Origin of the sequence: Posidoniimonas corsicana (assembly GCF_007859765.1) — a bacterium.
GTDB classification, from domain to species: Bacteria; Planctomycetota; Planctomycetia; order Pirellulales; family Lacipirellulaceae; genus Posidoniimonas; species Posidoniimonas corsicana.
This window is the reverse complement of record NZ_SIHJ01000001.1, coordinates 4,058,454-4,114,889: the sequence shown is the minus strand read 5'-3', so window position 1 is coordinate 4,114,889 and position 56,436 is coordinate 4,058,454. Positions and strand designations below refer to the sequence as shown.

51 protein-coding genes (2 of these 51 running past the window's edge) are annotated in these 56,436 nt (G+C 67.3%); 20 read left to right on the top strand and 31 right to left on the bottom strand.

The annotated features are described in order from the left end of the window. The 8 genes from pyrH to KOR34_RS15850 form a co-directional block, all read right to left on the bottom strand. Positions 1–664: the 5' portion of a UMP kinase gene (gene pyrH / locus KOR34_RS15885; RefSeq protein ID WP_146565653.1), read on the bottom strand. Its footprint begins 74 nt before the window's first position; 664 of the gene's 738 nt are visible here — the first part of the coding sequence; it begins with the start codon at positions 662–664; its stop codon lies off the left edge, out of view. A gap of 67 nt (positions 665–731) precedes the next feature. After that, positions 732–1,115, bottom strand: a complete 384-nt coding sequence (locus KOR34_RS15880; RefSeq protein WP_146565651.1) for a GxxExxY protein — start codon at positions 1,113–1,115, stop codon at positions 732–734. A gap of 164 nt (positions 1,116–1,279) precedes the next feature. Further along, positions 1,280–2,116, bottom strand: a complete 837-nt coding sequence (gene tsf / locus KOR34_RS15875; RefSeq protein ID WP_146565649.1) for a translation elongation factor Ts — start codon at positions 2,114–2,116, stop codon at positions 1,280–1,282. Between the two features lie 96 nt (positions 2,117–2,212). After that, positions 2,213–2,986 carry a 30S ribosomal protein S2 gene (rpsB, locus tag KOR34_RS15870; RefSeq protein WP_228714631.1) on the bottom strand — a complete coding sequence of 258 codons (774 nt, stop codon included), beginning with the start codon at positions 2,984–2,986 and terminating at the stop codon, positions 2,213–2,215. 518 nt (positions 2,987–3,504) lie between these two features. Continuing rightward, positions 3,505–4,194 carry a DUF4166 domain-containing protein gene (locus tag KOR34_RS15865; protein ID WP_146565646.1) on the bottom strand — a complete coding sequence of 230 codons (690 nt, stop codon included), beginning with the start codon at positions 4,192–4,194 and terminating at the stop codon, positions 3,505–3,507. Between the two features lie 44 nt (positions 4,195–4,238). Continuing rightward, positions 4,239–4,613 carry a hypothetical protein gene (locus tag KOR34_RS15860; protein WP_146565644.1) on the bottom strand — a complete coding sequence of 125 codons (375 nt, stop codon included), beginning with the start codon at positions 4,611–4,613 and terminating at the stop codon, positions 4,239–4,241. A 150-nt stretch (positions 4,614–4,763) separates the two neighbouring features. Further along, entirely contained in the window at positions 4,764–6,062 is a 1,299-nt protein-coding gene (gene serS / locus KOR34_RS15855) for a serine--tRNA ligase (RefSeq protein ID WP_146565642.1), read from the bottom strand. A 147-nt stretch (positions 6,063–6,209) separates the two neighbouring features. Beyond that, positions 6,210–7,577, bottom strand: a complete 1,368-nt coding sequence (locus tag KOR34_RS15850; protein WP_146565640.1) for a dipeptidase — start codon at positions 7,575–7,577, stop codon at positions 6,210–6,212. A gap of 130 nt (positions 7,578–7,707) precedes the next feature. Between KOR34_RS15850 and KOR34_RS15845 the strand changes: the two genes are divergently transcribed. The 3 genes from KOR34_RS15845 to mtaB all read left to right on the top strand — a co-directional run bounded on the left by KOR34_RS15845 (position 7,708) and on the right by mtaB (position 9,780). After that, on the top strand, positions 7,708–8,064 hold the full coding sequence (locus KOR34_RS15845; protein WP_146566046.1) for an ATP-dependent Clp protease adaptor ClpS: 357 nt from the start codon (positions 7,708–7,710) through the stop codon (positions 8,062–8,064). Between the two features lie 69 nt (positions 8,065–8,133). Continuing rightward, a complete protein-coding gene (locus tag KOR34_RS15840; RefSeq protein WP_146565639.1) occupies positions 8,134–8,487 on the top strand; it encodes a four helix bundle protein in 354 nt (117 codons plus the stop codon). Positions 8,488–8,514: 27 nt separating this feature from the next. Continuing rightward, a complete protein-coding gene (mtaB, locus tag KOR34_RS15835; RefSeq protein WP_146565636.1) occupies positions 8,515–9,780 on the top strand; it encodes a tRNA (N(6)-L-threonylcarbamoyladenosine(37)-C(2))-methylthiotransferase MtaB in 1,266 nt (421 codons plus the stop codon). Between the two features lie 151 nt (positions 9,781–9,931). Here mtaB and KOR34_RS15830 read toward each other — a convergent pair whose 3' ends face one another. Continuing rightward, entirely contained in the window at positions 9,932–10,162 is a 231-nt protein-coding gene (locus KOR34_RS15830) for a hypothetical protein (RefSeq protein ID WP_146565634.1), read from the bottom strand. Positions 10,163–10,622: 460 nt separating this feature from the next. Here KOR34_RS15830 and KOR34_RS15825 point away from each other — a divergent pair, with 460 nt between their 5' ends. Beyond that, on the top strand, positions 10,623–11,057 hold the full coding sequence (locus KOR34_RS15825; RefSeq protein WP_146565632.1) for a secondary thiamine-phosphate synthase enzyme YjbQ: 435 nt from the start codon (positions 10,623–10,625) through the stop codon (positions 11,055–11,057). 10 nt (positions 11,058–11,067) lie between these two features. Here the strand turns inward: KOR34_RS15825 and KOR34_RS15820 are convergent, their stop codons facing one another. Further along, complete coding sequence (locus KOR34_RS15820; RefSeq protein WP_197531446.1) at positions 11,068–12,636, bottom strand: amidase; 1,569 nt, start codon at positions 12,634–12,636, stop codon at positions 11,068–11,070. A gap of 237 nt (positions 12,637–12,873) precedes the next feature. On the opposite strand from KOR34_RS15820, the gene KOR34_RS15815 reads away from it, so the two are divergent. The 4 genes from KOR34_RS15815 to cls all read left to right on the top strand — a co-directional run bounded on the left by KOR34_RS15815 (position 12,874) and on the right by cls (position 17,506). Beyond that, positions 12,874–13,149, top strand: coding sequence for a FeoA family protein (locus KOR34_RS15815; protein ID WP_146565629.1), 276 nt, complete (start codon positions 12,874–12,876; stop codon positions 13,147–13,149). A gap of 45 nt (positions 13,150–13,194) precedes the next feature. Beyond that, on the top strand, positions 13,195–15,192 hold the full coding sequence (gene feoB, locus KOR34_RS15810; protein WP_146565627.1) for a ferrous iron transport protein B: 1,998 nt from the start codon (positions 13,195–13,197) through the stop codon (positions 15,190–15,192). A 99-nt stretch (positions 15,193–15,291) separates the two neighbouring features. Further along, the gene (locus KOR34_RS15805; RefSeq protein ID WP_146565625.1) at positions 15,292–16,038 is read left to right on the top strand and encodes an endonuclease/exonuclease/phosphatase family protein; all 747 of its coding nucleotides are present in this window, start codon (positions 15,292–15,294) and stop codon (positions 16,036–16,038) included. Beyond that, a complete protein-coding gene (gene cls, locus KOR34_RS15800) occupies positions 16,031–17,506 on the top strand; it encodes a cardiolipin synthase (RefSeq protein ID WP_146565623.1) in 1,476 nt (491 codons plus the stop codon). Before KOR34_RS15805 ends, cls begins: the two co-directional genes overlap by 8 nt. Positions 17,507–17,518: 12 nt before the next feature. Here the strand turns inward: cls and KOR34_RS15795 are convergent, their stop codons facing one another. Then, entirely contained in the window at positions 17,519–20,212 is a 2,694-nt protein-coding gene (locus KOR34_RS15795; RefSeq protein ID WP_146565621.1) for a hypothetical protein, read from the bottom strand. A gap of 225 nt (positions 20,213–20,437) precedes the next feature. Between KOR34_RS15795 and KOR34_RS15790 the strand changes: the two genes are divergently transcribed. Next, positions 20,438–20,821 (top strand): fluoride efflux transporter FluC, encoded by a 384-nt coding sequence (locus KOR34_RS15790; protein ID WP_146565619.1) that lies wholly within the window; start codon positions 20,438–20,440, stop codon positions 20,819–20,821. A 74-nt stretch (positions 20,822–20,895) separates the two neighbouring features. Here KOR34_RS15790 and KOR34_RS15785 read toward each other — a convergent pair whose 3' ends face one another. The 5 genes from KOR34_RS15785 to KOR34_RS15765 all read right to left on the bottom strand — a co-directional run bounded on the left by KOR34_RS15785 (position 20,896) and on the right by KOR34_RS15765 (position 26,040). Continuing rightward, positions 20,896–21,324 carry an Hsp20/alpha crystallin family protein gene (locus KOR34_RS15785; protein WP_146565617.1) on the bottom strand — a complete coding sequence of 143 codons (429 nt, stop codon included), beginning with the start codon at positions 21,322–21,324 and terminating at the stop codon, positions 20,896–20,898. 323 nt (positions 21,325–21,647) lie between these two features. Beyond that, positions 21,648–22,157, bottom strand: a complete 510-nt coding sequence (locus KOR34_RS15780) for a YiiD C-terminal domain-containing protein (RefSeq protein WP_146565615.1) — start codon at positions 22,155–22,157, stop codon at positions 21,648–21,650. A 74-nt stretch (positions 22,158–22,231) separates the two neighbouring features. Then, a complete protein-coding gene (locus KOR34_RS15775) occupies positions 22,232–23,248 on the bottom strand; it encodes a DUF481 domain-containing protein (protein WP_146565613.1) in 1,017 nt (338 codons plus the stop codon). 183 nt (positions 23,249–23,431) lie between these two features. Continuing rightward, on the bottom strand, positions 23,432–24,799 hold the full coding sequence (locus KOR34_RS15770) for a hypothetical protein (RefSeq protein ID WP_197531445.1): 1,368 nt from the start codon (positions 24,797–24,799) through the stop codon (positions 23,432–23,434). 539 nt (positions 24,800–25,338) lie between these two features. Next, positions 25,339–26,040 carry an FKBP-type peptidyl-prolyl cis-trans isomerase gene (locus tag KOR34_RS15765; RefSeq protein WP_228714630.1) on the bottom strand — a complete coding sequence of 234 codons (702 nt, stop codon included), beginning with the start codon at positions 26,038–26,040 and terminating at the stop codon, positions 25,339–25,341. 299 nt (positions 26,041–26,339) lie between these two features. On the opposite strand from KOR34_RS15765, the gene KOR34_RS15760 reads away from it, so the two are divergent. The 7 genes from KOR34_RS15760 (at position 26,340) to KOR34_RS15730 (ending at position 32,868) form a co-directional block, all read left to right on the top strand. Next, a complete protein-coding gene (locus KOR34_RS15760; RefSeq protein WP_146565607.1) occupies positions 26,340–27,383 on the top strand; it encodes a DUF1559 domain-containing protein in 1,044 nt (347 codons plus the stop codon). A gap of 26 nt (positions 27,384–27,409) precedes the next feature. Then, positions 27,410–27,772 carry a hypothetical protein gene (locus tag KOR34_RS15755; RefSeq protein ID WP_146565605.1) on the top strand — a complete coding sequence of 121 codons (363 nt, stop codon included), beginning with the start codon at positions 27,410–27,412 and terminating at the stop codon, positions 27,770–27,772. A gap of 37 nt (positions 27,773–27,809) precedes the next feature. Continuing rightward, positions 27,810–28,181, top strand: coding sequence for a hypothetical protein (locus tag KOR34_RS15750; RefSeq protein WP_146565603.1), 372 nt, complete (start codon positions 27,810–27,812; stop codon positions 28,179–28,181). Between the two features lie 103 nt (positions 28,182–28,284). Continuing rightward, positions 28,285–29,196 carry a sulfate adenylyltransferase subunit CysD gene (cysD, locus tag KOR34_RS15745; RefSeq protein WP_146565601.1) on the top strand — a complete coding sequence of 304 codons (912 nt, stop codon included), beginning with the start codon at positions 28,285–28,287 and terminating at the stop codon, positions 29,194–29,196. A gap of 262 nt (positions 29,197–29,458) precedes the next feature. Continuing rightward, the gene (gene cysN / locus KOR34_RS15740) at positions 29,459–31,396 is read left to right on the top strand and encodes a sulfate adenylyltransferase subunit CysN (protein WP_146565599.1); all 1,938 of its coding nucleotides are present in this window, start codon (positions 29,459–29,461) and stop codon (positions 31,394–31,396) included. A gap of 104 nt (positions 31,397–31,500) precedes the next feature. After that, positions 31,501–32,070, top strand: a complete 570-nt coding sequence (locus tag KOR34_RS15735; RefSeq protein ID WP_146565597.1) for a hypothetical protein — start codon at positions 31,501–31,503, stop codon at positions 32,068–32,070. Positions 32,071–32,118: 48 nt separating this feature from the next. Then, positions 32,119–32,868 carry a hypothetical protein gene (locus KOR34_RS15730; RefSeq protein WP_146565595.1) on the top strand — a complete coding sequence of 250 codons (750 nt, stop codon included), beginning with the start codon at positions 32,119–32,121 and terminating at the stop codon, positions 32,866–32,868. 179 nt (positions 32,869–33,047) lie between these two features. Here the strand turns inward: KOR34_RS15730 and KOR34_RS15725 are convergent, their stop codons facing one another. Both KOR34_RS15725 and KOR34_RS15720 read right to left on the bottom strand, forming a co-directional pair. Next, complete coding sequence (locus tag KOR34_RS15725) at positions 33,048–33,953, bottom strand: hypothetical protein (RefSeq protein ID WP_146565593.1); 906 nt, start codon at positions 33,951–33,953, stop codon at positions 33,048–33,050. A gap of 146 nt (positions 33,954–34,099) precedes the next feature. Continuing rightward, entirely contained in the window at positions 34,100–34,945 is an 846-nt protein-coding gene (locus KOR34_RS15720) for an ion transporter (protein ID WP_146565591.1), read from the bottom strand. A gap of 157 nt (positions 34,946–35,102) precedes the next feature. On the opposite strand from KOR34_RS15720, the gene KOR34_RS15715 reads away from it, so the two are divergent. Next, positions 35,103–35,474, top strand: coding sequence for a VOC family protein (locus KOR34_RS15715; protein ID WP_146565589.1), 372 nt, complete (start codon positions 35,103–35,105; stop codon positions 35,472–35,474). A gap of 117 nt (positions 35,475–35,591) precedes the next feature. Here the strand turns inward: KOR34_RS15715 and KOR34_RS15710 are convergent, their stop codons facing one another. Continuing rightward, positions 35,592–36,107, bottom strand: a complete 516-nt coding sequence (locus tag KOR34_RS15710) for a hypothetical protein (protein ID WP_146565587.1) — start codon at positions 36,105–36,107, stop codon at positions 35,592–35,594. A gap of 892 nt (positions 36,108–36,999) precedes the next feature. Here KOR34_RS15710 and KOR34_RS15705 point away from each other — a divergent pair. Continuing rightward, positions 37,000–37,683, top strand: coding sequence for a hypothetical protein (locus KOR34_RS15705; RefSeq protein WP_146565585.1), 684 nt, complete (start codon positions 37,000–37,002; stop codon positions 37,681–37,683). 794 nt (positions 37,684–38,477) lie between these two features. Here KOR34_RS15705 and KOR34_RS15700 read toward each other — a convergent pair. The 12 genes from KOR34_RS15700 to KOR34_RS15640 form a co-directional block, all read right to left on the bottom strand. Further along, complete coding sequence (locus KOR34_RS15700) at positions 38,478–38,897, bottom strand: hypothetical protein (protein WP_146565583.1); 420 nt, start codon at positions 38,895–38,897, stop codon at positions 38,478–38,480. 321 nt (positions 38,898–39,218) lie between these two features. Beyond that, positions 39,219–41,927 (bottom strand): alpha/beta hydrolase-fold protein, encoded by a 2,709-nt coding sequence (locus tag KOR34_RS15695; protein ID WP_197531444.1) that lies wholly within the window; start codon positions 41,925–41,927, stop codon positions 39,219–39,221. A gap of 111 nt (positions 41,928–42,038) precedes the next feature. Next, the gene (locus KOR34_RS15685) at positions 42,039–43,064 is read right to left on the bottom strand and encodes a DUF1559 family PulG-like putative transporter (RefSeq protein ID WP_146566044.1); all 1,026 of its coding nucleotides are present in this window, start codon (positions 43,062–43,064) and stop codon (positions 42,039–42,041) included. After that, on the bottom strand, positions 43,061–43,501 hold the full coding sequence (locus tag KOR34_RS15680) for a hypothetical protein (protein ID WP_146565579.1): 441 nt from the start codon (positions 43,499–43,501) through the stop codon (positions 43,061–43,063). The genes KOR34_RS15685 and KOR34_RS15680 overlap by 4 nt, the downstream gene beginning before the upstream one ends. After that, positions 43,498–43,983: a PulJ/GspJ family protein gene (locus tag KOR34_RS15675; RefSeq protein WP_197531443.1), complete on the bottom strand. Its 486-nt coding sequence runs from the start codon at positions 43,981–43,983 to the stop codon at positions 43,498–43,500. The genes KOR34_RS15680 and KOR34_RS15675 overlap by 4 nt, the downstream gene beginning before the upstream one ends. Then, positions 43,980–44,411: a hypothetical protein gene (locus tag KOR34_RS15670; protein WP_146565575.1), complete on the bottom strand. Its 432-nt coding sequence runs from the start codon at positions 44,409–44,411 to the stop codon at positions 43,980–43,982. Before KOR34_RS15670 ends, KOR34_RS15675 begins: the two co-directional genes overlap by 4 nt. Before the next feature lie 13 nt (positions 44,412–44,424). Next, entirely contained in the window at positions 44,425–45,705 is a 1,281-nt protein-coding gene (locus tag KOR34_RS15665; RefSeq protein ID WP_146565573.1) for a type II secretion system F family protein, read from the bottom strand. After that, complete coding sequence (locus KOR34_RS15660) at positions 45,705–46,745, bottom strand: type II secretion system F family protein (RefSeq protein ID WP_146565571.1); 1,041 nt, start codon at positions 46,743–46,745, stop codon at positions 45,705–45,707. Before KOR34_RS15660 ends, KOR34_RS15665 begins: the two co-directional genes overlap by 1 nt. Before the next feature lie 18 nt (positions 46,746–46,763). Continuing rightward, positions 46,764–47,801, bottom strand: coding sequence for a type II secretion system F family protein (locus KOR34_RS15655; RefSeq protein ID WP_146565569.1), 1,038 nt, complete (start codon positions 47,799–47,801; stop codon positions 46,764–46,766). Positions 47,802–47,814: 13 nt separating this feature from the next. Then, positions 47,815–49,002 (bottom strand): GspE/PulE family protein, encoded by a 1,188-nt coding sequence (locus KOR34_RS15650; RefSeq protein ID WP_197531442.1) that lies wholly within the window; start codon positions 49,000–49,002, stop codon positions 47,815–47,817. A 167-nt stretch (positions 49,003–49,169) separates the two neighbouring features. Continuing rightward, positions 49,170–49,853 (bottom strand): hypothetical protein, encoded by a 684-nt coding sequence (locus KOR34_RS15645; protein WP_146565565.1) that lies wholly within the window; start codon positions 49,851–49,853, stop codon positions 49,170–49,172. A 519-nt stretch (positions 49,854–50,372) separates the two neighbouring features. Beyond that, positions 50,373–51,653: a hypothetical protein gene (locus tag KOR34_RS15640; protein WP_146565564.1), complete on the bottom strand. Its 1,281-nt coding sequence runs from the start codon at positions 51,651–51,653 to the stop codon at positions 50,373–50,375. A 186-nt stretch (positions 51,654–51,839) separates the two neighbouring features. Here KOR34_RS15640 and KOR34_RS15635 point away from each other — a divergent pair, with 186 nt between their 5' ends. Then, positions 51,840–53,846, top strand: coding sequence for a transglutaminase-like domain-containing protein (locus tag KOR34_RS15635; protein WP_146565562.1), 2,007 nt, complete (start codon positions 51,840–51,842; stop codon positions 53,844–53,846). 258 nt (positions 53,847–54,104) lie between these two features. Continuing rightward, positions 54,105–56,436, top strand: partial view of a hypothetical protein gene (locus KOR34_RS15630; protein ID WP_146565560.1) — the 5' portion only. Its footprint extends 119 nt past the window's final position; 2,332 of the gene's 2,451 nt are visible here — the first part of the coding sequence; the start codon lies at positions 54,105–54,107; the stop codon falls past the right edge of the window.

The following is a 56,436-nucleotide window of genomic DNA, read 5'->3' as shown; positions in this document are numbered from 1 at the left end:
CGTCGGTCCGGTAGTTGAACACCAGGATCGGCAGGTCGTGTTCCATGCAGTGGGCGATGGCGGTCGAGTCCATGACCCGCAGGTTCTTCTCGCGCACCTGGGCGAAGCTGAGGTGCTCGTACAGCACGGCGTGGGGGTTGGTCTCGGGGTCGTCGCTGTAGACGCCGTCGACGCGGGTCGCCTTCATGAGGATGTTGCACTCCAGCTCGAGCGCCTTCTGCGCGGCGGCGGTGTCGGTCGTGACGAACGGCGCGCCGGTGCCGGCGGCGAAGATCACGATCCGCCCCTTCTCCATGTGCCGCTTCGCGCGGCGGCGGATGAACGGCTCGGCCACGCCGTCCATCTTGATGGCGCTCATCAGCCGAGTCTCGGCGCCGAGCGACTCGAGCGCGTCCTGCAACGCCAGCCCGTTGATCACCGTGGCCAGCATGCCCATGTAGTGGCCGGTGGCCTCCTGGATGCTGCGGGCGCCGGCGGTGAACTGCGCGCCGCGGAGGATGTTGCCACCGCCGATCACGATGCCGATCTGCACGCCCAGCTTCTGGGCCTTGATGGTCTGCGAGGCGATGTCCACCACCTCCTCCATGCTGATGCCACGCTGCCCGGCGGGGGCGAACGACTCGCCGGAAAGCTTCAGCAGGACTCGTTTGTAGGGCGACGACATGGGCGGTGTTTGGGTGGGCGGCGCGAAGGGGGGAACACTAATGGACGCTAATACGATTGGGGGCGATTCAGCAGTGGTGCAGGTCGGAGAGGATGAATCGCTTCCACTGCACGGCGCCTTTTTGTCCGAAGTTGATCAGGTAGCCGACGGGCTGTCTCGCAATCCGGAGGTAGTTGAACAGCTGAGCTTCGTGGTCTGGGGTCAACTCGGCGACCGCCTTGAGCTCAACGACAACGGCGTCAAAGACCCTCAGGTCAGGAATATACCGTTTCTCGATCGCTCGTCCGCGGTAGTGCAGGCGGATCTCCTGCTTGGCCTCGAACGGTATCCCCTGCAACTCTAGCTCGATCTCCAAGCACTGCTGGTACACCTCCTCCGAGAGGCCATATCCTATGCGATTGTGCACCTCAAAGGCAGCGCCCATCAGCCGGTACCCTTCGTCCTCGTACATCACTTCACACCTTGGTTGGGGTTCCCGGATCAATGCGGAAAACCCCTCCATGGTAGTTGGCGAGCGGGATCAGCGCGTATGAGTGTTCCCCCGACTTCCTCGATGTCCTGACAGAAAAAAAGCCCCGGAGCGAACTCCGGGGCTTGTGGGTTTCTCGGTGCGGCCTAGGCGTCGGCCGTTGTTTCGCCGACCTTCCAGAGCGTGAAGCTCTTGATCTTCATGCCGCCCTCTTTGGCGACCTGGCCGACGGTCTTCTTGTCGTCGTGGATGTAGGGCTGCTCTTCCAGCACCTTTTCGGCGTAGAAGCTCTTCATGCGGCCGACGATCATCTTCTCGATGATGTTCTCCGGCTTGCCCTCGGAGCGGGCCCGCTCCTTCTGGATGTCTTCCTCGGCCTTGACGATGGCCGGGTCGAGCTCCTCCTTGGTGGCGGCCGCCGGCTTCATGGCGACCACCTGCATGCCGATGTTCTTGGCGAGCGTGTCGTCGCCGCCCTCGGCCGACAGCAGCACGCCGGTCTTGCCGTCGTGGTGCACGTAGCCGCCGCAGGGGCCGTCGATGCGGCAGATCCGCGGCAGGCGGAACACCTCACGGATCTTGTTGACGATCTCGTCCCGGACCTCCTTGAGCGTCTGGCCCGACTTGCTGGGGCAGGGCTGCTCCCACAGATCGTCCGGGGTCGCGGCGCCGGGGCCGGTGGCGAGCTGCTCGGCCAGGTCCTTGGCCAGCTGCACTACCTCGTCGTTGCCGGCCACGGGGGCCGACTCGACCTGCAGCTCGATGATCGCGCCGGCCTTGTCCGAGGTGAAGATCGCGATGCGGCCTTCCTCGGTGGTGCGGTCGCCGCGGCCGTCGATGAACTTGGCGCCCTCTTCACGCAGCTGCTTCTTGGCGGCTTCCATGTCGCCGCCCGCTTCGACGAGGGCCTTCTTGCATTTCATCATGGGGAGCTGGGTCTGCTCCCGCAGCTCTTTGACCAATGCGGCAGTGATCTCTGCCATGGGGTGTTGCTCCTGTGGAGTCGGTGTGGAGTGTCAGCCGTGGCGCCCGCGGACACGCGGCGCCGGTTGGGGGATGGGATGGGCGGTCGCGGGGGCCTAGCCCTCGGACGCCTCGCCCGCGGCGACCGCTTCGGCTGGGGCCTCGGCCGGCTTGTCCGAGCCCTCGGAAGCCGCCTGCTGCTGCATCGCCTGCTGCGTCTTGCCGGCCACGATCGCGTCGGCCAGGATCTTGGTGATCATCTCGATCGAACGCATGCTGTCGTCGTTGCCCGGGATCGGCAGGTCCACCGTGTCCGGGTCGCAGTCGGTGTCGATCAGCGAGACCACGGCGATGCCCAGCTTGCGGGCCTCTTTGACGGCGTTCTTTTCCTTCTTCGGGTCGATGACGACCATGCACTCGGGCAGGCGGTTCATCGTCCGCATGCCGTTGAGGTTGCGGTACATCTTCTTGTACTCGCGGTTCAACGACGCCTGGGCCTTCTTCGAGTACGAGTTGAGCGCGTCCGACTGGCGGATGCCCTCCAGCTCTTCCAGGCGGGACAGGCGGTCGCGGATGGTGCGGAAGTTGGTGAGCGTGCCGCCCAGCCACCGCTCGGCGACGAACGGCATGCCGCAGCGCGACGCCTCGCGCTCAACGCTCTCGGCCGCCTGGCGCTTGGTGCCGACCCACAGGATCAGGCTGCCACGGGCCGCGACGTCCGCCAGATACTTCTTCGCCCGCAGCAGGCCGCGGATCGTTTCGCGGACGTCGATGATGTGGATGGTGTTCTTGCGGGCGTAGATGTACGGCCGCATCTTCGGGTTCCACCGGCTCGAACGGTGACCGAAGTGGACGCCTGCTTCAACTAGCTCTTTGACGAGGGTCGACAAACCAAATCTCCTGATCGTGGCACACCGGCTATGTCCCCTCCGATTGGGTGGGGCGTCCGGCGTTGGTAACATCCGGCCAATTAAGGATTTAAACCACCAGGACCGGGCCGATCGGTCCTGGGGAGCCCAGTAGAATACTCGGCTATCTGATGGGGGTCAACGTGGCCCGCGATGGCCCACCCGCCAGTCCCGACGGGCTTCGCATCCCGCCAACTTCGGCAACGCCTGTCGTCAGCGACCAAAGCGGCACCGATTCTACCGGTCTGTTGCCGTAAGTGGTTTGTTTGTAATCGGTTGGAGAAAGCGGCGGGGTTAGCTTCAGCCGGGGATTGCCCGAAGTTGGCTCTGCGGGCGCACCGAGCGCCAGGTGGATCACGTCGAGCCGCAAGCAATTGGCTGGCAGGCACATGTCTTAGGCTCAGACAACTGATGGTCCTTCGGCGGTGGCTCCAACGCCCGCGAGGTATGCTGTGGACGAGACTTGCTGCCACGCTCGTGCCGGTTAGGGCCGCGTCTGGCTAGTGCCGGCCAACAACGCGGACCGGTCGGACGCCGTCGAGAATCTCGTCGGGCGCACAATCCGATCGCTCGAGGTTGAACCATCCCCGGTAGCCGAGGATGGGCCCCCAGAACCGGTTCGAAATCGAGACGTCCACCAGGAACCGCTGGCTCGAGTCGTCGAACGACTCTCGCACGAGCGCATCGCCGGAGAAGAAGCGTGGGAATGCGAAGCTTAGTGGCCCCGTGTGCAGTCGTTGCCCGGTCGTGCGTACGACAAGCGAGCCGTCGTCTTCGGCGGCAAAGTTGAGGTCGACCGACAGGTGCTGGTGAGTGCCCGCGTACAGCACGGGGCCGTTTCGTCGCTCGCTAAAGACGAAGTACTCGTCAAACTCGCGTATGCGGTTGGGGAAACGAAACGTGCGTTTCCAGGTCACGGTCTCGCGTCCAAGCCCATCAAGGTACGCGTAGTTGCGGATCTCGAACGGCACGCCTTGGCTGACCTCTGGGAACAGGATCCGCCGGGTGGCGCCGACGTGCAGAAACGGCACGACATACCACCTCCCGTGCCAGACCTCGTCCATCACGCCCTGCCCAATGAACGCGGCGTGGGAAGAACTCGTGATGCTGTACTGCTCTTGGATGCGCGGGTGGAGCCTGGCGTAGGCGTCGCCCATCGCTCGCTGCACGATTGACGGGGATGGCTCCACAGCAGGTCTGTTTCTGTGCAAGGGAAGCCGTACGCGGCGACACACTATCGATGGGACGCTCGACGACGCTCCGCAAGTGTGGACCACGCCGAGGCCGACGACAATGGCAGCAACGCGGCGCAGCCAATGAGCGCCGCATTCAGCAGCACGCACTGGGCGGCCAGGATCGATCGCACCGACACGTCATAGCGATCGCCTTCCAGCAGAGGCGTGGGGTCGATCGGCCTCTCAAGGCCTACGCAGAGGGGCGAGGCCGGGACCGTAAGCAGCACGGCGGCGGCGACCGAAGCAATGGTCCCGAGGCGCCACCAGAGTCGCGGCTGCTTCCCCCACGCTGCCCGGGCGGACACCTGCGCCGGCAGCAGCACCAGGCAGGGCAGGACCGCTAGCGGTCCCAGGATGAGGAATGCAACAAACACCGGTCGAACGCCTGCTCGCCGCGGAGGGCTGGCGTGCCGGCCTGCGTTTGTAGTACTCATCGGCTTGGCCCTGGGCGATGGCTCTTAGCCGTTGTTGGCAGGGAACGCCGCTGCCGGGTTCAATCAGCGTTCACGCCGCGTGCCCGGCCCCTACTCATCATCCTCGTCCGACGACGACCCGATCCGGTCCTTGCCGACGTAGGGCCGCAGCGCCTCGGGGATCAGGATCGAGCCGTCCGGCTGCTGGCAGTTCTCCATGATGGCGATCAGCGCGCGGCTGATGGCGACCGCGGTGCCGTTGAGCGTGTGGACAAAGTGCGTGCCCTTCTCGCCCTTCTTGCGGTAGCGGATATTCAGCCGCCGCGCCTGGTAGTCGGTGCAGTTGGACGTGCTGGTCACCTCGCCAAACTCGCCGTGGTCGCCGCGGCCCGGCATCCAGGCCTCGAGATCGAACTTGCGGTACGCGGGGCCGCCCAGGTCGCCCGTGGCGATGTCCAGCACGCGGAACGGCAGGCCCAGCCCGTTGAAGATCTCGCACTCCAGGTCGCAGAACATATTGAGCATGTCCTCGCTCTGCTCCGGCGTGGTGAAGGCGAACATTTCGACCTTGGTGAACTGGTGCACGCGGTATAGCCCGCGCGACGCGCGGCCGGCGGCGCCCGCCTCGGTCCGGTAGCAGTGGCTCACGCCGCACAGCTTGATCGGCAGGTCCTCCTCTTCGAGGATCTTGCCCGCGTGCAGCCCGCCCAGGGTGATCTCGGCGGTGGCGACCAGGTTCAGGTCGAAGTTCTCCACGCTGTAGATTTGGGTCTCTGGTCCGCGGGGGATGAACCCCACGCCCTGCAGCACCTCGCCCCGCGCCAGGTCGGGCGTGATGGTGGGCGTGAAGCCCTCCCGCATCAACAGGTCGATCGTGTACCGCTGCAGCGCGAGCTCCAGCAGCACGGCCTCGTTGCGGAGGTAGTAGAAGCCCTGGCCCGCGACGTGCGACCCGCCCTCGAAGTCGATCAGGTCGTGCTGCTCGCCCAGCTCGACGTGGTCCAGCACGGGGAAGCTGGGCTGGCGGACCTCGAGATCGCCGCGGCGGATCTCGCGGCTGGCGTCCTCGCCGCCGCGGGGCGAGTCGGGGTGCGTCAGGTTGGGCATCGCGCGGTGGATGGCGTCGGCCTCGGCGCTGATGCGGTCGATTTGCGACTGCAACGCGTCCTTCTCCTCACGCAGCCGCCGGCCCTCTTCCTTGCGGGCCTCGCGTTCGTCGTTGTCCTTGGCCTTGCCGATGGACTTGCTGACCTCGTTGGCCTGGCGTGACTTCTCTTCGACCTCCTGCATCAGCGTCTTGCGCTCGCCGTCGAGCTGAACGAAGCGGGCCACGTCCGCCTTCACGCCCCGGACGTTGCAGTTCTCCTGAACCAGCTCCGGGTTTTCGATGATGTACCGCTTATCAAGCATCTTGTTTCAACCGCGTGTTTCGTTGCTTGTTGTTGATTGCCCCAACAATAGCAGCCCCTCCCCCGGGGAGATGGCCTCCCGCGGGCCGCGTCGCGGGTCGTTTGGAGCGGCCCGGACGCGTCGATTCACTATCAGCGATGTGGGAGTTTAACTCGCCGAGCCCAGCTCCAGCCAGAGTGCTGCGCTCGACCGCACTCCGCGGTGGAAGTCGGCCAGGCAGAACTTCTCGTTGGGGCTGTGGGTGTTGTCGTCGTCCAGGCCCCAGCCCAGGAGCAGCACGTCGGCGTCCAGCTTGCGGGCGAAGTCGTCGACGATGGGGATGGAGCCCCCTTCGCGGATGAACACCGGCTGGGTCCCGAACCCCTGCTCGATGGCCGCCGAGGCGGCCGCCATGTAGGGGCTGTCGAGCGGGAACTTGACCCCCGCCCCGCCGTGGTGATCGACGAGCTCCATCTTGATGCCCGGAGGGAGCTGCGGCTCGAGGAACTGCTTCAGGCCCTCGTAGACCTTGTCGAGCTTCTGGTTGGGGACCAGGCGGAAGCTGACCTTGGCGCCCGCCTTGGCGGGCAGCACGGTCTTGGCGCCGGCGCCCTGGTAGCCCCCCCAGATGCCGTTGACGTCGCAGGTTGGGCGGGCCCAGCGACGCTCGAGCGTGGTGTAGCCTTCTTCGCCCGACAGGCCGTCGACGGCGAGCTGCCGCTTGAACCGCTCCTCGTCAAACGGCAGGCCGGCGAACTCTTGCCGCTCGCGGTCTTCCAGCGGCACGACATCGTCGTAGAAGCCGGGGATCTGGATCCGTCCCTGCTCGTCGGTCAGCGAGCCGAGCAGCTTGGCCAGCGTGTTCACTGGGTTGGTCACCGCTCCGCCGAAGCTGCCCGAGTGCAGGTCCTGCTTGGGGCCGGTCAGCAGCACCTCGTAGTAGGCGATGCCGCGGAGGCCGTAGGTGATCGCCGGCACGCCGGGCGCGAACTGCCCGCTGTCGCTGATCACGACGCAGTCGCACGCCAGCTTGTCTTTGTTGGCTTCGATGAAGGGGCCGAGGTGCTCGCTGCCGACCTCCTCCTCGCCCTCGATCAGGAACTTGAGCTGCAGCGGCAGCTTCCCCTCGCAGGCCAGCACCGCCGCGGCGCCCTCCAGGTGGGTCAGCATCTGCCCCTTGTCGTCGGTGGCGCCCCGCGCGTAGACATTGCCGTCGCGGACGGTGGGCTCGAACGGCGGGGTGATCCACTCGTCCAGCGGGTCGGGCGGCTGCACATCGTAGTGGCCGTAGACCAACGCGACCGGCGCGCCGGGCACGGGGGGCGTCTCGGCGTAGACCAGCGGGTGCCCGTCGGTGGGGATCACCTCGGGCGTCAGGCCCATCTCCTTGATCCTGCCGGCGACCCACTCCGCCGCCCGCGCCACGTCCGCCTGGTGGGCCGGGTCGGCGCTCACGCTGGGGATGCGGAGCAGCTCGAAGAGTCGCCCCTCGCGGGCCTGTTGCTGCGAATCGAGGTAATCGGCAATCTTGCCCATAAACGCCGGCTAATGCTGGTTGGCTGGGGTGATGGCGCCCTGGCGGGCGCCGTGGTGAGTCGAGGATCGGTCTAATATACTGCGGTGTTTGGACAACCACCACCGCACACCCCCATTGCCGAGGCCCCTGATGGACGAGCAATCCGCTCACGAAGAACCGGGCGAAGGGGTCGTGGTCGCGCCGAAGAAGGCACCGCAGAAGGAGCGAGACCGGCCCCCGATCCCCAAGTACAACGTCGTGCTGTGGGACAGCGACGAGCACACCTACGAGTACGTGATCCTGATGCTCCGCGAGCTGTTCGGCTACACCACCGAGAAGTGCTTCAAGATGGCCGAGACGGTCGACCAGAAAGGCAAGGTGGTCGTGATCACCACCACCAAGGAGCACGCCGAACTCAAACGCGACCAGATCCACGCCTACGGCAAAGACGAGCACATGAAGAACTGCAAGGGGTCGATGACCGCGACGATTGAGGAAGCGAACTGATTGCGGATCTCGGATTGCTGATTGCAGATTGGAGTAAGTCCTGGGGCAAGATGGCGGGTGGGGGACTGAATGTCGAAGCAGGAAGAGTTTAAGCAGCGCACCAAGGCGTTTGGTCTGCGGGTGGTTAAATTGGTGCAGAGTCTGGGTGACGACCGGATCGGACGGGTGTTGGGCAACCAGCTGCTCCGTTCCGGCACGTCGGTTGGCGCAAACTACCGCGCGGCTTGCCGGGCTAGGTCGGCCGCCGAGTTTCGCGCGAAGCTGGGGATCTGCGAGGAGGAATGCGATGAGTCGATGTACTGGATCGAGCTGCTGGTGGATTCCGAATTGATAAGGGCAGAGCTTGTTGAGCCGTTGCTCGCCGAAGCAAACGAGTTGCTATCGATGATCGTGGCATCGATCAATACTTCAAGAAACAAGTAGTCCGCAATCCGCAATCCCCGATCCGCAATGCTACTCAAGACCCACACCCTCGGCTGCAAGGTTAACCAGTACGAGACCGAGTTCGTCCGCGAGGGGCTTGCTACCATCGGCTACCGTGACGCGGGCGACGGGGAGCAGGCCGACCTCTGCATCGTGAACACCTGCACGGTGACCGGCGAGGGCGACTCGAAGAGCCGGCAGGTGATCCGCCGGCTGGCGCGGGACAACCCGGCGTCGAAGATCGTGGTGATGGGCTGCTACGCGACCCGCGCGCCGGAAGAAGTGGCCGCGCTGCCCAACGTCACGGAGGTGCTGACCGACAAGCGGGAGCTGGGCGACCTGCTCGGCCGCTTCGGTGTGACCGACGTGCCGACCGGCGTGTCGGGCTTCGGGCAACGCCACCGCGCGTACGTGAAGGTGCAGGACGGCTGCCTGCTGCGTTGCAGCTTCTGCATCATCCCCCACGTGCGGCCCAAGCTGACCAGCAGGCCCCTGGAGCACATCGAGGACGAGGTCCGCCGGCTGGTCGACAACGGCTACCGCGAGGTGGTGCTGACCGGCATCCACCTGGGCCACTACGGCGTCGACTGGAACCGCGACCTGCCCAAGGAAGAGTGGACGCGGCTCGCGCACCTGGTCGAGCAGCTCGCCAGCATCGATGGCGACTTCCGCGTGCGCCTGTCCAGCATCGAGGCGACCGAAACCACCCGCGAGCTGATCGACGTCATGGCCGCGCACCCGGACAAGGTCGCGCCGCACCTGCACATCTCGATGCAGTCGGGCTCCGACAGCGTGCTGCGGCGGATGCGTCGCCGCTGGGGCTCGCAGCGGTTTGTCGACCGCTGCGGGTTGCTGCGTGAGCGGCTCGACCAGCCCGCCATCACCACCGACGTGATCGTCGGCTTCCCCGGCGAGACCGACGCCGAGTTCCAACAGACGGTCGACGTCTGCCGCCAGGCAGGGTTTTCCAAGATCCACGTGTTCCCGTTCAGCGCCCGCCGCGGCACCCCGGCCGCAACCATGCCCGACCAGCTGCCCGGCGACGTGAAGAAGGCCCGCGTGCACGAGCTGACCCGCGTCGAGCACGAGCTGCGGGACGCGTACTTCGAGAGCCTGGTGGGCCGCGAGCTGACCGTGCTGGTCGAGTCGCCGCTGGCCGAACCGGGCGGGCCGATGATCGGCACCGCCTGCCGCTACGCGCCCACGGTGCTGGCGCCCGTCACGGCGGGCGAGTTCGTCCGCGCGAGGGCGACTGGCGTGGCCGACGGCCGGTTAGCCGCCGCGCTCGTGTAGCGTGCGCATGGCCGATCGCCGGTAGACACCTGTGCGGGCGGGACGTGCACGGCTTCGCCGCCCCGGTGCTGAGCCCTTACTAAGCCGCGCACAAAAAAAGGCCCCGCGGAGATCCGCGGGGCCTTGTATTGAGTCAGCTAGCGCTGCCGCATCAGTCGCGGGGACGCACCACGCCGGTCAGGCCGGAGTAGTCGGCCCGGTCCTCTTCGTGCCACAGCGGGTGGCCCTGGCGGATCCGCTCGGCCAGGATCTCGAGCTTCTCGTCCGAACCGGCGGGCGCCGTGGTCGGGATGAACTCGTCGTCCTCGCGGGGCACAAAGTCCTCGTCGTGGCCGTACTTCAGGATGGCTTCGAATACATTCTTCAGGGTCGGGTCTGGCATCGCTTTATACTTTCTGTTCTGCGTCGGTGCGGCCAGACGCTGAGCGCCGACCGACTGGAATCAGGGCTTTAATACGTTGCGTATTCCGTTACGGATCGCCGTGGCTCGGGGATGCGGGGAGCATCCGGCCCGGCGGGAGGGCGTTTTCAGGTGGGGGAGGGAGGGCCGCTTCAGCGGGGGCCAAAAGCCCCGGGCCCGTTGTCGATCCTTGGTCGCCCGAATCAAGTAGCCGATTATTACCGGCGGGGTTTCAAAGTCAAGTTTTTTGTACCGCCATTTCCTGGGTTTCCACCCCGCTTGACACGCCCGTCAGCTAAACCTTGCCGCATGCGGTGACTTGACCGAGAGGACGTGGTTTGGTGAGGTTGTCCGCAGCGTCTGAGCCGGTCGGGCACAGCGCGCTTTTACGATTCACACCAACGCTGTTTTGTGCCGACGATCGCACGCCGAGGGCTGCTCGATGCATTGGATTCAAGAGACCGTGCGCCTCCGCGCGAAGCGGCGTGGCTGCCACCTAATTACCAGTGAGGTGCTGGATGCTGTGCCGGGCTTGCAGGAGCTCGAGGTCGGCATGCTGTGCGTGTTCATCCAGCACACATCGGCGTCGCTGACGCTCAACGAGAACGCGGACCCCGACGTGCGGGTCGACATGGAGATGGCGCTCTCGGCCATCGCGCCCGAGAGCATGCCGTACGTCCATACCTGCGAGGGGCCCGACGACATGCCGGCCCACGTGAAGTCGACCCTTACCGGCAGCAGCGTGATGGCGCCCATCTCGCGCGGGCGGCCAGCGCTGGGGACCTGGCAGGGGATCTACCTGTGCGAGCACCGCGACCACGCCAGCGGCCGGCAGCTGGTGGTCACCGCCTGGGGCAAGGCGGCGTCGGGCGGCTAGGCCGGCGCGCTCAACCGTTGGCCGATTCCAGGGCGCTCATCACCGCCAGCGCGACGTCGTCCCGCCACGGCCGTGCCATGACCTGCACGCCGATTGGCAGGCCGGCGCTGCCCGCCGCGTTCTGGCGCCGCAGCCGGTCCTCCACCGCCCACGCGCCGCTGCCCGCAGCCAGCTCGGCCCGCTCGTCTTCCGCGGTCACCTCGCCTACCGGCACGACGCCGGCCGGGGCGTCTAGCAGGTTGGCTAGGTAGCAGTGCGAGGCCTCGAGCAGCAGGTGGAGCGCCGACCCGTGACGCAGCGCGGGCAGCGTGTGCGGCGGGTTGATGACCGCGTCGACCGGGCGGCCGCCGAACGCCCCGTCGAGCTGTTCCCAGAACCGGGTGCGGTACGCGTCGGCCGCGGACGTGAGCTGCCAGTACTGGTCGGCCGAGCGGGGCCCCGTCAGCCGCAGCAGCTTCGCCAAGCCCGGCTGGCCGAACGCTGACAGCCCCAGCGCGATCGCGTTGCGGGCCGACTGCGGGTACTTGGCGAGCCGCAGCTGACGCCGCACCTGGCCGGTCTTCTTTCTGCCCTTCACCAGCCGCCCGAACGACCGCAGGCCGTCAGCCGAGATCAGGCCGAAGTAGACCCGCAGCATCTCATCGGGGTCCGGCATCGATACTCCGACCACGTCGGCGCCGAGGTCTGCCAGATGCCGTGCCGACTGCTCGACCGCGCGGCGGATCGCCGCGCACGGTGCGGCCACCCCGTTGTCCGTCCAGTAGACGACCCGCAGGCCGGCCACATCGACGTCGCGGTAGTCGGGCCACGGGGTGTTGCGCTCGTCGGACTGTTTGGGCGCCGCGGTCGGGTCAACGAGCACCCGCATAGCCAGGTCCGCGTCGGCGGTGGTGCGGCAGATTGGGCCGGGCTGAATAATCAGCGATCGCATGCCCGGCATCGTGCGCTTGGAGCCCTGGATGGTCAGCCGGCCGCTGGTCGGCTTGTAGCCCACCAGGCCGCAGCTGTGCGCCGGGTGGCGGGTGCTGCCGCCGAGGTCGCTCGCCAGGCCGAGCAGGCTCATGCCGGCCGCAACCGCGGTCGCCTCACCGCCGCTCGAACCGCCCGGCGAGCGCTCGGCGTCGGTGGGGTGCAGGGTGAGCCCGTACAGCGAGTTCTCACACTCGTGCAGCAGCATCCCCTGCGGCACGTTGGTCTTGCCGACGATCACCGCGCCCGCCGCGCGGAGCCGCCGCACGAGCGGCGAGTCGGCTTGGTCGGGGCCGGGGCTGAAGCCGGGGATGCCGAGCGTGGTCTCGCTGCCGGCGACCGCGAAGCAGTCCTTGATGGTGACCGGCAGCCCGTGCAGCGGGCCGAGCGGCTTGCCTGCCGCTTGCCGCGCGTCGGCGGCGTCGGCCTCGGCCAGCGCCGCCTCGCGGGGATGGGTGATAGCGTTGAGCGCAGGGTTGAGTCGGGCGATCTGCGCGAGGCACGCCTCGGTCGCCTCGCGGGAGGTGATCTCGCGGTTGGCGATCAGCCGCGCCGCCTCAGCGGCGCCGAGCGCGGGCAGGACTGAGTGGTCGGTGTCCGTCGTGGTCATAGACGCCTGGTTACGGGGGCGCCGGCGGGCCGGCTGGCTGAAACTCCCATCATAGTTGCCTGCCGGCTGCCGCCCTACCGCTAGTGGCGGGCGCAGTCGGCGCTCACGGAATGGGTCCCAAAATGCCGACCGGAGGTGGATAGCCGGCTGCCTCTTGTCGCTTATACGGCCGCGGAGTATTCTTGTTACAGCCGAGGTGAGATTGAGTCTCATCACGGTTTGCCCCGGAGATCTGACATGTCGGCCTTCGCCAATACCTCCACTTCGCCCACTCCCTCCGCGCCAGCCCCCGCGCTGCGTCTGCTGGGTGAGCTGCGCACGGGCGAAGCGGGTCGGGTCGCCGAGGTGGCGGTCGAGACTTCCGACGCCAGCCGGCTCAAGGCGTTGGGCGTTTGCGCCGGGCGGACCGTGCGGGTCGTGTCGGCCGGCAATCCTCTGATCGTGCAGGTTCTCAACTCACGGGTAGGGCTGTCCGCAGAGCTGGCCGCGCGTGTGACGCTGAGCACGTGTTAGTGCCCTCCCCGCCGCCGCCAGCATCCGGATAGACTGGCTGCCGACATGAGCAGCGCGAACCTTCCTGAACTGAATGTGATCTCCGGCCCCGGCGCGCGCCCGCGGTCCGAGAGCTTTACGGTTGCGCTGGTTGGCAATCCCAACGCCGGCAAGACGAGCCTGTTCAACCGCCTCACGGGGCTCCGGGCGCGGACCGCCAACTTCTCTGGCACCACGGTCGAGCACCGTGTGGGCGCGCTCCGCCTGCCCGAGCACACCGTGGTGCTGCTGGACCTGCCCGGCCTGTACACGCTGGAGGTCTCGACCCCGGACGAGCAGGTCGCCCGCGACGCGCTGTGCGGCGATCTCGCCGGGCACGAGGCGCCGGACGCGGTGCTGCTGGTGCTCGACTCGACCAACCTGTCGCGCAACCTGTTCCTGGCCGCCGAAGTGCTGGAGCTCAGCATCCCGACCGTGGTCGCGCTGACGATGAGCGATCTGGCCGACCGCCAGAAGCTGGAGATCGACCTCGACGTGCTGAGCGAGTCGCTGGGCTGCCCGGTGGCGGCGGTGTCGTCCAAGAACAAGACCGGGCTGGACGGGCTGCGCGCGGAGCTGGACGCGTTGCTGGGCCGGCTCGAGCCGCCGGCGTTCGACGCCGCGGCGGCCTGCGGATCGTGCTCGGGCTGCCGGTACTCCGACCGGTACGACTGGGCGGAGGCGGTTGGCGCCCGCGCGCTGCGTGGCGGCGTCGAGGCGCCCGCCCGCGTAACCGAACTGCTCGACTCGGTGCTGACCCACCGCGTGCTCGGCCTGGGGATCTTCGGCGTGGTGATGCTGGTCACGTTCCTGCTGATCTTCAGCCTGGCGACCGTGCCGATGGACCTGATCGACCAGCTGTTCGCGCTGACCGGCGCGACGATCGCCGAGTGGCTGCCGCCGGGCGACTTCAACAGCCTGATCACCGACGGCGTGATCGGCGGCGTCGGCGGCATGCTGGTGTTCCTGCCGCAGATCGCGATCCTGTTCTTTATGCTCGCGCTGCTGGAGGACTCTGGCTACCTGGCGCGGGCGGCGTTCGTGATGGACCGGCTGATGGCGCGGGTCGGCTTGCCCGGCAAGGCGTTTGTGCCGATGCTCTCCGCGCACGCGTGCGCGATCCCCGCGATCATGTCCGCCCGCGTAATCGAGGACCGCCGCGACCGGCTGGCGACCATCCTGGTGCTGCCGCTGATGACCTGCTCCGCCCGGCTGCCGGTGTACGCCATGGTGGCCGCGCTCCTGTTCGGCGACGCCTGGCTGAAGGGCGCGCTGCTGTTCGCGGCCAGCTACGTGCTGGGCATCGTGGCGGCGTTTGTGATGGCCTGGCTGTTCAAGGCGACGCTGCTGCCCGGCGACGCGCGGCCGCTGGTGATCGAGCTTCCCAACTACCGCCTCCCCTCGCTGCGCAACGCGCTGATCCAGACCGCCGCGCGGTGCTGGGCCTTTATCAAAAACGCCGGCACGGTGATCCTGCTGATCACCATCGTGATGTGGGCGCTGGCCACCTACCCCAAGACCGATCTGGCGGACCTGCCGGCGTCGGACCGGCAGCGGATCGAGGCGCTCGACGCCGATTCAGCCGACCTCGCCCTGCAGGAGGCGCAGCTCGAGCACTCACTGGCGGGCCGGATCGGAAAGGGAATTCAGCCGCTGTTCGCGCCGCTGGGGTTCGACTGGAAGACCAGCGTCGGCGTGGTCAGCTCGTTCGCCGCCCGCGAGGTTGTCGTGTCCACGCTGTCGGTGCTGTACGGGCTGGGGGACGAGCCGGAGGACGAGGACTCGTTGATCGGCGCCGTGCGGAACTCGCGCCACGCGGACGGCTCGCCCGTGTTCACCACCGCCACGTGCCTGAGTCTGCTGGTGTTCTACGTGCTGGCCATGCAGTGCCTGCCGACCCAGGCGGTCACCGCCCGCGAGACGGGCAGCTGGAAGTGGGCCGTGTTCCAGTTGGGCTACATGAGCGTGCTGGCCTACGCAGCCGCTTTTGTCACCTACCGCGCGGCCCTTGCGCTCACCGCCTGACGCGAGGCCCGGGCGGGCCGCCGCTTGCCGCCGCCGCCCGCGGCAACGAGAATCGGGCTGTCCCCCTTACGCCCCTCGTCCCGCTCGTCGCCCGGCCGCATGTCGTTCCGCCTGCTGACCTACAACATCCACAAGGGCATCGGCGGCGTCGACCGCCGCTACCGCCCGGAGCGGATCCAGCAGGTGCTCGACCACTACGCCGCGGACGTGGTGTTCCTGCAGGAGGTGGACGAGGGGGTCAAGCGTTCTCAGTTCCACCAGCAGGCGGAGATGCTGGCCGACCACTGCGGCTACCAATACCGCTGCTACCAGCGCAATGTGCGGGTGAAGGACGGGCACTACGGCAACGCGATCCTGAGCCGCTGGCCGCTGTCCGACGCGTGCGACCTGGACCTCACTATCCGCTTCAAGAAGCGGCGGCAGGCGCTGATGGCCCGCTGCTGGATGCCGCTCGACGGCGGCCACCGCACGGTGGGGCTGGTGAACGTGCACCTGGGGCTGGCCGGCTTCGAGCGCAAGCGGCAGCTCACGCGGCTGCACGCGTGCGACTTCCTGGGCGGGTTCGCCGCGCACACGCCGGTGGTCGTGGCGGGCGACTTCAACGACGTCTACAACGACCTGGGCCGCGTGGCGATGGCGCCGTGTGGCTACGAGTCGGCCGAGAAGAGCATCCGGACCTTCCCGGCCGCCGCGCCGGTGAGGGCGCTCGACCGGGTGTTCTACCGCGGCGACCTGGCCGCCGACGGGGCGTTCGCCGGGCGGATCGCCGTGGCGCGGCGCGCGTCCGACCACCTGCCGCTGATCGTCGATTTCCAGCTGACCGACTCCACACACGCGCATGAATGAGCTGCTGAACGACCTCTACCACGCCGCCACCGACTACTACGGCATCCTAGTTCTGGCCCACATCCTGCTGCAGCTGGGCATCGTCGCGCGCGTGATCATGCGGGGACTGCCGGTTGGCGTGTCGCTGGCGTGGGTGCTGGTGGTGGGCGGCTTCCCGGTGGCCGGCCCGCTGGTGTACCTGATGTTCGGCGAGCTGCGGCTGGGGTCCCGCCGCATCCAGCGGTTCAAGCTGCTGACCAAGCCGGTTGTGAAGTGGCTGGAGGAGCTGAGCGACTCGCACACGCAGCTCGACGCGTCGCACGGCGGGCAGCCGTTCGCGCAGCTCGCCGAGCGCACGCTCGGCTTCCCCCCGCTGTCCGGCGGGCGGATGACGCTGCTGCCTTCGTGGGGCGAGGTGTTCGACGCCATTCTTGAGGACATCGCCGACGCGGAAGAGACCGTGCTCATGGAGTTCTACATCTGGCACCCCGGAGGCCGCGCCGACGAGGTGGTGCAGGCGTTGATCGACGCCGCCGGGCGCGGCGTCAAGTGCCGCGTGCTGCTGGACGCGTTGGGCAGCCGCGACTTCCTCCGCGGGCCGACGCCCAAGCGGCTCCGCGACGCCGGCGTCGAGGTCCACGCCGCGCTGCCGGGCGGGCTTTGGAGGATGCTGTTCGTCCGCTTCGACCTGCGGCTGCACCGCAAGAACGTGATCATCGACGGGCAGGTCGCGTTCACCGGCAGCATGAACCTGGTTGACCCGCGGTACTTCAAGCAGGACTCGGGCGTGGGGCAGTGGATCGACGCCATGACCCGCATCGAGGGCCCGCCGGTCAAGGCGATGGCCATCACGTTCCTGGCGGACTGGAGCGTCGAGGTCGGTGAGGACATCGAGGAGCTGAAACTGCTCAGCGGCCCCTACCCGCTTCCCCCGGCCGGCGACTGCGTGGTGCAGGCGGTGCCGTCCGGCCCGGCGTACGGGCAGAACGCGATGGAGCGGGCGCTGGTCATGGCGGTCTACTCCGCCCGCGAGGAGGTGGTGCTCACCACGCCCTACTTTGTTCCGGACGAGCCGATGCAGATGGCCCTGGCCAGCGCGGCGCTGCGGGGCGTGGAGGTGACCCTGGTGGTGCCGGCGCGGGTCGACTCGCTGCTCGTGCGGTTCGCCAGCAACGCGTTCTACGCCGAGCTGATCCGCGCGGGCGTGCGGGTCCGGCTGTTCGACGGCGGGCTGCTGCACACCAAGAGCGTCACGGTGGACGGCCACTGGTGCCTGTTCGGTTCGCTCAACCTCGACCCCCGCAGCCTGCACCTCAACTTCGAGCTCACGCTGGGCGTCTACGACGATGGCTTCACCCGCCAGCTCCGGGCGCTGCAAGGCGAGTACATCGAGAGCTCCCAGCCGCTCACGCTCGAGGCGCTCATCAACCGCCCCCCGCTGGTGCACCTGGCGGAGAACGTGGCGCGGCTGGTCGCCCCGCTGCTGTGACGCCCGCCCCGGCTACTTGAGGTACCGATTGGTGACCGCGGTCCGCTGCGGCGCCTCAGGCCCCAGGGCCACGCCCAGCCAGCCGTCGTCGATCAGCAGCTGCGTGACCATCAACCCCGCCAGCGTGCGGCGCTGCTCGGGCGTCGAGGCCGCGACCGCCAGCGTCCGCCCGGGCGGCATGATCTTGCCAAACACCGCGTGCAGCTGCGCCCGCCGCCCGGACCGCATCCGGCCCTCGATCTGCACCGGGTCGGCCTGGTCAAGCCACACGCCGTCGATCGTCGCCCGCGGGTGGAAGTACGCGTGCACGATGAAGTCCTGGAAGCGGGCGTTGTCGACCCGCAGCCGGTCGAAAGCCAGCACCAGCTCGATGTGCCCGTCGCCCAGCGCGACCCGCGCCGGCTGCTCGGCCGCGAAGTCGAACTCAACCACCCGGTCCTGCGGCTCGCCCGCGGGCAGGTCGACCGACAGACGCTCGGCGACCACGGCCCGCAGCTCTTCCGGGGTGAGGGTCCCGCGGCCCAGGTCCATGCCGTCCAGCGCGTTGTTCAGCATCGACTCGTGCAGCTGCATGCTGAACAGGCTGTCGGCCGGCGCCCGGTTGCGGGGCGTGTGGGAGGCGAGCTGGCGGTTGTTGGCGAACCGCAGCCGCGCGATCAGACGCTGCTCGGTCGTGCGGACCTCGATCGGCTCGACCTCCAGCCGCAGCGACTCGGCCCGCGCCAGGACCGCCCGCTCGTACCGCTGCTGCAGCTTGGCGACGAACGCGTCGGCCTGCTCGTCGAGCTCGCCGCTCACCCGGGCGCCGACTCGCGACTCGGTCTCCCAGCGCGCGCGGCCCTGGTTGCGGCGGAACTCCTCCTGCGCCCGCGAGCGGACCAGGCTCGACACCAGCGGCACGCCGTCGAAGTTGGTGCGGATGCCCAGCAGCTGCGACTGGCTCTCGGCGAAGCAGTCGGCGGCGTAGGTCTCCACACCGCGGCGGTGGATCACCAGCGGCTTTTGGGCGACGAACGCGGTGTCGCCGTGCGTGCTGAGCTGAGCGGGGCCGCCGTCCGCCACGGTGCGCGCGGTCACGGCGCCACGCGCCTCCAGCGTGATCCGCCACGCCCGCGGGTCGGGCGTGAGCCGCAGGCGGATGTCGGTGCTGGTGAGCGCGGACCCGCGAACCGGCGTCCCGGCGATCCGCTCGGCCACCGGCTGCGCCTCGGGCTGCGGCTGTGGCAGCAGCCGCTGCAGCAGGTGGGCGGCGAGCGCCACCCGCACGTTGGCGTTGCGGTAGTTCTGCTCGATCTGGCTGGCCAGCTGCTGGTGCCCCTCGGCCGCCGACCGGCGGAGCAGGTTCCGCCGCGTCGCGATCCGCTCGGCGAGCTCTGGGTTGGGCTTCAGCTCGTAGAGCTCTAGGTCGTTCACCAGCCGCGGCACGTCGACGTGGTCGACCGCCGCCAGGTGCAGCTCGTCGGTCAACGCGGCCACCACGCCGGTGGACGTGAACGTGCGCTGCTGGTCGTCCAGGCTGTCGGCGGCCAGCCGCGCGAGGATCTCACGTGCCAGGTCGCGCCGCGCCTGCCCGTTGTCGGCGCGCGGCGCGTCGAGCGCCCGCTCGAGCTGCATCAGCTTGAGGTAGCGCCGCCAGCCGTCCCCCTCGTGCGAGGCCCCCACCTGCGCGGCGAAGCGGCGGAGCCGGCGGCGGAGTTCTTGGTTCGACTTGTCCGCGTCCGCGGTCGCGACCAGCGCGTCCCGCTCCTTGAGCTGCGCGGCGATCCGCCAGGTGGGCGCCCGGCGCAGCACCGCGTAGGCGGCCTTGCGGAGCTCAACCCGCGCCCGGGCGGAGCGGAAGTGCTCGGCCTCGGCCAGGCCGCGTTCCGCGTGCCGGGCAAAGGCGTCGGCGCCGGCCGCGTAGCCGTCGGCGGCCGGTTCGGCGCCGGTGGTCAGCAGGTCGAGTTGCCTGAGCGCCTCGCGCGCCCACGCCTCGCAGTCCGGCAGGTCGAGCAACGCCGTCAGCTCCGAGCGCAGCAGGCTGTCGGGCGAGGAGGCCTGGTCCTCGAGGCGGATATCGTCCAGCAGCCCGTCGAGCGAGTCACGCTGGCGGATCGTCAGCTTCGGGCGGGCGTGTCGGGCGGAGTCGTTCACCATGGCCAGGCGGTCGCCGGGCGCAACACGGATCGGGCCGGTCAGCCCGGCCGGCGAGCGGATGATCTCCGGCTCGGCGGGCGGCTGCAGGCGGGCCAGGCGATCGACCAGCGGGCGGAGATCGATCCGCCGGGCGGCCTCGTTGTGGGCCCGGCCGATCGCCGCGCCGCCGCGGCGGATGGCGCCGAGGGTGTCAGCCCCGAACAGCCGCCACGGCTGCGCGTCACGCGCGGTCCACAGCGGCCGGGCGGGCGCCAGGGCAACCAGCTCCGACGCCTGCGCGTGCAGAGGAAGCGGCACGCGGACAGGGCCGGGGGTCGCTTCCACGTAGTTGGATGTTTGGGGCAGCAACGCCGCCAGCGAGGGGCGGTAGCCGGCCTCGCGGGCCGTGGCGACCATCCGTGGGGCGGGTCGGCAGGGGACCGCCGCCGCCGTGATCGACCGGGGCGCGTACCGGGGGCGCTCGGGTTTGCTGTCGACGCACAGTTCGAGCGCCACCCAGCTGAGCGTCAGCGCGCCCGCGGCGAGGGTGTAGAGGGCGTAGGGTGCGATCTCAATCCGTTTCGATTCCATTGCAACGATCCGTGTTGCGGTGCGCACCCGGCCTAGCTACCCGGCTGGGCAGATGCGCACTCCTATCCTGCATCCAAGGGATGGATCGGCAGGATGGGTTGGATAGTTAAGTTGCGGTAAGGAATCCGCATAACCCGTGCCGATGGATTGAGTAGAAGGCGCCGGGCCCGAGCAGGGCGCCGCTGCGCACGCACTGAATCCTACGCAACCAACGCCCCAGTCAGAATGACCAAACTCCTCGCCATCGCAATCGGCGGCGCCTTGGGCGCCCTCTGCCGGCACGGAGTCGGGATGGCCCTGCTGGGGACGCGGTTCGCCTACGCGACGCTGGTTGTCAACGTAGCCGGGTGCTTCGTGCTGGGCGCCCTCGTCCACGACGGCTTCGCGTCGAACGGGCGGCTGTCCATGCTGTCCCACCCGGCGGTGACCGTGGGCTTCCTCGGCGCGCTGACTACCTTCTCGACGTTCGGCCTGCAGACGGTGCTGTACCTTGAGCAGCGCGAGTGGGGTCTGGCGGCGGCGAATGTGCTAAGCAACCTGGTGATCGGCCTAGCGGCGACCGCCGCCGGCGTCGCGCTGGCCCGCGCGCTCGCCGCGCCGTCGGCCTGAGCGCAATAAAAAAGGCGGCGGCGCCACTTGGCGCCGCCGCCCAAACTCCCGTGCATCGCTGCCGTGGGGCGTTGTTACTTCAGCTCGATCTTACGCGGCTGGGACTCGGGGGTCTTGGCGACCGAGACCTTCAGCACTCCGTCGGCCAGGCCGGCCTCGATCGACTCGGGGTCGACCGTGTCGGGCAACGTGATGGTCCGGGTGACCTTCCCGAAGCCGCGTTCGTTGTGCTGGTACTTCTGATCGCCGTGCGACCGCTCCAGCGCGATGGTCAGCACGCCCTTGTCGAAGGTGACGTCCACCGCGTCGCGGGCGACGCCAGGCGCGTCGACCTCGATGAAGTACCGGTCGTCCTCTTCCCACAGCGACGCGGGCGCCCGCCACGCGGACAGGCCGCGGTTGGCCGGACCCTGGCCGAAGAACTGGTTGAAGAGGGTGTCGACCTCAGCGAGCGAGCCGGGGAAGACTTCCGACAGACGATTCTTGTGGGTGGTGTTCTGCATGGTCCACTCCTGTGTATGAGAGAAACGGGGTTGGTTTCGATGGGCTCTCAGCGGCCACGCAGAAGGGAAATGCAACCTCGGCGCCAATTCTCCGTTGTGGATTTAAGTTGTTTTTTGGTAATGATTTGCGTTTTATACCGTCGCAGCGGTCGCCCGGGGCGTCGCCATTTTGGCAGTCGATGGCCTGTGTCGCCACCTAGTGGAGAAGGTTTGCGACTGCCAAAATGGCAATCGCAGGCAATACCGGCCGCCAACGGCGTTTATCGCGCAGCAATGCGCTTACGGAGGGGGAGAACCGGCTCTTGGGCGACGAGGCCGCTGTGCTACGCGGTCTGCTTGGAGGTCGCGACGTACGAGCCGGCAAATACTACCCTTGGCCGGTCTTCGACGACGCCGTGATCGATCTCGATCGCCAGATCCAGCTTCGCCTGGCCCTTCTCGGCCAACATCTCCGCGAAATACGCCCGCTGGGCGTCGGTCACCATCCGGCAGCGGGCCACGATGCTGGGCGAGTCGACCGGGCGGTGGTACTTGATCGTGCTGCGGCGGATGACGATCACCGCCTCGGGGTCGAGCGGCTGCACCTCCAGGTAGGTGGCGCCCCAACCGGTGATGGTGCACAACGCGTTCAGGCTGCCCGCGAACGCGGTGGCCTGGTGGTTGTGGTTGAGCTCCAGCGGGCAAGACATCACCAGCGCGCCGTCGTCGATTCCCTCGACCACCACCCCCAGCTTCTGGCAGATGGGGATCTCGGTGTTGATCACCTGCTGGAGCTGCGCGAGCCGGGGATCGGGAAGGGGCGCCCGGGGCGGCGTCGCGTTCAGATCGGGCATCGGTCGCCGGCTCGGGGGGACGTCTGGGGGAGCTGCCTATGCTAGCCAATCTGCGGTCCGGCGGCCACCGCCGGTCACCGCTTCCACAGCAGCAGCACCGAGTAGTTGGTGTTGTGCGGGTTGACGCCGTCGGAGTTGCTGTCGAAGCGGTCGGTCAGCGAGAACTTCAGGCTGGTGTTCGACGGCTGCGAGAGCTGGATCTGCCAGCTGATGTCGCTGACCAGACGGTAGCTGTTCAGATCGCCCCACTCAGGGAAGTAGTCCAGCTTGGCGTTGAAGGTCTGGGAGTCGGAGATCTTCTGCTCCCAGTTGAGGCCGCCCTGCGCTTCCGGCACCCACTCGTCGCGGACGCCGCCGAACTTGCGGATGGCTCCTGAACCGAGGCTCAACGCCAGCTTCACGTCGTCGGCGTCGAAGAACTGGTAGCCCACACCCAGGTTGACGTTCATGCTCAGGTCGAACGCCTGGTACCGGTCGTAGAACGACTGGTTGTTGAAGTACAGCGTCCACGGCGACTTGCCGAACAGCCAGTCGTACCGGAAGTCGAGCCGGGCGTTGTTCTGCGTCTCTTCGCCGTCGCTCTTCGTGCGGTTGTGGTAGAGGCTGGTGTCCAGCTTGCCGCGGTCGGTCTTGCGCTTGAGGTAGCCGCCCGCGCGGGTGCTGAGCGTGTCGCCCGTGCCGCTTGAGCCGTTGAGTCCGAACTCCACGCCCGTGTCCCAGGGGGTGGGTCCGAACCAGTAGGTCGGGGTGTACCACTGCGGGCCCGGCTCGGGCTCGGGAACGCTGGGCTGGACGATCTCCGGGATCAGGTCCGCCGACAGTTCTTCGACGGGGGGCTCCATGGAGGGCGGTTCCTCCAAGGACGGTTCGGCCGACGCGGCAGCGGGTGCGGCCAGCTCGGGCGCCGGGGCTTCTTCGGCAGCCGGTTCGGGCGCAGGGGTGGGCGCCGGCAGCTCCGCCGGGTCGGCCATCGCGACGGTCGCCGCCAGTTCAGGCGGGGGCGGCAGCCGGCGGATCTCCTGCGCATGACCGGTGTGGGCGGTCAGCAGGCAGGCTGCTAGCAGCAGGGTTGTGGCGGCCGTTCGACGCATACACGTACTAGTGGGGGCAGCAGGCACGGGTAGGCGGGACTTGTAGCAGAGCCCCCGCGATCACCCAAGGCGGATGACAGACGGCCGCCGACCGGCTGCGGATCGATGCAACAAAAAAAAGGCGGGCCGGAACCAAGGGTTCCGGCCCGCCAGGGTCTTCAGCTAGCGTCGCTTGTTAGCGCCTCAGTTGCAGCCGCACGGGGCGGGCTCGGCGCAACCGCCGCAGCCACCGCCACAGGCGGGGACCTCGACGGTCTGGGCGACCATCTTGCAAACCTTAACCGGCACTTCCTTGGTGACCGTCTGAGGGACGCAGACCGTGTAGGTCTGGGTCTTCTCTTCCGGCACGCAGTCGTAGGTGGTGACGGTGTAGGTGCGGGTCTTCTCGACGGGGACGCACTTGGTGACGGTAACCGTCTTGGTGCGCTCCTCGGGGACCATCTTGCAGACCTTGTAGGTCTTGGTGCGCTCCTCGGGGACGCACTTGGTGACGGTAACCGTCTTGGTGCGCTCCTCGGGGACCATCTTGCAGACCTTGTAGGTCTTGGTGCGCTCTTCGGGGACGCACTTGGTGACGGAGACCGTCTTGGTGCGCTCCTCGTCGACGTAGTTGCACACCTTAACCGTCTTGGTGCGCTCCTCGGGGACCATCGTGCAGACGGTGTAGGTGTACGGGACCTCTTCGGTCACGCACTCGTAGGTGGTGCAGGGGACCTCTTTGGTCTCGCAGCCGCCAACCCAGACGCGCTTGCACACGGTGCGGGTGCCGCAGCCGCAGCCGCCGCAGCCGCTCTCGCAACCGCAGCCGCTGTCACAGCCACCGCAGCTGCCGCAGCCATCGCTCGAACCGCCGCAGCCAACCTCAACCATCTGGGTTTCCCAGTGGCCGGTGTTGACGGTCACGGTGCGGGTCGTCTCGACGGGGACGCGCTTGGTGACGGTGCGGGTGCCGGTCTTCTCTTCCTGCTGAGGAACGTTGACCGTGTAGGTGACTTCCTTCTCGCTGTACTGAGGAACCTTAACCGTGTAGGTGACTTCCTTCTCCTCGGTCGTGGGGACCATGACCGTGTAGGTCGAGGTCTTTTCCTCGTAGGAGGGGACCATCACGGTGTAGGTGACTTCCTTCTCCTCCGACGTGGGAACCATGACCGTGTAGGTCGAGGTCTTCTCCTCGTAGGTCGGGACGTGCACCGTGTAGGTGACTTCCTTCTCCTCGGTCTGCGGCTCCATCACGGTGTAGGTGGAGGTCTTCTCCTCGGTGCGAGGGACCCGCTTGTACACGGTGTAGGTGCGCTCACGCTGCTCCTGCACGTACTCGGTGGACGTGACCGTCTTCATCACGGTCTCGTACGTCGGGACGTACGTCGTCTTGGTGGTCGTGCCGCAGCCGCAATCGGCCGCCGCGTCACCACAACCGCCGCCGCAGTCGCTGCTGGCCGCGGCGCAACCGCAGTCGGCGCTAGCCGAACCACAGCCGCAGCCCGCCCAAGCCTGGGTGGTTGCAACCAGCAGGGCGAATGCTGGCAGCAACGCTAGGGTCGCACGTCTCATCACTGTTGTCCTCCATCGAACGGTTAAAGAAAGAACGGTTGCCCTTCCCCGGCAGACTGCCGGCGGAGGGGGTCTAAGTTTCATTGCAAACAGGGCCGGGGGAGTCGCCTCGCCCGCGGCATGGTTGGCCGGAATCCCTCGCGGCTTCCCGTTTTTCGCATGCCCCCCAATCGTAATCGATTCCCCAGCCCGTTGTAGTGGCTGTATGGGTAATTCACGCTATTTTTGCCGCTTGGGCTGAAGCGTACGTTGCGGGTGACGCGATGCTCCAGGGAATCAACCCGTCGTGCGGCAGAAGAATTGATGAGGAGCCCCTAGACCGAGGACGATCCGCACAATCACCGGCAGGTTGGTTGCTATTCAACCGATTGGTTGACCGCCGACCTGCATACTGCCGAAGCGTGGCCGGTCACTGCGTCGGGCGTGATCGAGGCAGCATCGCTTCCGCCCCCCTGCGGGGGGAAGTGAGAGGACCTTGCGCACAAAAAAAGCCCGCCCGGCTGCTGCTCAGCCGAGCGGGCTCTTGTTCGCTTCACTGCTTACTGCAGGACCTTCAGCAGCTCGATCTTGAACACCAGCGTCGCGCCGGGACCAATCACGGGCGGGGCGCCACGTTCGCCGTAGGCCAGGTTGCTGGGGATGAACACCTCGACCTTGCCGCCCTCTTTCATGAGCTGCAGCATCTCGGTCCAGCCGCTGATCACGCCGTTGACCGGGAACTCGGCCGGCGCGCCGCGCTTGTACGAGCTGTCGAAGACGGTGCCGTCGATCAGCGTGCCCTCGTAGTGGCAGCTCACGGTGCTGCTGGCGGTGGGCGAGTCGCCGGTTCCCTCTTCCAGGACGCGGTACTGGAGCCCGGAAGCGGTGGTCTGGATGCCGTCCTTCTTCGCGTTATCTGCGAGGAACGCTGCGCCGGCTTCTTTGTTCTTCTCGGATTCGCTGGCCATTTCTTTCTGGGCCCTTTCGTTCATTTGTTGGTCGAAGCGGGTCATCACCGCCTGGATCTGTTCGTTCGACATACGGGGCTGCGCCTTGGTGAGGGCGTCCCGGATGCCGGCCATCAGGTGGTTGGGGTCCACCGGCACCTGCTTCTGCAGCAGGTCGCGGCCCATAAACAGGCCGATCGCGTAGCTGACGTCCTGCTCGAAGGTGGGTTGCTGAGCCGTGGCCCCGGGCCGGCCCGCGGGCAGCGGGTCCTGAGCGGTGGCCGAGAGCGGTTGCCCCGCTGCGGCTGTCAGCAAAATCGGACCAACAAGGGCGTGCCATCGCCTGCGCATAGTCAAGTTTCCTGCGGCGGTACAAGTGTTTAGAGGGGTAGAGCTTAACAGTTGTGCCGGAGGGTCGTCAGGGGGCTGGGCCCAGCGGTCGGGCAGCCGTTGCCCGAATGGTGGGAATAACCACAGACGCCGCTTACAATTGGGGTACAAAGAGTTAAGGGCACGCCGAGACCGGCCAATTCCCCCTCCGACGAGGGGGCCATGGTCTGTGCGTACCCAGCAGCACTTAACCCAGTCACCGCCCCCGACTCGTCCTGCCGTCGATGCGACACCGCACCGCCTTCACCCTAGTCGAACTGCTGGTGGTGATCGCCATCATCGGAGTGCTGATCTCGCTGCTGCTGCCAGCGGTGCAGGCCGCCCGCGAGTCGGCGCGGCGGGTGCAGTGCGTTAACAACCTGAAGCAGCTCGCGCTCTCGACCCTCAACTACGAGGACTCGAACAAGATACTCCCCAGCGCGGGGCACTACGCCGCGCCCGAGGAGGCGGTCTATTACTCGTACAGCGACTGGCGGGTAGATCTCAAATCGGGGTCCAACCACAGTTGGTTGTGCGACCTGCTGCCGTACCTTGAAGAGGGCCCGCTTCACGACAAGCTGAACCTCAACCGGCACGTGGCGCTATCCGACGCAGACACACTCGCCGCGCAGCCGCCCGGCCTGCTCTGTCCCAGCGACGCCGGGCAGGGGCGCCTGTTCGAAACCCCGTCCGGCTTCGGCGGCGCGCGACATGGCGCCGCCTTTGGCAAGGCCAATTATGCGGCCTACTCCAACCCCTTCCACGCTGACAGCTATTTCCGCTCCGGGCCGATCGCCGTCTACGGCATGCGGCTCCGCAAGGTGCTCGACGGCACGAGCGCCACGCTGATGCAGGCCGAGATCCGCACCCGCGACGACCCGGCCGACCAACGCGGGGCGTGGATGCTGGGCTGGGCGGGAGCATCGCTGCTGGCGATGGACCTGCACCCGCAGTATTACGGCAATCCCAATACCAAGCAGGCCACCAGCCTGTCGGTTGACTACACCCCCAACACCAACTCGCTCGGGCTGACCCAGTACCCCAACGGACCGCAGCCCGACGTGCTGTACGAGTGCCCCGAACCTGGGCTCGCGCAGCTCGAGGGGATGCCCTGCAACGACCAATTCTACGGGTACATCTCGGCTGCGCCGCGGAGCCAGCATCCGGGCGGCGTGAACGCGGCGTTCCTGGACGGCCATGTCGAGTTCCTGCCGAACAACATCGACGAACTCGCAATGCACTACATGATCTCGGTGGCGGACGGCGCCGTGATCGTCGTCCGCGACTAGCGCCCCAGCGGGCCATTCCCCCTCTTATGCCTGATACCGCGCCCCGCCGCCGGCCCCTCCTGCCCTACACAATGCTAGCGATCGGCATCGCGGCGGTAGTGGTGGGCCTATTCTGGAAGAGCATCGTCCCTGACTCGGCATTCTGGTCCGAGCAGCAGGCCGAGGAGTACCAGCAGGCGTACGCGGCTGCCCACGAGGCCTCGATCCACGGCGCGTCCGAGGGCGGATTGAGCCTGGACGAGACCCGCGCCAACTTCCAGGCCAAGCAGCAGCAGCTCGCCACCGCCCGGCAGGCCCGCGGCGTTTGGGGTAAGATCATCGCCGTCGGCGGTGTTTCGCTGGCGGCCGCGGGCGCCTGGCTGCTGCGGGCGTCGGACTCGGCCGGCTAACCGCTCCGCCCCCCGAATCCCTCTTCGCCGCCCCGTTATGCGACGCTCCTACCTGGCCCCTATCGCCTGCATCGCCTCCGGACTTGCGGTGATTGTGGGGTCGATCATCCTGCAGCAGACCCCCAACCCCAATGCGGTCTGGACGCCGGAGAAGGTGGCCGAGTACCAGCAGGTCTACGATGAGCTGATGGACCTGGTCGGCCGGCAGGACATCCCGCGGGACGACCCGCGGCGGGTGGCGGTGGAGCAGCGGTACAGCGAGCTGCAGGAAGAACTGAACCAGGCCCGGGGGCCGGCGGTCGTAGTGGGGATGGTGCTGCAGATGCTGGGAGTCGGGCTGGGCCTGGTGGGCTCGATCTGGCTCATCGTGCGGCAAAATCAGGCCGCCGATCAAGCCGGATCCGGCTAGACGCCCGCCGCAAACCCAACCATGATAGAGGGTTTGACGATCGCGGCTGACCGCTCGCAGGCGCCGCTTACCCCCGTTCACGTCTCTCAATCCGCCGGCCCGCATGTCGTCCTACAACCTCACGCACCTCAAGCAGCTCGAAGCCGAGAGCATCCACATCATCCGCGAGGTGGCCGCCGAGTTCGACAACCCGGTGATGCTGTACTCGGTGGGCAAGGACTCCGCCTGCATGGTCCGCCTAGCGGAGAAGGCGTTTGCGCCCGGCAAGCCGCCGTTCCCGCTGATGCACGTCGACACGACGTGGAAGTTCAAGGAGATGATCGAGTACCGGGACAACTACGTCCGCAACCAGTTGGGCTGGGATCTGATCGTCCACATCAACGAGCAAGGCGTGAAGGACGGCGTCGGCCCGTTCACCCACGGTTCGGACGTGCACACCCGCATCATGAAGACGGTCGCCCTGAAGCAGGCGCTCGACAAGCACAAGTTCGACGCCGCGTTCGGCGGCGCCCGCCGCGACGAGGAGAAGTCGCGCGCTAAGGAGCGCGTCTACAGCTTCCGCGACAAGAACCACGCCTGGGACCCCAAGAACCAACGCCCGGAGCTGTGGAACCTGTACAACGGCCGCGTGAAGAAGGGCGAGAGCATCCGGGTGTTCCCGCTGTCCAATTGGACCGAGCTGGATGTGTGGCAGTACATCCACCTGGAGCAGATCCCAATCCCGGAGCTCTACTTCGCTAAGAAGCGGCCGGTGGTCAACAAGGACGGCACCCTGATATTCGTCAACGACGACCGCATGCCGATCGAAGAGGGCGATGTGGTTGAAGAGAAGATGGTCCGCTTCCGCACGCTCGGCTGCTACCCGCTGACGGGCGCTGTCGAGAGCACCGCGACCACGCTGCCGGAGATCATCCAGGAGATGCTGCTCACCACCACCAGCGAACGCCAGGGCCGCGTCATCGACCACGATCAGGCGGGCTCGATGGAAGAGAAGAAAAAAGAAGGGTACTTCTGATTCAGGCGGAAGCCGTGCACCGTCTCACAAGCACATGAACAGAGTGCTTCACCGTGTCGGCCAGTCAGGCGTGCAAAAACATTGGTGCATTCCATGCACCCCACTGTCTAAGTTCGGATTAACCACAGAGAACACAGAGGCCACAGAGACGGTTGTCGTGAGGCGAAGCGAATGAACGCGGCTTGGAAGTGATTCTCGCGGATCACCCCTCCACCGCGTCCCCTTCCCCTCCGTGTGCTCTGTGCCCTCTGTGGTGAACCCCATGAGTCATCAGTCAGACCTGATCGCCACCGACATCGACGCGTACCTCGAGCAGCACGAGAACAAGGAGCTCCTCCGGTTCCTGACCTGCGGCTCCGTGGACGACGGCAAGAGCACGCTCATCGGCAAGCTGCTCTACGAGTCGAAGATGATCTACGAGGACCAGCTCGCCGCGATCGAGCAGGCCAGCGCCACCCACGGCACCACCGGCGGTGAGTTCGACCCCGCGCTGCTGACCGACGGGCTTAAGGCCGAGCGGGAGCAGGGCATCACGATCGACGTGGCGTACCGGTACTTCTCCACCGCCAAACGCAAGTTCATCATCGCTGACTGCCCGGGCCACGAGCAGTACACCCGCAACATGGCCACCGGCGCCAGCACGTGCGACCTGGCGATCATCCTGGTCGACGCGCGGCCCGACCACGGCGTGATGACGCAGACCAAGCGGCACTCGTTCATCGTGTCGCTCCTCGGCATCAAGCACGTGCTGATCGCGGTGAACAAGATGGACCTGGTCGGCTGGTCGGAGGAGCGGTTCGAGGAGATTAAACGCGACTACCGCGAGTTTGCCACCCGCCTGGACATGCCGGACCAGCACTTCATCCCGATCAGCGCGCTCAAGGGTGACAACCTGATCGAACGCAGCGCCAACACGCCGTGGTACGAGGGCTCGACCCTCATGCACCACCTGGAGAACGTGCACATCGCGTCGGACCGGAACCTGATCGACTTCCGGCTGCCAGTGCAGTACGTGAACCGCCCGAATCTCGACTTCCGCGGCTTCTGCGGCACCATCGCGTCGGGCCGCGTGAAGAAGGGCGATGAGATCATCGCGCTGCCCTCCAAGAAGCGGACCCGCGTCAAGTCGATCGTCACCTACGACGGCGAACTCCAGGAGGCGTTCGCGCCGCTGGCCATCACGCTCACCACCGAGGACGAGGTGGACATCAGCCGCGGCGACATGATCGTGCGGCCGGAGAACGTGCCGACCGTGGCCGACAAGTTCGACGCCACGCTGGTCTGGATGGACGAATCCGCCATGACGCCCGGCAAGGAATACTTCATCAAGCACGGCGCCAAGGTCACGCCGGGCCGCATCAGCACGCTCCGCTACAAGATCGACGTCAATACGCTGCACCGCAGCCCCACGCCCACCCTGGCGCTCAACGAGATCGGCCGCGCCGAGCTGCAGCTCAACGCGCCCATCGCGCTGGACAGCTACAAGCGGAACAAGGGCACCGGCGCGTTCATCATCATCGACCAGGTGACCAACGTCACCGTGGGCGCCGGCATGATCCTCGACCGCAAGGCCGACGAGCCCAGCGACTCGTGGGACAAGGAGGCCGCCGAGGGCCTCCAGGCCCGCATCAGCGCCGTCACGCCCGACGAGCGGGCGGCCCGCTACGGCCAGCGGGCGGTGACCGTGCTGCTGACCGGCCTGCCGGCCAGCGGCAAGACGCCCATCGCCAACGCGGTGGAGCGGCTGCTGTTCGACCAGGGCAGGGCGGTTGCGGTGATCGACGGGCAGAACATGCGCCGCGGCCTGAGCCGCGACCTGGGCTTCACCGCCGAGGACCGCAGCGAAAACCTCCGCCGCGCTAGCGAGGTCGCCAAGACGCTCAACAATGCCGGCCTGATCACCATCGCGGCGTTCGTCGCCCCGCACGAGGCGGTCCGTCAGAAGGCGGCCGAGTCGATCGGCGAGGGCCGGTTCCTGGTGGCCCACTGCTCAGCCCCGGTCGAGTGGTGCCGCGAGCAGGACGAGCAGGGCGTGTACGCCAAGGCCGACGCCGGCGAGATCGCCGACTTCCCCGGCGTCACCGCCGAGTACGAGGCCCCCCAAAACCCCGACGTGGTGCTGCCGTTGCACGAATCGTCCATTGAGGAGTGCGCGGCGAAGGTTGTCGAGCTGCTGGAAGGCCGCGGGCTGCTAGGGTAGGCGCTCAGCCTCCACGCACGGGTGATTGACGTGATGCGGGTTGGCGCCGTAGCGGTCCCGGGTTAGAGTCTGTGCGTTGACCCGCCAACCGCGATGACGGCCGCATGATTGACCCAACGAATCCGTACGCGTCGCCGCAGGCTGAGGAGCGGCAACCTGCCTCGGCCGTGGAGTCCGATGATCGCCGGCTGGCGGTCGATTCTAAGCACCTTATCGTCCCGTTCGGCGCTCAGTTCCCTGATCGCTGCGTGAAGTGCAATGAGCCGGCTCTTGGGTACAAGCTGCGTCGCGACCTCGCGTGGCATTCGCCGATGATCTACCTCCTGCTGCTCTTGAACATTCTGATCTACCTGGTCGTCGCTATGGCGGTTCGAAGGAAGGCGACCGTTCTTGTTGGCCTGTGTCCCGAACACCGCAGCCGCCGACGGTGGTGGCAAGTTGTTTGCACAGTTCTAGGCGTTAGCGCTGTAGCTGGGCTCGTGGCGGCCGCCGTGCTAGAGAGTGGTCTGCTGGCGATTGCGAGCGTCGTGCTGTTCGTACCGACCATCGTGGCAGCGATAATCACCACGCCCGTGGTCTCCGCTGGGTGCATCACGGATCGGCACGCCGAGGTGCGAGGGTGCGGTCGAGAGTTCTTGCAGGCATTGCCGGGCTGGGACGGCGCCCTCCTCTAGCGTCGCCCGCCAGTTCGACGAACGGGAGCTTCATTGAGTAGGAACCGATTGCTCAGAGCCCGACTCTTCCGCTTCAGCTTATTCTCCCTTCTGCTGTTGATGAGCTGCGTTGCCGGCTACCTGTCCGGCTACCGCTGGGGCGGGAGCCAGAAGGACCAGGATGTAGACGACGCCACTATCTTGGTGAAGACATACTACGTTCGTGATCTGGTGACGCCGATCGACGCCCAAGCGGAGTCGACGCTTGACGCCGCGGCGTTCGACGAGCTAATCGGCCTGGTAACTTCAACCGTTGGCAGTGGAACATGGGCTGACAACGGCGGCGAGGGAGAGGTGCGGCCCTTCCCAGCCAACGGCGCCCTGTTAGTGTCGAACACGCGGATCGTACACCGTGAACTCGAGCAACTCCTTGGGCAGCTACGAAGGATCGCCTTTGAACTGCCAGACGATTCGCTGGAAACCGCGCGCGCCGCGCTGGCTAGGAAGCGACCGACGCCGTCCATCATTAAGGGATCGCTAAAGGTGTCGACGGACTATGAAAGAGTGCTGGAGAGCAACTTCGAATCGGCGGTAGACCAGCTCGCCCGCGAACTCGGCCCGCCCGCACTCAGTCGGCGGGCGGGGGAACGAGGGTTCCCTGAGTGGGCGGTGGGTCGTCGGCTTGCGGTGTGGGATCGTGACGGCGGAAAGTTCTACGTGACTCTGCAGGATGGTCGGCCCCAGGGGGTAGCAATCGTTGCCGGCTGGTGGGAGGAGTCCTTTGGTCCGCTTGAACCGGTGGGCCTGAGTGCCAGGTAGCGGTCCGGCGTTGGTCGAACAGCCCAACGCACGTGGTGTCCCGAACGCGTTTACGGGCGCCGCGGATCAAGCGGCACGGTTCCATCCGCACGCCTTGCGGCGGCCGCGATTGCTGGTAAGCGCCTCCGCGCTGAAGATAGCGGTGGGGGCTGCAATAAATGCATAGCCCAATTGCATGGTCAGCGCCGCCTTGAAGCGGTTGCGGGCAGGACTGCTACGGCCAGGAACGCCGCCAATGGCTCTGGTGCCCGAACCGGCCGCCCGGCCGTGGGCGTCGTCGAGAACAGGATGTTGTCGAACGAGATAAAGTCGGAGTCGAGGTAGCGTACAAACTGGGACGGCTGGACCGCTAGTTCTCGTTCGAGTCCGGCTATGGATTCGATGTTCGCCGCCCAGTATTGGGCCTGCTGCGATGGGGCGGGGGTGCCTGGTTGCGGGTCATAAACGTCGGGGTAGTTGGCCAGGCTCACTTGACGGACGTCGGCTGCGAAGCCGTTGAACAGCACTTGAAACCTTGGCACGGTGATGGTGAGTATTCCGTCGGGGATCTCTGGCGTCACCTCCACCTGTTCGTAGGCGAAGTCGACGCTGTCGGACTGGATAAGCACCGTCTTTGCGTCGGCGGGGATGACGCCCGTCTGAAACGCGACGTTCTTCAGGAAGAAAGTTTCTACGCCAACGTTGCTAGGCTCGGACCGGCTTCCGTTCTGAAGGTAAAGGAAGTGTTCACCCTGGTAGCGGTCTGAGTCGGCCCAACCGGGCGACCGATTCGGATTGGTGCTTGCCAGCAGGGTCTGCCATCCTTCGCCAAGATCGCCCACGACGAAGTTGTAGTAGTGAACATCAGGGTCAAACACGCTAAAGACGGAGCCGTCCTCATTCTCTGATCGAAGCGACCACCCCGGGATCATCGTGTTGATGTCGTGGGTGGCTTCGATGTGGTACGGATGGGTGTCGCGGAGCAATTCAAAATCAAACGTCGTGCCTTCGAAGTCCAGGTTCTGGAACTCGCGTGCGTGGCTGTCGAAAGCCAAACTGAGCAGAGTTAGTAGGAGGAGGACCGGACCCCTCAGAAGTGACGTCATGTAGTTCGCCTCGGAGGCAGGTCTGGGTTGCGCTAAGTCGTAGCTCTCATGTTAGGCTGTGCGCCTCACCGCTGTCAAAGTTGTTGCGCCTAAACCGGCCGGCGTGGGGCGGTCTCGCACGGGTGTCAGAGTCTTCCGCTCAGCCGCTACACCCGCTCGCCGCAGTGCTCGCAGAAGTTGGCGTGGGGTGACAGCTCGTCCGCGCCGCAGGCGCCGCACGCCTTGCGGCGGCCGCGGTTGCTGGTCAGCACCTCCGCGCTGAAGATGCCGGTGGGCACGATGATCACCGCGTACCCGAACAGCATAATCAGCGCCGCCACAAACCGCCCGGCGTCGGTGCGGGGGGCGATGTCGCCGTAGCCGACGGTGGTCATCGTGACGATCGCCCAGTACACGCTGATCGGGATGTTCTCGAAGCCGCTGTCCTGGTCGCGTTCGATCAGGTACATCACCGTGCCCGAGATCAGTATCGCGCAGAAGATCACCAGCAGGAACACCGTGATCTTCGGCCAGGTCTGCCGCAGCGCGGCGAGCAGCGTCCGCGACTCGCTGACGTGCCGCGCCAGCTTCAGCACCCGGAACACCCGCAGCAGCCGCAGCGTGCGGATCACCAGCAGCGAGTCGGCGCCCACCACAAACAGGCTGAGGTAGGTCGGCAGCAGCGACACCAGGTCCACCACCCCGAAGAAGCTGAACACGTACCGCGTCGGCTGCGCCACGCACGCCATCCGCGCGAGGAACTCGAGCGTGAACAGCAGCGTGATCACCCACTCGATGATGTCGAACGCCCGCCCGTACTTGGCGGCCAGCGGCTCGACGCTCTCGAGCATCACCACCAGGATGCTGACCACGATCGCGACCAACAGCGCCACGTCGAACGCCTTGCCGGCCGGCGTGTCCGACTCGAAGATCACCTCGTACCAGCGCCGCTGCCACTCGGCGGGGCCGGGCGGCAGCAGCCGGCGTTCGGCGGTGTCCTTGGGCTCGGTCATGATGGGTAAGTTAGCCGATCCACGGCGACGCGGCCACGCCGGTCTGGGCCGCCGCGGCCGACGCCGGCGCGAAGAAACGGGCAAACGATGGACGGGCGCCGCGCCGCGGGGTTAGACTCGCGGCGTCGCTACTCTTTCCCTCACACGGAGCAGAACGATGAATCGCAACCCGGTCGGATGGTTCGAGATCTACGTGCAGGACATGCCCCGCGCCCAGGCGTTCTACGAGGCGGTGCTGGGCTGCAAGCTGGAGCCGCTGCCGGCGCCGGAGATCCAGATGCTCACCTTCCCGATGACGCCCGACCTGCCGGGCTCGCCCGGCGCGCTGGTCAAGATGGAGGGCGTCCCCTCGGGCGGCGGCGGGGTGCTCATCTACTTCAGCTGCGAGGACTGCGGCGTCGAGGCCGGCCGCGTCGAGGCGGCCGGCGGCAAGTTGTTCAAGCCGAAGTTCGACATCGGCGAGTACGGCTTCATCGCGATCGCCACCGACACCGAGGGCAACATGTTCGGCCTGCACTCGCGGAAGTAGCGCCGCCAAAAGGCTTGCAGCTGCAACGGACGCTTGGAGTTCCGCATAGCTGCGCGGCTGGCGTTGCCCCGCGAGCGTTTCGCGCCTGCGCTGCACGCCTCCGCGCAGTGCGCTCCGTCAGCGCACAACAGGCACACTCTTGATCGACGCCTTGACCTGCCCCGGCCTTTCTCTGCTGAAGTCACCGGCTAGGTTCTTGTGTAGAACTGATAGCCCGTCTTGTGTTGGCCGACGATCGAACGTGGCGCCCCAGCGCTGCGTTCCGTCTTCGAGTGTGACGCTTGCAACTGTCGGACGCGGTCGACCCGGTCTAGCGAGTTCCAGGTACAGCTTGGCGCCGTCGAGTTTGTAAATGCCAAGTTGGCGTTTTCCATCGTACCGCTCGATGTCGATCGGCGTGACGCCGTCGACAGCCCGGGCCTGCTCGAAACGCGACCTAAATTCTCCCAGCGGCGACATAACGACAAACTCATGGTCCCGGACCAGCAGCACGTACCCGCTGAACGGATGCCTGCCATCACCGAACCACAGGCCCTGGAGTTGGTCGGCGTTGCGTTCCGCCAAACCCGTCGTCGGGCAAAGGGCTATCGAGATGACAACGCAGGAGAAGAGCTGCATGCTGGGGGTGGTCATGTCCAAACCTCATGCCGTTTGGGGACAGGCGCCAACCTACCTCGGACTCGGCATCCCAGTGAGCCCTTCACGGATTGACCCGCTTCGCTGATTCTAGCGGTTCTCTACACCTGACATTGCCCCCGTTCTTGGGCCTGCCTGGTTTTGTCCAAAAACACGAGCGGAGGGGACAAAACCCCGCGCCTATTTCCTCCGCAGCGATCGCTTCACCCTTGTATTGCAGTGTTTCCTCCGTTCGGCTGGGATTGGGACGCGGGGGTTTTGTCCGATTTGGGGTCCTCACGAGGGACCAAAATGGACAAAACCTCCCTGGCTGCTGGCAAGACTTTTCCGCTCAAGAACCAACCGCGCAGCACACCGCGGCGGTCGGCGCTACTACAACGCCGCCTTGTTCGCGCGTGAAGGAAAGGGTTCATCTATTGGACCGCTCTGGGTGGCCGTTTTCTACAACAAAGTGGCGAACAATACGGCCGCGTTCGTAGGGAATCTCGGCCCCGCACGCGGCGGCAGGCAGGCACGCACGACGGCAGGGCGCCCGACGCCTCGATGCGTCGTCGCCAGCATCCCGACTAGTAGCCCCCGGCTTTGCCGGGGGATCAGCAACGAGTTATCGCGGAGTCGGACAGCGCCAGACCAACCTGGCGCCAGACAAATTCCCCCGCAGAGCAGGGGGCTACGGGGTGATCGGCAGGGTGCGCGTTCCAGTTGGCCGATGAGCTGCGCCGGCGTTTCACGCCGGTGTAGAATTCGGTGAGGGAAATTCCGATCGCTAGCGACAATACGGGCGTGCCACTGTCCGGCTTGTCCGGCAGTGCGAACCAGGCGCCCACTTCACACTGCCAGGCGAGCTGGCAGTGGCGCCCGGCTGTGGCTTGTGAGGAGTCTCTTGTAAATGGCACGATTGATCGAGATTGAAATCCGCGAAAGTCCGCTCACGTACACGAATCAGCGGAGTTGGGCTTTCCATCCTACGGGGCATCACGTTCGTGAGTTGCTTCGTCACCACCTTGGTCGCGGATACGTACTCGATGGTTCGACAAAGTTTAGTGTCATTTTTGGGCCGCGGCCCAAGCAAGAAGAGCCGCTTAACACATTGCTCGGCGTAACGTGGTGTTACATCGAAGATTTCGATGTTGGAGACTACATGCTCCGCCCTGTTGAAATACAGCAGGAGTCCATCCTCAATGAATTAACGAAGGCACTTCTCAAAGCCGCTAGTGCAGTAGGGTCCGATACCGCCGCAATAACTGACGCCGCAAATGCAGTGCGCGAGAGTGGCTTTGCGGAAGAAATCACGATCGACAAACTGGCCTGCGCCACCAAAGATCGCAGGCTGTGGGTTCGCGCGAATCGTTGTCTCGGTCCACGGATAGGTGAGTGTTGGGAAGCAAGAGTGTTTGATTCCGATAGTGCGGTAATAGGCAATGATCCGATGACGGCGTGTCCTCACTACCTCAATTGCACTGATAGATTCTCAAAATCGACCATTGGCGAGACTCTGTACCAAATCACAAGCAATCGGACGGGATCAATCGAGTACACACTGAATCTCTTGCCCTACTTGGACAACCGCTGACATCCTGCCACATCATCCGTGAGAAGTCATCCAACGTCGCCCTGCTTCCTCGCTCTGAATGGTGCTTGGGTCGCAACGCAGCGTAGGCTGCGTCGCCTTCATCGGGCTGGGCAGTCTACCTACTGAGCAAGCCGAGTGCGTCCAAGGACCCTATTGGTTCGACGCCGGTTGCCATGTCTCTGCGGCGCCCGGGACAATCACTCCTGCTTAGAATCCGGTGATAAGGACTCCGATCGCTAGCGACGATGGAGGTGCGCCACTGTCCGGCTTGTCCGGCAGTGCGAACTAGGCACCCACTTCACATTGCCAGGCGAGCTGGCAGTGGCATCCGGCGTTTCATTCCGGTGGAGTTTCGTTAGCGTCAGGTTCGCCACCGCATCGGCAATGAAACTCAGTATTGCTGGTGAAGCTGTGCGGCCCCCAGCACTCGCGGACGAATTCTGCACATGAGAAGTGTTCTAGCAGCGTCTCTAGATGATGCTTTGAGTCGGCGTTGCAACACAAACCCCAGTCAGCGTTGAACGCTGCGAAAAACGAGCATCCACCGCACTGGTCACCCTGTTCCCATTGGGCTCTTACTTCTGGCGACTCAGGGAACCCCTCAGAGTACATCGCCTCGGAGGTTGGATTAGACCAGCCATCTATGCGGATTGAGTTCATGTCCAGCCTTTGCAGCGGGGGACTAACCGGAGCGGGTCAAACTTGAACGTGCTGTACGACCTTTTCCAAAGTCAGCGTCGGTGTTTCACGCCGGCGCGTTCTAGCCCCAGGCTGCCGGGACCAATGTGATGGCCTTAGCTAGGGCGGGCATCGTCGCTACGGAGACGATGTAAATGTTCAGACATCGCATCCGAGAAGGAGCCGACGACCTCTTCAAAATCGACTGTTCGTAGTCGCATAACCACAGATTTCACGTCTTGCGGTTCATCAGACTTCGTCAAAGTCCACCACTTGTCGAAGAACTCAACGGCGATTGGAGCCGTGCCGCCGAAGAAATGTGACTCGTACTCGGTTCGCATGTCAGCCAAGAACAATAGCTTGATGAACTGTTCGTGGTCTCCATCGGTAATGAGCGATTTTCCAATGAACTCACGATTACGGTAGACGTACGGATCACTTACTAGCAACTCGGCAAAGCCCCTGTCGACTTCAGTGCAGTTCAGGAGAATCGGCTTGGCCGCTATGGTATAGCAGTAGTGATGAACGAAAGACAACGAACCGCCCCTTCCCAATTAAGTGGTCAATCCCGGCTAGTGCAGTGTACCAGGCCCTATCGCTGCTTGCGGGTTCACTAACGTACCAGCTGGGTGAAGGCGGACATCGAAGGGCTGCATAGGCTTCATCGTCCTGCGCAGTCTAGCAACTGAGCACCCCCTGTGCATTCAGGACTCCTACTGCCTCAGCCTTCAATCCCCCACCAACGCCCGCCACACGATCTGGGCCAGCTTCACGTAGGCGTTGTCCCACGCGTCCTCGCGGAGAGTCCGGAAGGCTAAGCCTTTGAAAGACGCAACAGACCGAAGGTCCGCCGCCCGCTACAGCGCCGTGTCGCGCCAGGCGATGTCGCCGGAGTCGACGCTCCAGTCGTGGCCGAAGTAGCCAACTGCGCGCACGCCGTAGTCGCCCTCGGCGGGGGACTCGGGGCCCAGGATCGTGATGTCGGGCAGGCCCACGCCGGAATGGAAGTAGCGGATGCGGTCGGTCAGTCGCATGCCGGCCAGGTCGGCGCCGGCGACCACGCCGACCGTGGCGGTGTTGCTGCGGGGGCGGGGGCGGACGAACAACGCGGCGAGGCCGGCGTCGTCCTCGGCGCGGTCCTGGCCCTTGCCGCCGAGCACGATCTTGCCGCCGCGGACCCGCACCGGCGACGTCGACAGCAGCGCCGGCCAGGCCAGGTTGGTGTCGGCGTTGCCGTACAGCACCACGTTGCGGTTCGGCTGGCGGGCGGCGTCGAAGTCCTTGTCGGCCACCACCTGCAGCGCGCCGTTGCCGCGGCACCAGAACGACTGCGCGTCGTACCTCGCCTTGGCGAGCGACCACGCGTTCTCCTCGTCGGAGCCGCCGGTCGAGTAGATCAGGATGGCGTTGTTGTCGAACGCCGACTTGAACCCGCCGTGACGCGTGGGGCTCTTGCCGCCGACCGGCGGGTTGGCGATCTGCGACCACCGGCCGGTGTCGTCGTCGCGGGAGAGCCAGATGCGGCCGCCGGCGGACGGCCTGGCCGAGAACGCGCGGCCGCCGTCCAGCTTGACGCGGACCGGCCGGTCGCCGTCCAGGCCGGACGGGTCGAGCGACAGCCGACGCACGTTCTCGGTCGCGCCGATAAACGCGCGGGACTCCTTGAGCAGCCGGATCGAGACCTCCGAAGGCTCGCCCTGCGCGTCCTGGGTTTCGATGCGGGCCCAGTGGCAGTTGGCGGCGAGGCCGAGGTCGGGCGTGGCGAAGTCGACGCGCCGCGTCTGGCCCGCTTCGGGCAGCGACCGGCCGCGGAAGAACTCCATCATCGCCGGCCAGTCGCAGCAGGCGGCGCCCCACCAGTTGCCCGCGCCCTTCCGCTCGAAGTAGGCGAAGTCCGGGTGGAACTCGCCCAGCCGCGTCCGCATGAACCGGCTCTGCGACACGCCGACGTGGCTGTCGCGGTCGCCGTGCAGCACGTACACGCCCAGGCCGCCGAGGTTGTTGAGCTGGCTGAGGGTGTCGCTGGACGAGGCGGCGCGGAGCAGCATCGCCTCGACCGGCGTCGGGTCCTCATAGACGGGCATGCCGCCGCCGTAGCTCCACAGGCTGAGCCAGCCCGCGCTGGCGCCGACCGCGGCGAAGCGGTCGGGGTGGACCACGCCCAGCCGCCACGCGCCGTGGCCGCCCATCGAGTGCCCCGTGCAGTACACCCGCCGCGGGTCGTGCGGCAGGCGGGCCTGCGCGTCGGCCAGGGCCTCCATGGCGTCGGTCGCGCCCCAGTCCTCCCAGTCGAAGCCGTACTCGCCCCGGTTGCTGGGCGCGACGATGTGGGCCCACGGCTTGGCGAGGTAGTTGTCGGCGAACTTGCGGTGGTCGACGCCCTCGCTGTGCAGCGCGAGGATCACGCCCGGCGGTTCTTCTTGGTCGGTCGAGTCGGCGGCCGGCAGCAGCGTGTAGGGCTGCACGCCGCCGTCGATCTTGCTGACGAAGGTCCGCACGTGGGCCTCGTCCGGCGCGGTGGAGAGGATCCGCAGGGTCGCCTCGGGCGCGGGCGACTGGTCGTCGGCGCCGGGGAGCTTGAGCGAGAGCCGCAGCGTGTGCCCGGCCTGGTTGTCGGCGGCCGGCGCCGGCAGGCGGATCGGCGCCTTGTAGGCCGAGAGCGGCGGGATGCTGGGGAGCGGGGCGGCGATCTCTTCGCCGCCATCGAGCGAGAGTAGCAGCTCGGCGCCGGCGAGCGTCTGGCCCGTGGCGTTGACGACCGGCACGGCCGCCCAGCGTTCTTCTGATTGGCCACGCACAAAATCGGGCAGGGTGGCGTTCTCTGGGATGAAGTAAGCGTCGGCCGGTGGGGCGACCAGGCGGGCCTGGAAGCCGGGCTGCGCCATGTGGAACAGCAGCTCGTTGTCGCCCGCCTCGAGCTGCACCGGAAGCCGCAGCCAGCCGTGGCCGTAGGGGTCGCCGGCGAGCCAGCCGCCGTTCACGCGGACCGCGGCGTGCTTCTGGGCCTCCAGGACCATCACCCGGTCCTGGTCGAGCGTGACGGTGGCCACGGCGTAGCCGCCGCGGGTCTCCTTGGTCGCGAGCACGCCGTCGACGGCGGTCTCGACTGATCGCCAGGCGGCTTCTTTGCCGTCGGCCGCGGTCACCTTGTCGCCGGGCTGGGGAATCCTCCACTCGCCGCTGACGATCAGCGCGTCGATCGGGTCGCGTGAAATGATGGTCCGCCGGTAGTCGCCCACCTTCGGGAGGACCGTGTACTCGCGGAGGACGATCGGCTCGGGATTGGGCGCCGTGCCCGGTTGTTCGGGCGCTGCCGCAGCGGGCGCGGGCTTGGCCGCGTCGTCAGGGCTGGGGGGCGCGGTGGCCGTGTTGGCGGCCGTGGCGCTCTCGCTCGCTGGGGCGCTGTTGCTGGCGGTGGCGCCGTCCTGCTGCGCCGGCGCCGGCGATGCCCAGAGCAGCGCCGCGGCGGCGACCCAGAGGCCGAACCACCGTGGCTGGCCAGGTTGGGGGCGGCAAGACCTGGGCCGTGCTGCCGGGGGAACCCGATGGCGGGCTGTATCGTCCATAGCGGGAATTCGGCCGTGGTCCGGCCGGAGGGAGCGGCGGGGCTGGGGGCGGTAGGCTCAGCTAATAGTCTACCTGCGCGCCGCCAGGATGTCGCCACACCAGCGAATTCCCTAGAAATCGGTGCTGTCAAGCATGACGCCGTCCTTGCGGTTGGCGAGCGCCTGCATGACCTTGAGGTCGGTGTCGTTGCTGAACATCTGCACGGACCCGTCGACCAGGGCGAAGGTCACGATGCCGGGGTGGGGGCTGGAGAACCCACCCACCTCCCGCGGCGCCTTGGGGTTGCCTCCGACCGCGAACAGCGGGTCCTTGTTGGACGGCTGTTCGTCCTCGTCGGTCTCTGCTTCCGCTTCGTCGGGCTCAGCTCCGAAGTCGCCGCCAAAGCCAAACTCGCCGCCGAACTCTCCCCGGCCCTGCGCGCTGAAGGAGTTCGACTCTTCGTACCAGGGGGGGAGCTCCATCAGCTCGCTGCGGTTGGCGCCGCGCCAGGTGGAGTTGGTTTCGTCGTTGAGTTTGGTCCCGAGGTTCCGCAGCGTGGACGGCGTGCCGGAGATCCAGCCGAGCGAGTGCACGTTGGAGAACTCCTTCTCGCCGAGCAGCAGGGTGTAGCTGGCGCCGTCCTCGACGTCGTTCATGCCGAGCTTGCTGTTGAGGAAGAGCATGCCGTTGTTGTCGCCGTCGATGGGGGTCTCGACGTCGTTGTGGACGCCGGCGTAGCTGGAGCCGGGGGCCTCGTCGCCCGGCCAGGAGGGGCACAGCAGGATGCCGATGATGCTCTGCCGCACGGGATTGTTCTTGGCGTGGTAGGCGCCGACTTCCCAGTCGATGTTGCGGTAGCGGACCTGCTCGCCCAGGTAGGGCAGCACCCGCCCGACCCAGCCCTTGTGGTCGCCCTGCGGCAGGTTGAGCACCGGCCCGGTGGGGTTCGACACGCCCATGGGGTAGACCTCGTGGGCGGACTCGTAGCCGTGCACCGCCATCAGCGTCTGCCGCAGGTTGTTGGTGCACTCCGAGCGGCGGGCCGCCTCGCGGGCGGCCTGCACCGCCGGCAGGAGCAGCGCGATCAGGATGCCGATGATGGCGATCACCACCAGCAGCTCGACGAGGGTAAAACCGATGCGGTTGTTTCTGGTCATGGGGAGTCTCCCGGACTGGGGTCGGGGTCGCTAGTAGGGGTGGTGTCGTGGAGGACTGTCGACCGCGTGACGCTGACCCGCGGCGCGTCGCCTGGGGGCAGCGTGACCACGGCGGTGATGGTGGTTGGCTGATCGTCGTCGTCGTCGACCGAGATCGCCGCTTCGGCGTCGTAGGTTTGGGCGAGGTCGTCGGCCGTCAGCCGCCAGACCTCGCCGTCGTATTCCGCGTCGGCCGCGAGCTGAGCCGTCGCGCGTGACAACGCGGCGGCGGCCAGCTGCTCGGCCTGGGCGTGCTCGTGGTTCAATCGCACCTGCCGCTGCTGCTGCAGCGCGTCGCGCGTCCAGACGAGGAACAACGCGCCGGCCAGCGCGAACAACGCGAGCACCGCGATCGTCGAGAATCCGCCGCGGCGGTTGGCGTTCGGGCGGGGCGTCATGGCGACCCTCCTTCCAGCAGCAGGCGGTGGGCGCCGCCCAGGCAGGCGCCGACCGGCAGGCGGCGTGCGGGGTCGATCTGCACGGTCACCTCGAAGTAGTCGGGCGCGGCGGCGGAGTCGACCTCGCAGTGCAGCTCGGCGGCGGGCAGCCGGTAGGGCTCCACGCGGCCGTCCTGCTCACGCAGGCACCGGTCGCCCTCGTTGGTGTACGAGATCGCTGCGCCGTCGGCGAGCGTCAGCTCAATCCGGCCGGAGTCGGCGTCCCACGTGGCCTGATCCGCGTCGCGGAGGTCGGCGCGGAGCCGACGCGCGAGCTGCTCGACCTGCGGGCCGGCGTTCGCCCGCGACTGCACGCGCTGGTTGACCCGCAGCAGGGTGGCGGTTCCGGTCGCCACGGCGGCCATGACCACCGATCCGATGGTGATGGCCACCAGCACCTCGATCAGGCTGACGCCCCGGCGGGCGGTTGTGCGTTGCGTCATGGGCTGTCCTCCTCCTCCGGCTCCGCGTACACAAAGCTGGTGAGGCTGAGCCGGCGGCCTTCTTGAGACGCGCCTGACCGCCATGAGAGCGTCAGCGTGACTTTCTTCTCGGCCAGATCGGAATCCGGCGATGTGACTTCGACGGCCAGCTCGGCCCCCGGCAGCGGCGTCGCACTCGCCTGCTCTGCTAATTGCTGGCTCAGCGGTCCGCTCTCGAGCTCGGCCCACGGCGTGGCGGCGGCCTGCTCCATCAGGTTACTGAGCGTGGCGCTCGCCAGTCGGCTGTGCCAACGGGCGTGAGCCTGGCGGTCGACCTGCACGGTCATCTGGGCCACCAGCCCGAGCAGGACCGCCAGCAACGCCAACGCGCCAACGCACTCGAAGATGGTGACGCCAGGCCGTCGCGGGTTGTGATTCGGGATACGCATCGGGTCTCAGCGGCTAGGCGAGGTTAGAGATCAGCTTCACCAGCGGCGCGAACATCGCGACGCAGAACCACATCACAAGCAGGCCGACCACGATGGTCGCCCCAACCGTGGCGACGCCGCGCACCGCCTCCCATCGCGCGTGCGACCGGTTGACGATCCGCTCGGAGAGCGCCCTCAGCGCCCACGGGAGGTTGTTCGACTTCTCGGCCGCGGCCAGCAGGGGCAGCTCGTGCCATTTCAGCAGGCCGACCCGGGCCAGCGCGTCTTTCCAGTCCACGCCGCTGGCCGCCGCCCGCATCGACTTCTGCAGCGGCCGCTGCGCGCAGCCCACGGGGAACTGGGGGTGCCCCATCGCGAGGTTCTGCAGGGTCTTGGCGAACGGCTGGCCGCGCTCGGCGGCGATCGCCAGCAGCCGCAGCAGCTGCCCGCGATGGCGGGCGAACATCAGCCGATCGGTAAGCCCCTGCAGCACGGGGACGTCCGCAAGGTAGCAGAAGAAGAGCACGAGCGCCGCGAGCGCGCCCAGCGACAGCACGATGACGAACAACGCCGCCAGGCCGCTGCCTTTGAAGACGGCGGTCACATCCAGGAAAGTCTGGGTGACGCGCGGGAGGTCCATGGAGAAGTCAAGAAAGATCTGCCGGAAAGCAGGGACGATCCAGATCATCATGGCGGTCACCAGCAGCACGCCGGTGACCCCAACCCACGCCAGGTACGCGAGGGTGTCGGTCCCGCCCGGCGTCGAGTCCATCGGCCGCTGCGAAGCGTCGTCCGGCTCGACCGGCAGCGTCCCGTCCTGCTTGCCGATGGCGGCGTAGCCCTGCGCCTCGCGCGGGAACGCCCTTCGCCAGATCGCCACAGACATCGGCAGCGACTCGCCGTTGGCGACCTGCCAGGCGAAGCCTTCGAGGTCGTTCCGGACAACGCCGCTGAAGCGGCTCTTCTGCAGCGACACCAGCTCCGCCACGCTGTGCCCGCGTCGGGTCGCCTGGTTCAGCATTGCCCAGGCGGTCTGACGCTGCAGCCGGCGGCGGGCGAGCACGTACTCCAGCAACGCGCCGCAGAAGATGGCGGTGATCACCACGCCGAACATCAGGCTCGCGAACGAGATCATCACCGCGCCGAGCACGATGAGCGCCCACGCCAGGATCGTCAGGCCGGCGTGCAGGTCATCCCCGTCGGCCGGTCCCCGGGCGCCGTAGACCAGGCGCAGCGCCGCCCGGATCAGCACGCCCAGCAGCGGCGCGCCGACGATCAGCAGCAGCATCAGTGCGAGTTCAACGGGTGAGCTCATCAGGCAAGGTTCTGGATGAGGCTAACGAGGGGGAGGAACAGCGAAACCACCATCACCAGGACCGTCCCGGCGACGACAGTAAACAGGGCCGGCGGCGTTACCCGACGGACCAGCGTCAGCAGGTTCTGCATCTGCGATTGGTAGCCGGCGGCGGCCTCGGCAAGCGCGGCCGGCAGGTCGCCGTGCTGCTCGCCCCACTGAACCAGGGACGACAGCGAGCGCTCGAAGTGCCGGCTGTGGGCCATCGCCTCGCCCATGCCGGCGCCCGCCTCGCAGCGGGCTGCGACCGTGCGGGCCGCGTGCGCCAGGTTCTGGTCGGAGAGCCCCGCGGCAGCCGCCCGCAGCGCGTCGGCGCCCTGCATGCCGGCCGCCGTGTACGCGGCCAGCAGCTGCGAGAACGACTGGTGTCCGAAGCAGCTCCACAGCCGGCCGAACAGCGGCACGGCCGTGGCCAGCCAGTGGAGCCACCGATCCACAACCGGGACCCGCCACAGCACCGCGGCCGCGACCAGCAAGCAGGCCGTCACGGCCAATGCGACGGGCAGCACCCGTGATCCGGCGATCACCACCTCGGTCAGGGCCGGCAGGTCGAGGCCGAAGTCGGAGAAGATGGATTCGAACTGAGGGATCAGGAACAGCGAGAACAGCAGCAGGATCAACGCGACCGCTGCCGCCACCGCCGCCGGGTACCCCAGGATCGCGAGCCCTTCGGTCGCCAGCCCGCGGCCGGTGACGCGCGCGCCGGCCGCGGCCGGGATGGCGGTCCGGAGGTTGCCGGACTCGGCCGCCACCGCGAGCTGACGCCGCAGCTCACGGGGCAGCTGACCGCTGGTTGCGCGGAACGCCTCGGCCAAGTCGTCGCCCGCCTCGGCCCGGTCGGCCATCGCCCGCAGGCCGGGCGCGGCGCGGCCGCCGTGGTCCTCGGCCAGCGCCCGCAGCATCTGCGGCAGCGGCAGCCGCTGGTCCATCCACAGCGCCATCCGCGCGGCGGGGTCGTCGGACCAGCCGGAGGAGATCGGGTTGTTGAGGCTGTCGGGCATTGGGCCTGCGTCCACGGGTTAGGGACGCGCCAGGTCGCTTAGTGAGTTGAAGTAGGGGCCGAGCACCAAAAGCGCATAGACCGCTACCGCCGAGCCGCCAACCAGCGCCGTGGCCGCCGCCGGCAGGAACAGCCCAAGGTTGTTGAGCGACGCCAGCGCGCGGCGGTGGTAGCTGTCGGCGCCCTGGGCCAGCAACGCGGCGAGCGACGGCTGGTCCGCGCTCGACAGCAGTGCGAGCCGCACCAACGGCGGGAGGCGGCGGAGCGACGGGCCGGCGGACTCGACCGGCTTGCCGGCCTCGACCTCGGTCGCCAGGCTGCCGGCGGCGTCACTGAGCGGGCGCCAGTCGACCGCGTCGCCCGCCATCCTGAGGGCTTCGGGCAGCGGAGCGCGGTGGGCGGTGAGCAGCGACAGCAGCTCCGCGAAGTTGGCGTAGGCGGTCCAGCGGCAGACCGCGCGGACGCCCGGCAGCCGGTCGGCCAGCCAGACGCCGGTGGAGAACGAGCGGCGGGCCCGCATGGCGCCGATGAAGTTGACCAGCGCCAGCAGCGACAACGCGATCGGCACGCTCAGCACGAGCGGCCAGAACACCGTCGGCGAGACCCGCAGCGCATTGATCGCCGGCGAGCGGCCGAGCTCCATCCAGTCGAAGGTTGGCGCCAGGTAGGTCGCGGCGACCACGGCCAGCACCCACGCCAACGCCACGACGAACAGCGGGTACACGAACGCGCTGAGCACCCGCCAGCGGAGGCTCCGCATGCGCGAGAGCGCCTCGCTCAGCCCCTCGAGGGCCGCCGGCAGGCGGCCCGCGTTGACGCCGGCCGCCACCACCGCGGTGTAGAATTTGGGCAGCCGCGCCTGCTGCGCGGCGACCGCCTGGTCGAGCGTCTTACCCTTTTCCAGCTCGTTGGCGATCAGCTCGGCCAGCATCGCGGCGCCGGCGGGCATCTGCTTGGCCGCGGCCACCAGTTCGCCGGCGACCGGGACCCGCGCCCGCGCGATCGCCAGGATCTCCTGGTTCAGCGTGATGAGGTCGTCGATCGTGGGCGCGGGCATGGAACGGGGCGGCTCAGGACTGGTGGGGGAAGCCGAGCACGCGCTGCATCTCGAGGCGCGTCGTGACGCCCTCGGCGATGAGCGACTCGGCCTGCTCGTACAGGCTCTGCGATCCGTGGTCGTGCAGCTTGCTGTGCAGGCGGTCGCGGTCGTAGTCCTCGCGGATCTCTTCGGACAGGTCCGCCTCGCGGACGTCGGCCGCTTCGGCGATCACCACCCGGCCCTTGTAGCCGGTCCCGCGGCAGTTGCCGCAGCCGACCAGCTTGTCGGGGTGGGAGCACGCGCACAGCCGGCGCAGCAGCCGCTGCACCACAATGGCCTGGGTTGCGCCGCGGAGCACGTAAGGCGGGATGCCCATGTCGATCAGCCGCGTGATGGCGGTGACGATGTCGCTGGCGTGGAACGTGGTGACGAGCAGCTGCCCGGTGAGCGCCGCCTGGAACGCGATCCGCGCGGACTCCGCGTCGCGGATCTCTCCCACCAGGATCACCTCGGGGTCCTGCCGCACCAACGCCCGCAGGCCGGTGTTGATGTCGAACCCGGCGTGCGCGGCGGCCTGGGACTGGGCCACCCCGGGCAGCACCACCTCGACCGGGTCCTCGAGCGACGAGATGCTGCGGGCGCCGACCGACACCGCGCCGATCTCGCGGATCACGGCGTACGCGGTCGTCGACTTGCCGCTGCCGGATGGGCCGGCGATGAGGATGGCGCCGGTGGTCTGGCGGAGCGCCTCGCTGAGGATCTGGTGCGTGGTGGCCGGCATGCCGAGGTCGTCGAGCCGGGCCATGTGCTGGGCGCCGCCCGGCAGCACGCGGGCCACCACCTGCTCGCCGAACAGGGTGGGCATCGTCGTGATGCGCACCGGCGGTCGGTCGGGGCTGGTGCGCATGCGGCCCTCTTGCGGCGTGTGGCTCTCGTAGGTGATCAGGTCGGCCAGCACCTTGACGCGGGTGATCACGTGCGAGGCGACCGACTTGGGCAGGTCGCCGGCGTGGTGGAGAACCCCGTCGATCCGCCAGTGGACCCGCAGGCCATTGGCCATCGGCAGCAGGTGCATGTCGCTGGCGCCGAGCTCGAACGTCTGGTGGATGAGCGAGTCGACAATCTCGGGCGCGTCGCCAGCGGGGCCGCGGCCGGCGGAGGTCTCGTTGAGCAGGCACTTGCCGGAGCTGTCGGCGGGCGTGGAGCCGTCTTCGAACATCGTTCTTGACCTCTGTTTGAATTCAGGGCTAAGAGCGATCATCGTTCGGCGCCGCGCACGCGGCTAAGGCAAGGGGATGCGGTTGGTCTGCATCCCTATTCGCCCGACGACGTCGGATCACTCAGGCTAGTTTTCAATGCGCCCGCGGCGGGAACGCGCCGGTGGCGCTACTCCCCGGCGAGCCCCGCGTCGATGAGCTTGCGGATCTCTTCCGAGACGTCCAGGCCGGGGACTTCCGCGGGGACGCCCGCCTCGTCCGCGGCCGCCGTTGCCGCCGCGAGCGCGGCGGAGAGTTGTTCGTCGGTGACCTCCTCACGGAGCTTCCAGCCGCCGTCGGCGTCGCGGTCGGCGACCGGCGCCAGCACGGCCTCAACCTTCTCGGGCGGGATCGTGCCGTCTGCAACGCCCTGCAGGAACCGCTGCACCGCCATGCGGCCGGCCGCCTTCTGCTCTTCACTCAGACCGGACACTTCGATGTAGCCCGAGTCGAGCACGAACACCGGCAGCGCGGCGAACAGCGGCGACGCGACGATGCCGTCCATCACGCGTTGCAGCTGCTCGTTGCTGATCGAGCCGTCTTGGAAGCCGTCGGTCAGGCGGCGGAACTCGGCCTTCACCTCTTCCTTCTCGGCCGGCGGCAGCCCAGACGAGTCGATCCCCGCCTCGGTCACCGCGGCGATACCGCCCGCCATCAGCGACCTCCAGTTGCGCGCAATGAGCACGCCGGCGATGACGCCCAGCACAACGGCGACTAGCAAGGCGATCAGGCAGCCCCGCAAACACCCCGAGCCGCCTTTGGCCTCTTCTTCAACCTGGAAGGTGCGTTGGGCGTCCTGCGTTGGCTCGGTCATCTTGTCCTGACGGGTGTGAAGAGGAGGGGGCCGGTTGTGACCGATAGTTGAATCCTTCGGGCGGCGTCAGGTCAAGCAGCCTCTCATTGTCGGGTAGGCGCGAAAATGCGTGGACGGCCCCCGACCAGATTATCACGGTTGCATCGGGTTCCCGTCCGCCGCCCGACATCTTGCGCTACACACCTTAGGTCGCTCCACCCAGGCAGCACGCCGCTGCTCCACAACTAGAATCGCCTCGGCCCGGGGCGGAGTCCCGGTCCATCTCGACTGTAGCCACGCGCAACCGCCTTAGGGGACGTGGCGCGTAACCGGACGACAAGACCGTCATGCCATCCACTGATCCCGGTCCGGCAACGGTGCAGCGAGTGCCACGAGTGCACGCGTGAGGAGAAATGGGGTGCTGCAGAGTGGCCAGGCAGCGAAGGGAGGGATTCGATGAAGCAAGCGAACGTGATCGACGTGCTCCTTGTTGCGAAGCAGGGCGATGACCGGCCGAGCCGGTAACGCTGCTCCATCTCTTTAGCTGCCCGGCGCGAGGGTCGCTCCCACCCCCACGACCGAGGCCCACGACACACCCTTTGGCGCATCGACCGCCAGCACGTGCAGTTGGCTCTCGCCGCGCTCCAGCAGCCACTCACGGATCACGGGGCGGTCTGTTTGTGTGCGGACGGCCTTCCAGCCCTGCTTCGCGAAGTTTGCCGCCAGCCGCTCGCCCGCTGCGAATCCGCGGCCCTCGTCCAGCACGTACCGCAGCGCGTACGGTCGGGGCTGCTTCGGCGTGGGCAGACCCTTGGCGTCAACAACTACGCGCGGCTTCTCGCCGTCGCGGTAGGTGGCCACGCGTCCCGCCTCGACCGACTGCCGAAAACTCTCCATCGCCACTTCAGCGGCGTTCTGGTGGTCGAGCTTCGCCCGCGTGCGGCCCTCGAAGTCGTGCGTTTCGAGGGTGATCATCTCCTGCCGGTCGTTGCGGAGGATCGTGACCTGCTTCCACTTGATGGGGATCGGCTTCTCGGTGGTGGCTTTCCAGCCCGCCGGCGCCAGCGCCTGGCGGTAGTAGTCGGCCACTTCCTGGACGGACTTGTCGCAGTCAAAGCTGATGGCGGTTGTGCCGTCGGTGTAGCGGAAGTCGTCGGCGAACTCGGGGGCGGGGAGCTCTAGCGACAGCATCTGCACTGTGCACGAGACCATCGTCGCCCCGCCCTGGGCCGGAGCGCTCTGCGTGGAGATCATCGCCAGCACGGCGTTGTTGCGGTAGTAGGCCGAGTCGCCCGCGCCGCCGTAGGGGCGCCAGCCTGCGGCGGTCATGGTTTCGCGGATCTTTTTGGCCGTGGAGTCGGGGTCGTTGGGCGAAGAGAACATCGCCACGCCCGGGAATTCGTACATCGGCTCCACGACCGTGGGCAGCGGCAGCTCGGTCGGCGTAACGTTGCCCTTGTGGTCGAGCATGACCTGCGTCGCCAACTCGCCGCCGGGCGACGCGGAGAGGTAGACGAGAAACCCGTCACGCTCGAAGTACGCGCTGGCGAAGCCCCCGGCGTGCGTGCCGCCGGGCAGTTCCTTCCAGCCGAGCGCTTTGATCCGGTCTGCGACGTACGCGAACGCCGGCTCGCTCGGCTCGGTGGTCCCGTACCGCAACGCCGCCGCCCGGCGGTAGCGCTGCTGCTCCGCCCCCTCTGGCAGCGGGAGCCTCTCAAGGTCGAGCAGCTCCGAAGCCTGCTGTACATGGGCGGGCTCGGCGGCGCGGCACGCGGACGGGATGGCAATCAGGGCGGCGATCAGCAGCAGTCGCGTAGGCATCGATGTCTCCAGAGAGAAAACCAACCGGAACGCCAATCACCTTCCGCTCGAAACGCCCGCCACCCACCGCTGTTCTGCGCTATTGCGAGAACGTGGGGCCGCGATTGCAGCCCGCCCCGCGGCTAGTATATCAGGGGTAGGCGACCGGTCGCCTGCCGATCCTATGCACCGACAAGGAGCAGCGACTTGAAACGCTGGGCAATACTTGGCGCCGCGGTTGTGCTTGCGGCCGGCTCCGCCGACGCCGACGAGGTCCTGGACGTGGCTGAACGCTACGCCAACGGCGGCGGGTACCACTGGACCCCCGGCAATTCGGGATCGCCGGTCACGCTCACGCACCGGGGTCAGGTGGTGCTGCCGAAGGGCGAGGGCTCGTTTTGCTGTGGGTACACGCTGGCGGTCGTGTTCGAGGTAGCGCAGCAGCGCGGGCTGCTGGACAACAAGACGTTCGAACAGCTCAAGCGGTTCCAGCGCGACTGGTACGGCGACGGCCCAAACAGCCGCGAGACGCTCGTGGTGAAAGCGGTCGAGCGGCTCGGCATCGGGTGCCGGGTCGAGCACGCCGACGCCCAGCCGGGCGACTTTGTGCAGCTCTGGCGGACCAGCGGATCGGGGCACAGCGTGGTGCTGCTCGACTGGGTGCGTGAGGGGGGCGAGATCGTCGGGCTCCGCTACCGCAGCTCACAGAAGTCGACCGACGGCATCGGCGACCGCACCGAGTACTTCGCCGACGCCGAGGGCAAGGGCGGGAGCGTCGTCCGCCAGCGGACCTACGTCTGCCGTTTGGACGCACCACCCGCGAACGATCGAGACCACACCATGGAAGAAGCCAACCGACTTGTCGACGCCGGGCAGTACGCCGAGGCCGAGGAGGCGCTCCGCGCGCTGATCCCCGACCCCACCGCGCCGGTCGCGTCGGAAGCCGCCATCGCGCTCGAGCGGATCCGCCGCACGCGGCGGGAGTTTTCGCTCACGGAAGAAGAGCTGCTCGCCGAAGTCCGCCGCCAGGTCCCCGACGCCGACGAGTCCGACCTGGCCCGCTGGCGCGACGCGGGCGACCTGCAGCTCCGCGTGATCGATGGCAAGACGCGGTACTTCCGCCGCGCGGCGTCGAACTTGTTCCGCTTCAACTCGGACGCGGCCCGCCGGCGGGAGAAGCAGGACCAGCGACAGGGGTTCGACCAGACCGGGCTGATCGCGAGGCTGGTGGCCATGTCCGGTAACGCAGACGGGCCGGCCATCTACCCCGTGAAGCACCACGTGACCTACACGCTCACCGTGAAACCGAACAACCCACACGCGGCCAAGGGGGCGACGGTCCGGGCGTGGCTCCCCTACCCGCAAGAGTACCAGCAGCAGCGGAACGTGAAGCTGATCCGGTCAGCGCCCGCGGAGCACCAGATCGCACCCCCGCGTCAGGGCCACCGCACGATCTACCTCGAGCAGGAAGTGGTCGACCCAGCCAAGCCACTGTCATTCGTTGCGGAGTACGAATTCGTCACCCACGCGTGGGCGCCGCGGCTGAACCCCGCGATGGTGCTCGAGTACGACAAAATTGGCGAGCTCTACACGACCTATACCGCCGAGCGGGCGCCGCACATCGTCCTGGACGATCCAACGCGGCGGCTGGCAGCGGAGATCGTGGGCGACGAGCCGAACCCGCTGATCCGCGCCCGCAAGATCTTCCGCTGGGTCTCCGCGAACATCCCGTGGTGCGCGGAGATGGAGTACAGCATCATCGACAGCCTCGGGCAGAAGGGGCTGTCGGCGGGGCGGGGCGACTGCGGCGTGCAGGGGACCGTTTTCATCACGCTGTGCCGCGCCGCCGGCGTGCCGGCCCGCTGGCAGAGCGGCTGGCAGACCAAGCCGGGCGAAGAGAACATGCACGACTGGTCGGAGTTCTACGTCGAGCCGTGGGGCTGGCTGCCGGCCGACGCCTCGCACGGGGTCCGCAAGCACGCCGACCCCCGCGTACAGGACTTCCTGTGCGGCGGGCTCGACCCGTACCGCATGATCGTGAACCTCGACTACGCGCAGGAGCTCCACCCGCCGAAGACCAGCTACCGCAGCGAGCCCAACGACTTCCAGCGGGGCGAGGTGGAGATCGACGGGCACAACCTCTACTTCGACGAGTGGAACTGGGACTTCGACGTCCACACCGAACCGCTCGAACCCTCGCCGGCGCAGGAATAACGCGAACCCTCTTCAAGGCGGGCGGTCCTAGCTGTCGGCCACGGACGTTGGTGGCCGCGCTGTTCCCCAATCCAACCGCCCGCAACGGGTGGCGCCGAGCGATGCTGAACCTCCTCCACAAGCTGACCCAGGGCTAACCACGCCCCCGGCACGCCCTGACGGGCAGGCTCCCGGCGCGCGGACTCTCCGCGCGCCGTTCCCACTCACCAGCAACGCGCTGGCCGCTGCGCGCCCGCGTCGTCCGCGTGAAGGTTCCCCATGCGCCCACACTCTTCGAACCAACTTCCGATCCGCCGGCAGTCGTTCGGTCGACTGGCCTCCGACCTTCGCGCCCGCACGCTCCGGATGAGTGATGGCCGGGTCGTGCTGGTCCGTGGACAGCCGGACCCCCACCGCCTGCTCGACAACCTGGCCCACGCGGGCGTTATGAAGTCCGACAAGCTAGCACCGCGGCAGCTCGGCTTCACCGAGGATCTGACCGAACCGCTCACCGCCGGGCTGCTTGCCCGCGTCGCGCACCGGGTGCGGCGACGGGAACGCTGGGCCGAGCGGCAGCGCCACGGCGTCTCCCGCCGACAGGCCGCCGAGCTGCGCCGCGTCCGGCGGAGGCTCGACTACTTGTACGGGCTCTACAACCAACCCACGACCAGCGAGGACGGGTTTGGACTGCTAATCGATGAGGAGCAGCAAGCGGAGCTCGACGCGCTCGCCCGCTCGGCAGGCTGCCATCAGCTAGGCGACGCGGAGCTGCCAGGGTTCACCCGGATCGTCTTCTGGCTGAGCGGCCGGTCGGCGGCCGAGCGGTTCATGCAGGCCTACCGGCGGCTGCCGCCGACCAGCCGAGAGTCGCGTGCCCGGGACCAGCTCCGCAGCACGCTCGCGCAACTTCAGGTGTGGCGGCGCCGGTTGGCGGTCGAGCCGCTCCGCGGCATCCGCATGGAGATCGAGGAGTGGGCCCGCCGGCTGCCGGCGGACCTGGCGATGCGCGCCGGTCTGCTGGGCAAGAAGTTCCGCCGGTCGCTCCCTTCGCGATTGCAGGCCCAGGTGGAAGCGTGCCGGCAGGCGGTGAACGAATGCAGCGACGGCTGCCGGTCAACGCAGCTTGCCGCGGTCGCCGCCCTGGTCGCCTGCGACCAGCACGCCGAGCCAGACGCGTTGGCCGCCGAGTGGGGCGCAAGCGTCAACGGCCACTGGGTGCAACGGTCGGCAGCTATGTTGCTCGACGAGCTGCCCAAGCCTGGTTTCGGCCGCCTGGTCGACTTCCTCGGAGGGCACAGCGGAACCTCCTGCTGGCACTACGAGTCGATCCGCACGCAGCTCGCCCGCGGCGAACGAGTAGAGGACGTCCGCTGGGCGCTCGATCACAGCCTTGGCGATCGGGTCGGCGACGCGGGCCTGCGGACCAGGTGGTTCCGGCGGCTGGTCGAGGACGCCGAGTCAGCGGGCTTGGAGATGATGTCGAAGGTCGACCTGTTCGCGGACGCCTGCCAGCATCGGCGCGCACGGAGCGTCATCCGGGGCTACGTCGACTGGGTCAACCGACTGCCCGCCGACGCCCGGTCGCCGCGCGTTTTGCGTCAGCTGAAGTCCACCCTCGCGGGCCCGATGTTGTGGGCGGTTGACCAACCCGAGACGCTCGCAGCGGTAGAGGATTGGCTGCAGACGGCCGCGGTCCCGCGCGGCGCGAGCGTCGACGATCTTGGTGTCTGGCATTGCTTGGCCGACGCATGTGGCGCCGGGCACGCGCGTACCGCGGTCGAGGCTGGCAGGGACGCGTCCGCGCGGGAGCTTGCCTACCTGCATTCCCTCGCCGCGTCCGGCCGAGCGTCCCAGCCACAGCTCGTCCGACTCGAGAAACTAGCCCGTCGACATCACGCCGCCGCCCGACTGCCGGAGCGGGGGGCGAAGGCCGTCTGCCGTGCGGCGGTCTCGACCGCCAATCAGGCGTTGCTGCGAGGGCTCCGCGATGCGAGCGAAAGATTGCTAGGGGCCGAACTCGCGGAACTGATCAAGGACGAGCCGCTGTCACGCTGCCGGGAGTTTACGAGCTGGAGATCGGACATGGACGCCAACCAGCGGAGGCTGCTGCAGGAGGTGCTCGCCAAGCACGCCCGGCACGGCCCGGGTTACAAGCTTCACCTTGATTGCAACCAGGCGTGGATCCGCGCCGCGCGGGCGGACGGCGTGCGGGTTCGTCGGTGGCTCCGGCCGCCCGGCGCTACGTTTGGGCATTCGGCCGGCTGGGCCCGGGTCGCTGTGGCCAACGGTCTGCTCGATGTACTGCTCATGGGGACGCGGTTCCAGACCTGCCTCAGTCTGGACGGCTGCAATAACCTCGCGGTGCTCACCAACGCCGCCCACGCCAACAAGCAAGTGGTCTACGCCTACGACGAGCACGGGCGGCCGATCGCCCGCAAGCTGCTGGCCATCAGCAAGCAGGGTACGTTGCTGGGCTACGAGTGCTTTGTGATGGGCGTAGGTGAGATCCAGAGTGACGAGGTGATGGCCGCGGTGGAGGATTACTGCATCCAGCTAGCCCACGCGGCCAACGTAACGCCCGCCGACCGCGGCGAGCCGGCCAGCCTTAGCG

Bases quoted from the DNA above. Each gene is read 5' to 3' on its own strand.
- KOR34_RS15830 (WP_146565634.1), bottom strand. From the start codon at position 10,162: ATGCCAGACCCGACCCTGAAGAATGTATTCGAAGCCATCCTGAAGTAC.
- KOR34_RS15665 (WP_146565573.1), bottom strand. From the start codon at position 45,705: ATGAGCTCACCCGTTGAACTCGCACTGATGCTGCTGCTGATCGTCGGC.
- KOR34_RS15850 (WP_146565640.1), bottom strand. From the start codon at position 7,577: ATGGGCAAGATTGCCGATTACCTCGATTCGCAGCAACAGGCCCGCGAG.
- KOR34_RS15755 (WP_146565605.1), top strand. From the start codon at position 27,410: ATGCCTGATACCGCGCCCCGCCGCCGGCCCCTCCTGCCCTACACAATG.
- KOR34_RS15840 (WP_146565639.1), top strand. From the start codon at position 8,134: ATGTCGAAGCAGGAAGAGTTTAAGCAGCGCACCAAGGCGTTTGGTCTG.
- cysD (WP_146565601.1), top strand. From the start codon at position 28,285: ATGTCGTCCTACAACCTCACGCACCTCAAGCAGCTCGAAGCCGAGAGC.
- KOR34_RS15795 (WP_146565621.1), bottom strand. From the start codon at position 20,212: ATGGAATCGAAACGGATTGAGATCGCACCCTACGCCCTCTACACCCTC.
- KOR34_RS15715 (WP_146565589.1), top strand. From the start codon at position 35,103: ATGAATCGCAACCCGGTCGGATGGTTCGAGATCTACGTGCAGGACATG.
- cysN (WP_146565599.1), top strand. From the start codon at position 29,459: ATGAGTCATCAGTCAGACCTGATCGCCACCGACATCGACGCGTACCTC.
- KOR34_RS15760 (WP_146565607.1), top strand. From the start codon at position 26,340: ATGCGACACCGCACCGCCTTCACCCTAGTCGAACTGCTGGTGGTGATC.
- KOR34_RS15790 (WP_146565619.1), top strand. From the start codon at position 20,438: ATGACCAAACTCCTCGCCATCGCAATCGGCGGCGCCTTGGGCGCCCTC.
- KOR34_RS15780 (WP_146565615.1), bottom strand. From the start codon at position 22,157: ATGCCCGATCTGAACGCGACGCCGCCCCGGGCGCCCCTTCCCGATCCC.
- KOR34_RS15645 (WP_146565565.1), bottom strand. From the start codon at position 49,853: ATGACCGAGCCAACGCAGGACGCCCAACGCACCTTCCAGGTTGAAGAA.
- KOR34_RS15815 (WP_146565629.1), top strand. From the start codon at position 12,874: ATGTCGGCCTTCGCCAATACCTCCACTTCGCCCACTCCCTCCGCGCCA.
- KOR34_RS15720 (WP_146565591.1), bottom strand. From the start codon at position 34,945: ATGACCGAGCCCAAGGACACCGCCGAACGCCGGCTGCTGCCGCCCGGC.
- KOR34_RS15770 (WP_197531445.1), bottom strand. From the start codon at position 24,799: ATGAGACGTGCGACCCTAGCGTTGCTGCCAGCATTCGCCCTGCTGGTT.
- KOR34_RS15825 (WP_146565632.1), top strand. From the start codon at position 10,623: ATGCATTGGATTCAAGAGACCGTGCGCCTCCGCGCGAAGCGGCGTGGC.
- KOR34_RS15670 (WP_146565575.1), bottom strand. From the start codon at position 44,411: ATGCGTATCCCGAATCACAACCCGCGACGGCCTGGCGTCACCATCTTC.
- KOR34_RS15660 (WP_146565571.1), bottom strand. From the start codon at position 46,745: ATGCCCGACAGCCTCAACAACCCGATCTCCTCCGGCTGGTCCGACGAC.
- KOR34_RS15785 (WP_146565617.1), bottom strand. From the start codon at position 21,324: ATGCAGAACACCACCCACAAGAATCGTCTGTCGGAAGTCTTCCCCGGC.
- KOR34_RS15805 (WP_146565625.1), top strand. From the start codon at position 15,292: ATGTCGTTCCGCCTGCTGACCTACAACATCCACAAGGGCATCGGCGGC.
- cls (WP_146565623.1), top strand. From the start codon at position 16,031: ATGAATGAGCTGCTGAACGACCTCTACCACGCCGCCACCGACTACTAC.
- KOR34_RS15735 (WP_146565597.1), top strand. From the start codon at position 31,501: ATGATTGACCCAACGAATCCGTACGCGTCGCCGCAGGCTGAGGAGCGG.
- KOR34_RS15880 (WP_146565651.1), bottom strand. From the start codon at position 1,115: ATGTACGAGGACGAAGGGTACCGGCTGATGGGCGCTGCCTTTGAGGTG.
- KOR34_RS15685 (WP_146566044.1), bottom strand. From the start codon at position 43,064: ATGACCAGAAACAACCGCATCGGTTTTACCCTCGTCGAGCTGCTGGTG.
- KOR34_RS15845 (WP_146566046.1), top strand. From the start codon at position 7,708: ATGGACGAGCAATCCGCTCACGAAGAACCGGGCGAAGGGGTCGTGGTC.
- KOR34_RS15680 (WP_146565579.1), bottom strand. From the start codon at position 43,501: ATGACGCCCCGCCCGAACGCCAACCGCCGCGGCGGATTCTCGACGATC.
- KOR34_RS15725 (WP_146565593.1), bottom strand. From the start codon at position 33,953: ATGACGTCACTTCTGAGGGGTCCGGTCCTCCTCCTACTAACTCTGCTC.
- KOR34_RS15775 (WP_146565613.1), bottom strand. From the start codon at position 23,248: ATGCGTCGAACGGCCGCCACAACCCTGCTGCTAGCAGCCTGCCTGCTG.
- KOR34_RS15675 (WP_197531443.1), bottom strand. From the start codon at position 43,983: ATGACGCAACGCACAACCGCCCGCCGGGGCGTCAGCCTGATCGAGGTG.
- mtaB (WP_146565636.1), top strand. From the start codon at position 8,515: ATGCTACTCAAGACCCACACCCTCGGCTGCAAGGTTAACCAGTACGAG.
- KOR34_RS15695 (WP_197531444.1), bottom strand. From the start codon at position 41,927: ATGGACGATACAGCCCGCCATCGGGTTCCCCCGGCAGCACGGCCCAGG.
- serS (WP_146565642.1), bottom strand. From the start codon at position 6,062: ATGCTTGATAAGCGGTACATCATCGAAAACCCGGAGCTGGTTCAGGAG.
- KOR34_RS15640 (WP_146565564.1), bottom strand. From the start codon at position 51,653: ATGCCTACGCGACTGCTGCTGATCGCCGCCCTGATTGCCATCCCGTCC.
- feoB (WP_146565627.1), top strand. From the start codon at position 13,195: ATGAGCAGCGCGAACCTTCCTGAACTGAATGTGATCTCCGGCCCCGGC.
- KOR34_RS15705 (WP_146565585.1), top strand. From the start codon at position 37,000: ATGGCACGATTGATCGAGATTGAAATCCGCGAAAGTCCGCTCACGTAC.
- tsf (WP_146565649.1), bottom strand. From the start codon at position 2,116: ATGGCAGAGATCACTGCCGCATTGGTCAAAGAGCTGCGGGAGCAGACC.
- KOR34_RS15710 (WP_146565587.1), bottom strand. From the start codon at position 36,107: ATGACCACCCCCAGCATGCAGCTCTTCTCCTGCGTTGTCATCTCGATA.
- KOR34_RS15655 (WP_146565569.1), bottom strand. From the start codon at position 47,801: ATGCCCGCGCCCACGATCGACGACCTCATCACGCTGAACCAGGAGATC.
- KOR34_RS15750 (WP_146565603.1), top strand. From the start codon at position 27,810: ATGCGACGCTCCTACCTGGCCCCTATCGCCTGCATCGCCTCCGGACTT.
- KOR34_RS15820 (WP_197531446.1), bottom strand. From the start codon at position 12,636: ATGACCACGACGGACACCGACCACTCAGTCCTGCCCGCGCTCGGCGCC.
- KOR34_RS15650 (WP_197531442.1), bottom strand. From the start codon at position 49,002: ATGTTCGAAGACGGCTCCACGCCCGCCGACAGCTCCGGCAAGTGCCTG.